Genomic DNA, 54,082 nt, shown 5'->3' with positions numbered 1-54,082 from the left:
GTCGCCGGCCGTCACGGTGGTCTCGCCGAGCTCGGCCGCCGCGGCTTCGAGCCGGCCGCGGTCGCGCGCCGCGAGGTGGAGGCCGTAGCCGCGGTGGCGCAGCGCCTCCGCCGTCGCCCGGCCGATGCCGCCCGTGCCGCCGTAGATCAGAACCCGTTGCATGCTCGCCCCCGTCGCCGCCGAACGCCCCTTGCCGGCGGAGACGGTTCGACAAGATGAAGCTAAGGCGTCGTGGAGGACGGGGGAGTCGGTCGAGGCCGGCGCGGCCGTTCCACAAGGTCGCATCCCATCGAGACCGCCGGAGAATCCAGGTTCATGAAGTTCGCCTTCGCCGGCATCGATTTCCTCGGCGGCGTGTTCGAGGGCCTGATCGAGGCCGGCTGGACCCCGATCAAGCTGTTCACCCGCCCCTGCGACGGGCTCTACGATCACAACGACGTGGTGGTGGCGCGCGCCCGTCAGCTGCGCCTGCCGATCCAGCTCTCGCGGCTGAAGGCCCAGGATCTCGACGCGCTGAACGCCGCCCACGGCCGCGACTGGGCGCTCGTCGTCGCGGGCTATCCCTGGCTGATCACCGGATGGCGCACCCGCGCGGCCTTCGGCTTGAACATCCACCCCTCGCCGCTGCCGACCGGGCGCGGACCCTACCCGCTGTTCCGGGCGGTGGAGGAAGCGTATGAGACCTGGGGCGTCACCGCCCACGTGCTCGCCGAGGAGGGCTTCGACACCGGCGACATCCTCGCGCAGGACCTGTTCCCGCTCGACGCCCAGGAAGACCACGAGACGCTGCTGGCCAAGTGCCAGATGGCGGCGCGGCGGCTCGCGACCGGGCCGATCGGCCGCGATCTGCCGGCGCGGTGGCGGCGGCCCGAGCCGCAGGGCGACGGCTCGTACTGGGCGCGCGCGAGCGACGTCGACCGCACCCTCGACTTCCGCGCCGACGTCGCCGCGATCCTGCGTCGGATCCGCGCTTTCGGATCGATCGAGACGCTGGCGCGGCTCGGCGACGCTCGCGTCTACGTCGCGCAGGCCGGCGGCTGGCGCGAGGCGCACAAGCATCTGCCCGGCACCGTCGTCCATCGCCACAGGCGCCACGTCGTGGTTGCGGCCCGCGACGGCTACATCCAGATCACACGGTGGTCGCCGGTGGGGCTGGCCGAAGCCGGACAGATCGGGCGCTGACCGGATGTCCAGGCGAAGCGGGGGCGATTCCGCAAACAAGAGTTCGGGCCGGACATCGGGGAAGATGATCCGCAAGGGCGACCTGCCGACAAAGCTGTGCGCGCAGTGCGGGCGGCCGTTCGCCTGGCGGAAGAAGTGGGAGCGGGTCTGGGACGAGGTCCGATTCTGCTCGGATCGCTGCCGAAGCGAGGCGAAGAAGGCCTGAGCCTTCAGAGCCGAGCCAGCATCTCCGGCGTGTCGACGTCGAGCGCGGTCCCGGGCTCTCCCGGAATTTCCAGGACGTCGGCGCGACCCTTCAGCAGCGGCCCGGCGCCGTGATCGCCGGACAGGCTGGCGATGGCGTCGCCGAGCACGCGCCGATCGAGCAGCACCGGGTTGCCGCGGCGCCCCGCGATCGTCGGCACCACGGCACTCGGAGCCGGCTTCGCGGCCCGGTAGGCGGCGGCGAGGCGATCGATCTGCTCCGGCGTCACCCGCGGCATGTCGCCGAGCAGGATCACCGCCGCATCGGTCTCGGCCGGCAGCGCGGCGAGTCCCGCCCGCAGCGAGGTCGAGAGGCCGGAACCGAACGCGGCGTTCTCGACGAAGACGAGGTCGAGATTGTGAAGGACGGCGCGCACGGCCACCGCATGGGCCCCGAGCACGACGACGACCGGACGGGCCCTGGACGCGAGGGCGGCTTCCGCGGCGTGGCGCACCAGCGGCGTCCCGTCGAGCCGCGCGAGCAGCTTCGGTTCGGTGCCGAAGCGGGTGCCGCGCCCGGCGGCGAGCAGGACGGCACCGATTCCGATGTCAGGCATCGTCGGCGGCGCTCGGTTCGCCCGATCGCGGCTGCGGCCGCGAGACGATCTCCATCAGCAGTCCGCCGACACCGAGCGCGACGATGTCGGCGCGGGTGACGGGCAGGTCCGCGAGCAGGCGGTGCAGCACCCAGTCGAACCCGTTCTCCTTGGGCGAGCGGGCGCAGCCCGGCGCGCCGATCACCGGAACGTCCCCCAGCGCTCCGAGCAGTAGCAGGTTCCCGGGATCGACCGGCATGCCGAAATGCATCACCGCGCCGCCCGCAGCCGCGATGCCGGCCGGGATCACGTCGCGGCGGTCGGCGATGGCCGAGGCGCCGAACACGATCGCCAGGTCGGCGCCGTCCTGCGCGGTCGCCGCGGCCAGCGCCTCGGCGACCGCGCCGGCCGCGTGCGGAACGCGACGATCGGCGACGATCTCGGCGCCGGTCGGCGCGAGCCGATCCGCGAGGACGGCCAGGGTCCGGTCGACGGTGGTCTCCTTCAGGCTCGGCAGCCGTGTCGAGACCACGCCGACCCGGCGGCGGCGATAGGGCGAGACCCGCAACGCGCCGGCCGGCGCGGCGGCGCACGCATGCGCCAGGACCGTTCCCGGCACCGCGTAGGGGATGATCTTGATCGTCGCGACCATCTCGCCGGCCACCACGGGCTTGAACGGCGGCAGCGTCGCCGCGGTGATCGCCTCGTCGACGCCGTTGACCGCATCGATGCCGGCTCGATCCACGACCAGAACGCCGGGCCCGACCGCGAAGAGGTTGCAGCGTCCGGTGAACGGCGGCTCGCAGCGCAGGCCGGTCCCGGCGAGGTGCCGCGCCAGGGTCTCGGCGGCCTCGTCCTCGCCGACGTCGCCCGGCTCCAGGGAGACGGCCACCAGATCGCGCACGCCCTCGGCCGCGAGGCCTGCAATCGTTTCGGGCGAGATCGCCCGGCCCTTGCGCAGGGTCGCGCCGCCGGCCTTGATGGTGTGGGCGGCGATGAGGCCGAGCGCGGATCCGACCGGAACCGGCCCGAACTTCACGAAGCCGCCTCGCGCGGCGCCCGACGCAGGGCGGCGACGATCTGCGCCATCACCGACAGCGCGATCTCGGCCGGGCTGACCGCGCCGATGGCGAGCCCGATCGGGGCGCGGATGCGCGCCAGCTGGGCCTCGGAATAGCCGGCCTCGATCAGCCGGACCGCGCGCGCCGCATGGGTTTTCCGCGAGCCGAGCGCGCCGATGTAGAAGCACTCCGCCGAGAGCGCAGCCTTCAGCGCCGGATCGTCGATCTTGGGATCGTGGGTCAGCGCGGCGAGCGCGCAGTAGCGATCCAGCGGCGGCACCGCGCCGCCGAGTGCCGCGTCCGGCCAATCCGCCACCAGCGCGACGCCCGGAAACCGCTCGGGGCTGGCGAAGGCGGTGCGCGGGTCGATCACCGTCAGCGCGAGGTCGAGCGCGGCGGCCATCGGCACCAGGGCCTGGGTGATGTGAACGGCCCCGACCACGACGAGCCGGACCGGCGGCACCTGGACCGTGAGGAACAGCGTCCGGCCGTCCGCCTCGACGAGGCCGCTCCGACCTGCAGCGAGGTGCCGACCGAGCGGTTCGGCGAGGGCGTCGGCGGCGATATCGGCCTCCCGAACCAGGCGCTGCCCGCCGTCGGCGATGTCGGTGACGAGGATCGCGGCGCGGCGGGCGGCGCGCTCGGCGTTGAGGCCTTCGAGGATGTCGGCGCGCATGTCAGTCGATCCGCTCGACGAAGATGCGGATGCGGCCGCCGCAGGAGAGCCCGACCCGCCACGCGGTCTCGTCGGCGACGCCGAACTCGATCACCCGCGGCTTGCCGTCGGCGATGGCGTCGGCGGCTTCCGTGATGACGGCGCCCTCGACGCAACCGCCGGAGACCGAACCGAGAAAGTTGCCCTCGCCGTCGACGACGAGGTGGCTGCCGACCGGACGCGGCGCCGATCCCCAGGTCTCGATCACGGTCGCGAGCGCCACGTCGCGGCCGTCGCGTCGCCAGGACGCGGCGGTGTTCAGGATGTCGGCTTCGGTCGAGATCATCGGCGTGCCTCGAAGGCCGCGCGCGCCGGCCTCAGGATGCGGGAGCCCGGTCGCGGGCTGAGAGGTTCAGGTATGGCATCGTGGGCGGGGCGCAAGGCGCGCGCAGCGGCGGCGTTGCACCGAACGCATGACGACCGACTTCGCGCGTCGGTGCAAACGCCGGCCGTCGCCGTGTCCAAGCGCTCAGCGCCCGCTGCGCCGGGTCGCCACGGTGGCGAGCGCGGCCAGGTCCTTGTCGCCGTCGCCGTGCGCGATCGCGTCGATGAGGTTGTCCCGAAGGACGCTCGCGAACGGCATCGGCACGTTCACCGCCGCCGCGGCGCCGAGGGCGAGGCCGATATCCTTGGCGCCGAGGCGGAGGCCGAAGCCCGGCGGCTCGTAGCGGTTCGCGGCGATCGACGCGCCGTAGCCCTTGTAGACCGGCGAGGCGAACAGCGTGCCGGTGAGCATGTCCAGAAGGTCGGCGCCGGCCACCCCGTGACCTTCGGCGAAGGCGGCGGCCTCGCCCATCGCCTCGATCGCCGAGACCAGCATGAAGTTGCCGGCGAGCTTCACGGCATTGGCCTGATGCGGCTCGGTGCCGAAGCGCCACGTCTTCGTGCCCATCGCGTCGAGGAGCGGGGCTGCGCGGTCGATCGCGCCGGCATCGCCCGCGGCGATGATATTGAGGGCGCCCGCCGCGGCCGCGTCCGGCCGCCCGAACACAGGGGCGCCGACATAAGCGATGCCGGCGCGCGCATGGATCGCGGCCAGTTCCTGCGCCAAGGCGACGGAGATCGTGCTCATCGACAGGTGGATCGCCGGCCGGCCTGCGCCGTCGAGCAGCCCGCCCTCGACGATGACGGAGCGCAGTGCCGCGTCGTCCGACAGCATGGTGATCGCTGCGTCGCCCGCGAACGCCTCGGCCGCGCTCGCCACCGGCGTCGCGCCGGAGATCCCGTGCGCAGCATCCGGGGTCCGGTTCCAGACGCGGACGGTGTGCCCGGCCTCGACCAGCTTGGCCGCCATGGCGCGCCCCATGCGCCCGAGCCCGATGAATCCGACGTCCATGCGCTTTCTGCCTTCCGATGCCCGCTCGGCCTCAACGCCGATCGCGCCGGTCCGATGCAAGGCTCGGCCGTTCATTCCGCCGCGGCGGCGATCCGGGTCTCGGCGGGTTCGGCCGGGATCGCGGCGGCCAGCGGCAGCTCGATCGCGGCGGAGAGGCCGCCTTCCGGGCGATTCGTCAGGGTGAGCCAGCCGTCATGCGCTTCGACGATGGCGAGCACGATCGACAGCCCGAGGCCGAAGCCGCTCGCGTCGTTGAGGTTGCGGGCCCGGTCGCCGCGCACGAACGGCTGCAGCATCGCGTCGCGCTCGGCTTCGGGAATGCCGGGACCGGTGTCGCCGACCACGATGCGGACGCCCCGCGGCGTCTGCTCCATCGAGAGGCGCGCGCCGCCGCCGTACTTGACCGCGTTGTCGACGAGGTTGGTGATCGCCCGCTCGAGCTCGTCGGGCTTTCCGCGGACGAGCACGTGGCGGCTCTGCGTGACGAAGACGTCGGCGCCGACGTCGCTGAACCCGTCGCAGACCGTCTGCACCACCGAGGCGAGGTCGATCAGCGTCCGCGCGCTCGACGCGCCGCCCTGGCCGTCGCGGACGAAGGACAGGGCCGCCTCGACGAGCGCGTTCATCTGGTCGAGATCGCGCAGCGTCATGATGCGGGTGTGGTCGTCGTCGATGAACTCCGCGCGCAGCCGCAGGCGGGTGATCGGCGTGCGCAGGTCGTGGCTGATCGCGGCCAGCATCTGCGTGCGGTCGTCGATCAGGCGCCGCACGCGGTTGCGCATCCGGTCGAGGGCGCGGGAGACCGCGATCACTTCCCGCGGGCCGGCCTCGGGCAGCGCCACGTGGTCGTCCCCGGTGCCGAACGCCTCGGCGGCGCCCGCGAGCCGCGCCAGGGGCGCCGTCAGCGCCCGCGTCGCCCACACCGAGAGCAGCGCCAGCGTCAGGGCGAGGAAGATCACGGTGAAGATGATCGCGCCTTCGTGCGGCGGCCTGAGCGGGTCGTCGGGCAGGCTCGCCTGCAGCCGCGCACCGTTCGGCGTGACGATCCCGAGGCGGAGGTAGCCGTCGGCGCGCATCTCCGGCCCGCCGATCTCGACCACGGTCAGCGCCCGGCCGAAGCCGTTGCGCAGGCGGCGGACGACCGGGCGGTTGAGGCCTTCGCCCTCGGCAGCGGTCCCGGTCCAGGGCGCGATCTGAAGGTTCGGCACGCTGCGTGCCGCATTCGCCAGCAGGGCGTCGCGGTCCGGCACGGGAGCGTTGTCGAGGAGGCGGGCGACGATCGCGAGGCGCCCTGCCGCGACGCCGGGATGGTCGTCCGGCTTCCAGGGCTCGCGCAGGAGCACGAAGGCCGTGGTCGCGACCGCGTGCGCGACGACGATCGCGGCCACCACGAGCAGGGCGATCTGCCCGGCGACGCTGCGCGGGCGCAGGCGGCTCCGGATCCGGCCGAACCTCATGAGCGCGTCACCTCCGGCGTGAACAGGTAGCCGCCCGAGCGGATCGTGCGGATGATCTCGGGGTTGCGCGAATCGCGCTCGATCTTCTGGCGGATCCGGCTCACGAGCACGTCGATGCTGCGCTCGAACGGGCCGGCGCTGCGCCCCTGGGTCAGGTCGAGGAGCTGGTCGCGCGAGAGCACGCGGCCCGGGCGCAGGCACAGGGCATGGAGCAGGTCGAACTCCGCGCCGGTGATCGAGATGCGCGCGCCCTCCGCGCTCAGCACCTGCCGCAGCGAGACGTCGAGCGTCCAGCCGACGAAGTGCATCCGGCGCGCGCCCTCCTCCTCCGCCACCTCGTTGCCGGTGCGGCGCAGGACGGCGCGGATGCGGGCCAGCAGCTCGCGCGGGTTGAACGGCTTGGCGAGATAGTCGTCGGCGCCGATCTCGAGGCCGACGATGCGATCGATCTCCTCGGCCTTGGCGGTGAGCATCAGGATCGGGATCGCCGAGCTCGCGCGCAGGCGCCGGCACAGGCTGAGGCCGTCCTCGCCCGGCAGCATCAGGTCGAGGACGATGAGGTCGACCCGGCCGTCGGCCAGCGCCCGGTCCATCTCCGCGCCGTCGCCGGCCAGGGTGACGCGGCAGGCGTTGCCGCGGAGGTAGCGCGCGACCAGGTTCGCGATCTCGCGGTCGTCCTCGACGATCAGGATATGCGGACTGGCGGGCGCGTTCATCGGCGGTCGTCTTACGTCGCGTCCCGACGGGACTTCGCGGCTCCTTATGGCCCGAGACGCGCGACAATCGAAGATGGGGGGCGGCGGCAAATTTGTAACGGCGTGTTTCCGATGCGCGTTTCGGTGTGCGGCATCTCGAGGACGCAAGACGTTGCGTCCGCGAAACCACGCGACAGCTTGCGGCGACGGCGATCAGTACCCGCGGGCTCTGTCCACGCCCGCCGGCACCCGTCCGGTGCTGCGGAAGGCCGCCACGGCCCCGGCGACGATCGCGGCCGCCGAGGCTTCGTCGGTCGGCGCCGCGACGTGGGGCAGGACCGTGACGTTCGGGTGGTCCCAGGCCGGGTGGTCGCGGGGCAGCGGCTCCTGCGCGAACACGTCGAGCACCGCGTGCCCGACCCGTCCGTCATCGAGCGCCGGCCACAGGTCGGCCTCGACGAGGTGGGCGCCGCGGCCGAAGTTGATCACGCCGGCACCCGGCGCCAGCCGGGCGAAGCAGTCGCGATCGAGGATGCCGCGGGTCTCGGCGGTGAGGGGCAGCAGGTTGACGAGGTAGGCCGCGCCGTCCAGCGCCGTGCCGAGGCCGTCGCGGCCGGAATGCGCAATCAACCCCGGAATCGCGGTGCCCGATCGGCTCCAGCCGCGCACGGGAAAGCCGAGCCCGAGCAGCAGCTCGGCCGAGGCCCGCCCCATCTCGCCCATCCCGAGGATCACGACCGGGCACGCGCCGGCCGCGCGGGCTGGGTGCTGGCGCCATTCGCGGCGGCGTTGCTGCGCGGCGTAGAGCGGGAGATCGCGGTGCAGCGCGAGCACGCAGGCCGCGACGGTCTCGGCCATCGTTCGCGCCAGCGTCGGATCGACGAGACGGACGACGGGGACCGGCGGCAGCGTCGCGTCCTGCAGCAGGCGCTCGACGCCGGCCCACAGGCTGTGCACCCAAGCGAGCGCCGGCAGTCCGGCCAGCGCTCCCGGAACCGGGTTGGCGACGATCGCGATCGCGACCGTCGAGCGATCGAACTCGTCGGCAGCCGTCACGATGCGCTCGCCCGGCATCGCGCGGGCGAGCGCGTCGCGCCAGATCGCTTCCTCGGCGGGCGATTGGCTGGTGGCGAGCAGGATGGGCTCAGGCATGAGGGTGCCTCGATCGGTCGACAGGGTTGCTGATAGCCTCGGCATCGGCTTCGAACGGGCCTCCGTGGCCATCGGCGCGGGGCTGCCGGCGGTTCGGCGCAGGGCTCCCGGCCTTTTCGGATCGGTTCTTCGCGCCAGATATCGGCTTCACTCCCTCGGTCCAACCTGTGAGGAAGAATGGCCAAGCTCGTCCATGCGATGTTCCGCGTCCGCGACGAGGCGCGCTCGGTCGCCTACTACGAGGCGGCCTTTGGGCTCGCCATCTCCGACCGCTTCGACTTTCCCGATTTCACCCTGGTGTACATGCGGGCGCCGGACTCGCCCTTCGAGATCGAGCTGACGGTCAACAAGGACCGGACCGAGGCCTACGACCTCGGCGACGGCTACGGCCACGTCGCCGTCACCGTCGCGGATCTCGCCACCGAACACGCCCGCTTCACCCGCGAGGGGCTTCGGGCGACGGACATGAAGACGCTCAAGCACGGCGACACCGAGCTGGCGCGGTTCTTCTTCGCCACGGACCCCGACGGCTACAAGATCGAGGTGATCCAGCGCGGCGGCCGCTTCGCCTGACCCCGACACGAACCGACGAGACCATGACCCGCATGAACGGCCCGACCCGCATCGTCTGCCTCCGCCACGGCGAATCGACCTTCAACGCCGCCCACCGCGCGACCGGCCGCGATCCCGACCATCGCGACGCCCGCCTGACGCCGCGCGGCCGGGAGCAGGCGCGCGCGGCGCAGCCGGCGCTCTCCGAGATCCCGTTCGACCTCGTGGTGGTCTCGCCGCTGACCCGCGCGATCGAGACGACCGCGCTGGTCTTCGCCGACCATCCGGCCAAGCCGAAGCTCCTCGTCGAGGTGCTGCATCGGGAGTGCCAGGAGAGCAGCTGCGACGTCGGCCGGGTCGCCTCCGAGATCGCGGCGGAGTTCCCGCATCTCGACGTGGGGCACCTGCCCGAGGTGTGGTGGCACGCCGAGGAGGGGTCCGACGTCGGCGGTCATCCGGTCGAGCCGCGGCACCTGTTCGACCAGCGCGTCGCCGGGTTTCGGGAATGGCTGCGCGCGCGGCCCGAGCGGACGATCGCAGTGGTCGGCCACGGCACGTTCTTCTTCCACCTCACCGGCGTCTGGCTCGACAACTGCGAGACCGTCGAGCTCGATCTCGACGCGGCTTCCGCCGCCGCCTGACGCGAACGCGTGATCGCGGCTCAGGCGTGCGCGGCCGATCGGGCGGCGTCGAGGCGGTCACGCGCGGCGAACAGGTCGATGTCGGGCGCCTGCCGCCCGATCCGCAGCGCGCCGTCGAGGATCACGGCCGCCCGCGCCCACGTGCACGGGGCGAACGGCGCCGCCCCCTCGGCGATCTCGGCCGCGTAGCGCGGATCCTCCGCTGCGCGGATCGCCGCGCTTGCGGTGCGGGAGACCGCGGCCGCCAACGCTCCGGAGACCCAGGCGCGCTGACCCGATGCGGCCTGCGCCCGCGCTCCGCCCGCCCAGGCGGCCGAACGCGCGGCCGCCAGCGCCTCGTCGAGATCCGCCGCGTCGGCGCAGCGGGTGGCGAGGTCGGCGAATCCGGCCCGCTCGAGCAGCGGCGGGAGAAGGCTGCGGATACTTTCGAGGGCCAGAAAGGCCGTCCGCTCCGCCTCGACCGCCGGCGTGTCGGCGGAGCCGGACAGGCGCAGGACGAAGGCCATCAGGCGGTGGCGCTCGCCGTCCGGCATCGCGTCGTTGAGGCCGAGGGCGTAGGCCGCGAGCGGGCGCGAGAAGCAGGGCGGGCATTCGTCGCTCGACCGGATCGCGCGGTAGGGCAGCCCCGCGGCGACGAGGGCCGCCTCGTTGATGCAGGTGCCGCCGTCGGGTCCCGGAAACGGGTGCGAGCCCGAGAGCAGCCGCCAGTTCAGGATGTGGTCGAACCCTGCCATGCGGCGCCTCGCGTGCCGGGCTCCCTGCCCGGACCGGAGCGTGGCATGGCGGCGTGCCGTTGGCGAGGGGCGATCAGCCGCCGATGTCGAGCGCGAGGCCCGACAGCATCGCCAGCCCCAGCACCAGCACGAAGGCGCCGGCCAGCAGCTCGAGCGCGCCGATCGCCACGACGCCCGCGCGTCCGCGACCGCCGGCGATCCGCAGGGCGGCGCCCTTGGCGAAGACCGCGAGGCTCGCCAGCGCGCTGGTGGTGAGCGCCGTGCCGAGCGCCATGGCGAAGACCGCGAGGACGCCCGCAGCCAGCATGTTCTGCGCGGCGGCGAAGACCAGGATCAGCACCGCTCCGGCGCATGGTCGCGAACCGGCGGCGGCGATCACGCCGGCGCGCTCCCGCCAGGTGTCGAGCGTTTCGAGCGCCCGCGCGTCGGCGAGGCGGGCATGGCCGCATTCGGGCCCGCAGGCGGCGGGCGCGCCGAGGTCGGCGAGGCGCCCGGCCTTGCGCCACGTCACCGCCAGCCCGATCGCGGCGACGAGGGCGAAGCTGACGATCTCGATGGTGTTGCCGGCCCGCGTCATTCCGGCGGCGGTGGCGCCGAGCACGAGGCGGCCGGTCCCGACGATCGCGATCGCCACCAGCGCCTGCAGGATCGCGGCGGCGAAGCTCAAGCCGAAGCCGCGGCGCAAGGCCCGCTCGCCGGCGAACAGATAGCCGGCGATCACGGCCTTGCCGTGCCCGGGGCCGGCGGCGTGGAAGATGCCGTAGGCGAAGCCGAGCGTGACCAGCGGCATCCAGTCGCCGCCGCCCTTGATCGCGGCGAGCGCGGCCTGAAGGCTGCGCGAAAAGCTCGACTGGATCGCCAGGAGCCAGCCGCCGAGCCCGGTCGCCGACGGCGCGGCCTCGCGGAAGCCGATGCCGAAGGGCGAGCGCGGCGGCGGCGCGGAGAGACCGGGCGCCGCGAGCCAGACCAGGCCGGCGAGGATCAGGGCCGCGACCGCGACGGCGGCGGCGACCAGCATCAGCCGCAGCGGCCCGCGGCTTGCGGGCTGGACGGCGAGCGTGGCGCCTACGGACATGCAACGAGGATCCGGTTCGCGAACTGCACCCCGTAGCCGGAAGCGGCCGTCAGCGCCTCGAAGAACGCCTCGCTCATCCCGGGGGCGCCGGCCTCCGCCGTCTTGGGCTCGGGGGTCTTCGGCCGCGTCACCGTCGCCGCGCAGCCGCTCGGTGCGCCGACAAGCGTCGCTGCATCCGGCGCCTCGGACAGGCCGAAAGACACGAAGTAGGTCGGGTCGTAGACCTCGAGCGCGAGCACGCCGCGCCCCTGCGCGGGCGGCGTCTTCAGCGGCAGGCGGAAGCTCAGGGTGAGCGTGTCGCCCTCCATCGCCATCCGCGGCTCGACCGGGTCGGCGAAGGCCTGCTCCTTGCCGCCGACCTTCAGCTTGGTGAAGTAACCGAACTCGGCGAGATTCCCGGTGTTCTCGGCGGCGAGGGTCTGAAGCTCGTCCGGCGTCAGCTTGCCGTCCTTGTTCGCGTCGAGCCCCTGGGTGACGAAGGCGGTGTAGGCGGCGTCGAAGGTCCAGACGTGGCGCACCGCGACCACCTTGCCGCCCGCGTACCCGATCTCGGCCTTCGCGGTCACCCAGACGTGCGGGTGGGCCGCTGCGGGCGCGACGGCGAAGGCCAGCCATGCGGCGGCCAGGGCAGGACGAAGGATCGCGGCTGTCGGCTTCATGCGTTTGGGACGCTCGCGGCGCTGTGGTGAAGGATCCGTTAAGCGCGGGCCACCTTGTCCGCAGGCGCTGGGGCGAAAGCGAGGCGGAGCGCGACGCGGCCGATGCGCGGAGCGGTCGAGCGGGTGGCCCGAGGCATCGTCGTCATGGCCATGGCGGGCCGATCGTATTACCCGAGCGGACCGAAGGTCGGCCGCCGCCCCGGCCAGATCCCGCGCCGTTCGCCCGCACCGTCATCCAACCGTCATGATGGCGTCGCAGGCAGGCGCCGACCCGTCAGGCCAGAGGCTTTCCATGGACTTTCACCGCCGCTTCACCGTGCTGATGTGCGCGCCGGCCTTCGATCCGGACGATCTGGAAGGCGTCCGCGTCGCGCAGATCGTCACCGCGGTCGAGGGGCGCGGCTTCGAGGTGATCCGGGCGCGGCGCGTCGAGGACGCGGCGATCGCCGTGCAGACCGACGCGGCGATCGGCTGCATGGTGGTCGACTGGGGCAAGCGCGGCCTCGACGGCAAGGCGGCCTCGCTGATCGACATGATGCGGCGGCGCGGCCTCGAGATGCCGATCGTCATCCTCGTGCGCCGCAAGCGGCTTGAGGACATCCCGGTCGAGCTGCTCGACTTCATCGACGGCTACATCTTCCTGGCGGAGGAGACGCCGGAATTCATCGCCCGCGGCCTCGTCTCCCGCGTGACCCAGTATGCCGAGACCCTGAAGACGCCGTTCTTCGGCGCTCTCGTCGACTACGCCGAGAAGGGCAACCAGCTCTGGACCTGCCCCGGCCACAACGGCGGCATCTTCTACAACCGCTCGCCGATCGGGCGGATCTTCGTCGAGCATCTCGGCGAGGCGATCTTCCGCGACGACCTCGACAACTCGGTCCTCGACCTCGGCGACCTCCTGACCCACGAGGGGCCGGCGCTGAAGGCGCAGAAGGAGGCGGCGCAGATCTTCGGGGCGGAGAAGACCTACTTCGTCCTCAACGGCACCTCGGCCTCGAACAAGGTGGTGCTCGGATCTCTGGTCGCGGAGGGCGACCTCGTCCTGTTCGACCGCAACAACCACAAGGCCGCCCATCACGGCGCCCTGATGCTCGCCGGCGGCATCCCGATCTTCCTCGAGACCGACCGCAACGCCTACGGGCTGATCGGGCCGATCTACCACGAGGCCCTGGACGAGACCGCGATCCGCGAGAAGATCCGCCGCAACCCGCTGGTCGAGGACAAGGAGGCGTGGCGCCGCGAGCGTCCGTTCCGCGTCGCGGTGATCGAGCAGTGCACCTACGACGGCACGATCCTCGACGCGCAGGGCGTCGTCGAGCGGATCGGGCACCTGTGCGACTACATCCTGTTCGACGAGGCCTGGGCCGGCTTCATGAAGTTCCACCCGCTCTTCGTCGGCCGCTTCGCCATGGGCCTGAAGGGGCTCGACGAGACCTCGCCGGGCATCATCGCCACGCAATCGACCCACAAGCAGCTCGCGAGCTTCAGCCAAGCCTCGCAGATCCACACCAAGGACGGGCACATCCGCGGCCAGACCCGGCGCGTCGAGCACCGCCGCCTCAACGAAAGCTTCCTCGTCCACGCCTCGACCTCGCCGTTCTACCCGATCTTCGCCTCGCTCGACGTCGGGGCGCAGATGATGAAGGGCCGCTCGGGCATGATCCTGTGGGACGACACGATCCGTCTCGGGATCGAGTGGCGCAAGAAGGTCCGCGCCATCCGCCGCGAGTTCGAGGAGAAGGAGGGCGATCCGAACCGGCGCTGGTTCTTCGACGCCTTCGTGCCCGACGTGACCCCCGGCCCGGACGGCGTGAACGTGCCGTGGGAGAGCCTGACGACGGACGTGCTCGCCTCGGACCCGAAGCACTGGGAGCTGCGCCCCGGCGCGCGCTGGCACGGCTTCACCCATGTCGGGCCCGAGACCTCGCCCGGCTACGCGATGACCGACCCGAACAAGCTGACGGTGCTGACGCCGGGCTTCGACCGGGCGACCGGGGAATACGCCGCCCACGGCGTTCCGGCCCCGATCGTCGCGCAGTACCTGCGCGAGAACCGCATCGTCGCCGAGAAGAACGACCTGAACTCGCTGCTCTTCCTGCTGACCCCCGGCGTCGAATCCTCGAAGGCCGGCACGCTGATCTCGGGCCTCGTCGCCTTCAAGCGCCTGCACGACGACAACGTGCTCCTGGAGGACGCGATGCCGGAGTTCGTGCGGCGGCGGCCGAACCGCTACCGCGGCGTGCGGCTTCGCGACCTCTGCGCCGACTTCCACGCCTTCCACCGCGAGCACGGCACCTCGATGCTCCAGCGCAAGCAGTTCCAGCCCGAGCACCTGCCCGAGATGGTGATGGCGCCCAAGGCCGCGGCGCAGATGCTGACCCGCAACAACGTCGATTTCGTCCCGATCGCCGAAGCCGAGGGGCGTGTGGCGACGACCTTGCTTCTGGTCTACCCGCCCGGGATCGGCACGGTGCTGCCCGGCGAGCGGATCGATGAGCGGGCCAAGCCGATGCTGGACTATTTCAAGATGTTCGAGCGCTCCGCAAACCTGTTTCCCGGCTTCGAGGCCGAGATCCAGGGCGTGTACCGTCAGGTCGAGCCGGACGGGCAGATCCGCTTCCACACCTACGTCATGCGCGAGGCGCGCTGATGGAGGACGCGGGCCCGGCGGGCGACTTCGCGATCCCAGAGCCGGCCGCGTCCTGCGCCGACATCGTCATCCGCCCGTCGTCGGACGCGGACCTCGCGGCGATGGTGGCGATCTACGAGCACCACATCCGCCGCGGCGTCGGCGACGTCGGCGATTTCGAGGAGGATCGCCTCCTCCCCGACGACCTGCGCCGGCGCCGCAAGACCATGCGCAAGAAGCGCCTGCCCCACCTCGTCGCCGACCGGAACGGTCAGGTCGCGGGCTACGCCTACGCGGTGCCGTTCCGGAAGCGGCCGGCCTACCGCTACACGCTCAAGCACTCGATCTACGTGCATCCCGAGCACCTGCATGCCGGGATCGGCCGACGCCTGCTGCCGGCGCTGATCGAGGCCTGCGCCGCGGGCGGCTACCGTCAGATGATCGGCTACATCGATTCCGAGAACGCGGCTTCGCTGCGCCTGCACGAGGCCTGCGGCTTCGTCCGCGTCGGCCACCTGCCCGCGGTCGGCTACAAGTACGGCCGCTGGAGCGACAGCGTGATGGTGCAGTGCGCCCTCGGCTCCGGCTCCGACGACCAGCCCTCGACGTGGCGGAAGCCGGTGGAGGCGCTGGTGGCGGGGCACGACTGGACCGGCAAGTAGCCGGGGCCCGACGCGCGCCGGTGCGCTGCGGCGAACTCCCGCCGGCGCGGCACGTTGTCGGACACCCGCGCTCGCGGCCCGGCGGACCGTCCATCGCCGTGAGCCGCGCGACCGCCTGCGACAAAGGATCCGGCATGCCCCGCTCCGACAGCCCCGTGCTGCAGCCCTACACCCTCGGCGACCTCACCCTCAGCAACCGCATCGTGATGGCGCCGCTGACCCGGAGCCGTTCCTCGACCGACGGCGTGCCGCCGGATTTCGCCGCCGATTATTACGGCCAGCGCGCCACCGCGGGGCTGATCATCTCGGAGGCGACCAACATCTCGCCGCAGGCCGTCGGCTACGCCTACACGCCGGGGATCTGGTCGGAGGCGCAGGTCGAGGCCTGGCGCCGGATCGTCGGCACGGTGCACGCCAACGGCGGCCGCATCTTCCTGCAGCTCTGGCACACGGGCCGGATCTCGCATCCCGACCTGCAACCGGAACATCGGCCGCCGGTCTCGGCCTCGGCGATCCGTCCGGAGGGCACCGCCTTCACCGAGGAGGGCATGAAGGCGCACGTGACGCCGCGCGCCCTGGAGGCCGACGAGATCCTGGGAATCGTCGAGGATTACCGGCGCGCCGCCGAGAACGCGAAGCGCGCCGGGTTCGACGGCGTCGAGATCCACTCGGCCAACAACTATCTGCTCGAGCAGTTCGTCCGCGATTCGACGAACACGCGCACCGACGCGTATGGCGGATCGATCGAGAACCGGCTGCGGTTTCCGCTCGCGGTGGTGAAGGCGGTCACGGACGTCTGGGGCGGCGGTCACCGTGTCGGCATCCGCCTCTCGCCGGCGACGACCGAGCCCGGCAAGACGCCCCTCGACAGCGATCCGCACGCGACCTTCGGCGCCTACGTCGATGCACTGTCGCAGTTCGGCCTGCTCTACATCCACACCATCGAGGGCGTGACCCAGCAGACCCGCGACGTGCCCGACAGCGTCGACTTCCTCGACCTGCGGAAGCGCTTTTCGGGGGCCTATGTCGGCAACAACCAGTACACGCTGGAGCTGGCCGAGAAGGAGCTCTCGGATGGGCACGCCGACCTGTTCAGCTTCGGCCGGCCCTACATCGCTAATCCCGACCTCGTGGGACGGCTGGCGTCCGGCGCCCCTCTCGCCGAGGCGCCGAAGCCGTACTGGTACGGCGGCGGTGCGAACGGCTACTCGGATTGGCCCGGCATGAACGGGCCGGTGGCGATCAAGCGCTGACGCTCGGACCCGGCGCGCTCACGGGCGCGCCGGGCCGCGCGCGAGGTTCAGTGCTGCAGGATCTTCGACAGGAACTGCTGCGCGCGCTCGCTGCGCGGCTGGCCGAAAAAGTCGTCCTTGCGGGCGTCCTCGACGATCTCGCCGCGATCCATGAAGATGACCCGGTCGGCGACCTTGCGGGCAAAACCCATCTCGTGGGTCACCACCATCATGGTCATGCCCTCCTTGGCGAGCTCGACCATCACGTCGAGCACCTCGCCGACCATCTCGGGGTCGAGCGCCGAGGTCGGCTCGTCGAACAGCATCACCACCGGGTTCATCGCCAGCGCGCGGGCGATCGCCACGCGCTGCTGCTGACCGCCGGAGAGCTGGCCGGGATACTTGTTGGCGTGCGCCGACAGGCCGACGCGGGCGAGCAGGTCGAGCCCCTTCTTCTTCGCCTCCTCGGCCGGGCGCTTCAGCACCTTGCGCTGGGCGACGGTGAGATTCTCGGTGATCGAGAGGTGCGGAAACAGCTCGAAGTGCTGAAACACCATCCCCACGCGGGAGCGGAGCTTCGGCAGGTCGGTGGCCTTGTCGACGACCTTGGTGTCGTTGACCGTGATCTGGCCCTTCTGGATCGGCTCCAGAGCGTTGACGCACTTGATCAGGGTCGACTTGCCCGAGCCCGAGGGGCCGCACACCACCACGACCTCACCCTTGGCGACCTGCGTGGTGCAGTTCGTCAGCACCTGAAAGTCGCCGTACCACTTGCTGACGTTGTCGATGGCGATCATCGGCGCGCCGGTCGCGAGCTTCGGCGGCGGGCTCGACAGCGGGCCGGACTGCAGGCCGGCATCCGTTGGCGCGACGGAGCCGGGAGCGACGGGGGTCTTGGCGGTGGGGGCCGGCATCGGCGTCGAGGTCATAACGCGGTCCTTGTACGGCGATCAGCGGATGATGGCGACGCGGCGCTGCAGCCGGCGCACCAGGAACGAGGCCGAGAAGCACACGGCGAAGTAGACGACCGCGGCGAACAGGTACATCTCGACCAGGCGCCCGTCGCGCTGGGCCACTTTCGAGGCCGCCCCCAGGAAGTCGGTCAGCGACAGCACGTAGACCAGCGAGGTGTCCTGGAAGAGCACGATCGTCTGCGTCAGCAGCAGCGGCAGCATGTTGCGGAAGGCCTGCGGCAGCACGACGGTGATCATCGTCTGCGCGTAGGTCATGCCCAGCGCGTAGGCCGCCCCGGTCTGCCCCTTCGGGATCGACTGGATGCCGGCGCGCATGATCTCGGAGAAGTACGCCGCCTCGAACAGCGTGAAGGTGATGAGCGCTGAGGAGAAGGCGCCGACCTGGATCGGGCGCGAGGCGCCGGTGAGGTAGGCGCCGATATAGGGCACCAGAAAGTAGAACCAGAAGATCACCAGCACGAGCGGCAGGGAGCGCATCAGCTCGACATAGACCTTGGCCACGTGCTTGAGGCCGGGCACGCCCGAGAGGCGCGCCATCGCCAGAAGGGTCCCGAGGATGACGCCCATGCCGGCGGCGAGTGCGGTCAGGGTGACGGTGAAGACCATGCCCTGACCGAACAGGTAGGGCAGCGATCCGAAGACGACGCCAAAATCGAAGTTCGAGAACATCAGCGCTGCCCGGGAACCGCCACGCTGCGCTCCAGGAGGGACGCGAGCAGGATGACGACGAGGTTGATGAGGACGTACAGGATGGTCGCCGCCGTGAACGCCTCGAACACCTGGAACGAGAATTCCTGCATCGAGCGCGCGCGGGCCGTCAGCTCGAGCAGGCCGATGGTGAGGGCGACGGAGGTGTTCTTGAGGTTGTTCAGGAACTCCGAGGTCATCGGCGGCAGGATGATCCGGTAGGCGTTCGGCAGCAGCACGTAGCGATAGGTCTGGTAGACCGTGAAGCCCATCGCCGTGCCGGCGAGGCGCTGGCCCCGGGGCAGCGACTGGATGCCGGCGCGGACCTGCTCGGCGACGCGGGAGGCGGTGAAGAACCCGAGGCAGACGACGCCGGTGTAGAACGGGGCGTTCGGCAGCTGCTTCAGCGCGTTGCCCCACCCCTGCGGCAGCACCTCCGGAAGCACGAAGTACCACAGGAACATCTGCACCAGCAGCGGGATGTTGCGGAACAGCTCGACATAGGCCGTGCCGACGGCATTGGCGCCCTTGGAGGGCAGCGTCCGCATCACGCCGATCAGCGAGCCGAGGAAGAAGGCGATGATCCAGGAGCAGAGCGCGGTCGCGATCGTCCAGACCAGGCCCGAGAGCAGCATGTCGGCGTAGGTGCCGGTGCCTTCGGGCGATTGTTCGAAGAAGATGCCCCAGTTCCAGTTGTAGTTCATCGCTCGCGCTTCACCGTTCTCGTTCGTTCGATCCGTGTCGCGGATCCCGGGCGGCAGCGCCGCCCGGGATCCGCCGGCTCAGGCTCAGTAGGCGGCCGGGTCGGCGCTGTCGCTCGGGCTCTTGAACTGCTTGGCCATTGCCTCGCTCATCGGAAGCTTGAGGTTGATGTTGCGCGGCGGGATCGGCTTCTCGAACCACTTGCTGTAGAGCGCCTTGCCCTCGGGGCTCTCGTACAAAGCCTTCGTCGCGGCATCCGCCACCGCCTTGAACGGCGCGTCGTCCTTGCGCAGCATGATGCCGTAGGGCTCGGGCTTCGACAGGGCTTCCGTCGAGATCTCGTAGGCGTCGGGGGTCTTGGAGCCGGCGACCAGCGAGGCGAGCAGCACGTCGTCCATCACGAAGGCGACGGCACGGCCGGTCTCGACCATCAGGAACGCCTCGGCGTGGTCCTTGGCGGGCAGGATCGTCAGGCCCATGCTCTTGGCGGTGTTGGCCTCGTTGATCTGCTTGATGTTCGTCGTGCCCGAGGTCGAGACCACGGTCTTGCCCTTGAGGTCGTCGATCGTGTGCAGCTTGGCGTCCTTCTTCGAGACGTAGCGCGTCGCCGTCAGGAAGTGGGTGTTGGTGAATGCCGCCTGCTTCTGGCGGTCGGCGTTGTTCGTCGTCGAGCCGCACTCGAGATCGATCGTGCCGTTGGCGATCAGCGGGATGCGGGTCGCGGAGGTGACCGGGTTGAGCTTCACCTCCATGCCCGGGAGCTTGAGCTCCTTCTTCACCGCCTCGGCGATCTTGAGGCAGATGTCCATCGCGTAGCCGACCGGCTTCTGGTCGCCGTCGAGGTAGGAGAACGGAACCGAGGAATCACGGTAGCCGATGGTGAGGGCGTTGGTGTCCTTCACCTTCTTCAGCGTGCCGGTCAGCTCCTGGGCCTGCGCGCCGGCGGAGACCACGGCCGCGCCGAGCGCGAGGGCGGCCACGATCCCGCGACGATCGAACTTGGATTGCGTCAAAACGAAACTCCCGAAACGAGCCGCACGAACATGGCGGCGTGTGGCGGACGCGCAGAAAGCGGCCGGCGCTGGCCGTGCCTCTGCAATGATGGTGCCGGAACGGGGGCGGGCGAAGCAAGCTTGGCCGATATGGTGGGGACAACGCGCGCGAGCATCGGGACCGGGTCGTCCCGCGCCGTCGCGGGACCGGGACCGATTTCGGTCTTCGTCCGTAAGCGGTCTGCCCGCATGGAGCGAGGCCGTCGCGCGTCGGCGTTCACAGGTTCCACCCGGTTGTCGATCCGAACCTCGGAGCCGGGCAATTTCGCCCATGCAGGGTGCAGTGTGCACGTTTCGTGAGCGGGCGCACCGGGATTCCGGGGTTCGGCGACGATTATGCCTGGAAAGCCGCCAATCTGTCTCGCCGCGTGGGCATGAAAGAGCCGCCCCGCGCGGTGCGGGACGGCTCGGACGCGGCGACGCGAGGACGCGCTACTTGGTCAGCTCGTTGCCGGCGTAATCGATGTTGCCGGCCGCGTTCTTCTTCCACTGGTACATCACGTAGTCGGGCTTCGTGATGTCGCCCTTCTTGTCGTAGGCGATCGGGCCGACGACGGTGTCGACCGGCTTGCCCTGGTGCAGCCAGTCCGCAAGCTTCTTACCGTCGGTCGACCCGGTCTCGGACATAGCCTTGGCCAGCACCTGGACCGCGGCGTACGAGTAGAGGGTGTAGCCCTCCGGATCGATGCCCTTCGCCTTGAAGCCGGCGAGCGCGTCCTTGGCGTTGGGGTTCTTGCGCGCGTCCGGCGGGAACGTCGTCAGCGTGCCCTCCGCCGCCGGCCCGGCAATCGCCACCAGCTCCTTGTCGACGAGGCCGTCGCCGCCCATCAGCGGCGCCTTCAGGCCCTGGTCGCTCATCTGGCGCAGGATCAGGCCGGCTTCGGTGTAGTAGCCGCCGAAGTAGACCACGTCGATCTTGGCGGATTTCAGCTTCGACACGAGCGCCGAATAGTCCTTCTCGCCCGGGTTGATGCCCTCGTAGATCGCGTCCTTGCCGCCCTTGGCCTTCAGCGCCTTCAGGGTCTCGTCGGCGAGGCCCTTGCCGTAGGGGGTCTTGTCGTGGACAAAGGCGATCTTCTTGCCCTTGAAGTGCGTCGCGAGATACTCGCCCGCGACCGCGCCCTGCTGGTCGTCGCGGCCGCAGGTGCGGAACACGTTCCAGAGGCCGCGCTCGGTGAACTTCACCGCCGTCGAGGCCGGCGTGACCTGGATGATGCCGGCGTCCTGGTAGACGTCGGAGGCCGGGATCGAGACGCCGGAATTGTAGTCGCCGACCACCACCTTCACGCCGTCGGAGGCGAACTTGTTGGCGACCGAGACGCCCTGCTTCGGATCGGACGCGTCGTCGCCGACGAGGACAGAGAACGTCGTGCCCTTCACCGCCCCGGACTTGTTCAGGTCCTCGACGGCCTGGGTGGCGCCGTTCTTGAGCTGCGTGCCGATCGCGGCGCTGTTGCCGGTGATCGGCGCGGCGATGCCGAGCTTGACCTCGGCCGCCTGGGCCGCCGCGAGCATGGCACCGAGCCCGAGGCCCGCCAGTAGTAACGCTCTCATCTCAAATCCCCTTGGTTGTGATCTGAATTCGGACCGTCGGCGCCGGGCAAGAATCGTGCGCTCGGCACGCGCGCGCGCCGAATGCGATCACGGCCCGCCGGCCGCCGGCTCGCGTGTCCGCCACGTCAGCGGCGAAGTCCGCTCGTAGAGCCAGCGATACTGGGTCGTCATCTGCCGCGTCCGCGTCCAGCGGTAGCCCGCCGCGCCGACGATCATGACGACGATGGCGTCGACCGCATAGTATTGGGCTGACAAAAGCGTGCCGCCGAATAGCGCGAAGTGGATGAATCGCACCGCCGCCGCCACCGCGAGGAGCGCCGGCACGATCTGCCAGAACGGGCGCCATGCCTTGGCCAGGCCGCGGGCGGCCATCCACCCGGCCCAGCCGCCCATCGCGACGGTGACGAGGAGGAAGAGGCCGATCGACTCCTCTTCGTAGATCAGGCCCTGCATCGCGTCAGACCTCCACCGGGGCGCCGTGGCCGCCCTCGAGATAGGCGGCCTTGATCGCGGGGTCGGCGAGCAGCGCCCGGCCGGTGCCGCTCATGGTGATGCGCCCGTTGACCAGCACGTAGCCGCGATGCGCCAGCTTCAGCGCGTGGTAGGCGTTCTGCTCCACGAGGAAGATCGTCATGCCGTCGCGCCGATTGAGGTCGCGCACCGCGTCGAAGATGCCCTTCACCACCAGCGGCGCGAGCCCGAGCGAGGGCTCGTCGAGCAGCAGGAGGCGCGGCCGGCTCATCAGCGCGCGGGCGATGGCGAGCATCTGCTGCTCGCCGCCGGACATGGTGCCGGCGCGCTGGGTCAGCCGCTCCTTCAGGCGGGGGAAGAGGGCGCAGACGCGCTCCAGGTCCTGGGCGAAGTACCGCCCGTCGTGGAGCGCGGCGCCCATCTGCAGGTTCTCGTGCACGCTCATGCGCGGGAAGACCCGGCGGCCCTCCGGCGACTGCGCGATCGCGAGCCGCGCGATCTCGTGGGTCGGCAGGCGGGTGATGTCGCGCCCGTCGTAGGTGATGGTGCCTTCGCGCGCCTGCGGCGCCCCGAAGATCGTCATCATCAGGGTCGACTTGCCGGCGCCGTTGGCGCCGATCAGCGTGACGATCTCGCCCTCGGTGACGTCGAGATCGACGCCGCGCAAAGCCGCGACGCTGCCGTAGTAGGTCGAGACGCCGCGCACCGCGAGCAGGGTCTTGGCCGGAGCCTTCCCGGCCGCGAGCGCCCGGGTCTCCTCCACGAGCACGTTGATCCCGGCGACGCTCAAGCCTCGACCTCCAGATGGGTGACGGTGAGGCCGACCTCCGCCTCGACGGCCTCGACCTCCTCGTCCTCGACGCCGAGATAGGCGGCGATGACGCGCGGGTCGGCCCGGACCTCGCCGGGGGTGCCGTCGGCGATCTTCACGCCGTAATCGAGCACGACGACGTGGTCGGAGATCTCCATCACCACGGACATGTCGTGCTCGATCAGCAGCACGGAGGTGTCGTGCGCGTCGCGGATGTGGCGGAGCAGCGCGTTGAGCTCGCCCGATTCGCGCGGGTTGAGGCCGGCGGCCGGCTCGTCGAGGCAGAGCAGCACCGGCTCGGTGCACATCGCGCGGGCGATCTCGAGCCGGCGCTGGGCGCCGTAGGGCAGGTCGCCGGCGGGGTCGTCGGCCCGCTCGATCAGGCCGATGCGGACGAGCCACTCCTTCGCCCGCTCGATCGCCGCGGCCTCGGCCCGGCGGTAGACCGGCAGGCCGAGCAGCCCGAGCACGGTCATGCCCGACGCCCGCATCAGCGGCGCGTGCTGGGCGACGAGAAGGTTCTCCAGCACCGTCATCCCCTGGAACAGGCGGATGTTCTGGAAGGTGCGCGCGACCCGGCCGATCCGGTTCACGGCATGGTTCGGCAGGCGCTCCAGCAGATGCTTCGAGCCGTCGGCATGGGCGAGCGTCAGCATCCCCTCGGTCGGCTTGTAGAAGCCGGTGATGCAGTTGAAGACGGTGGTCTTACCGGCGCCGTTCGGCCCGATCAGCGCGGTGATGTCGCCGCGATGGGCCTGGAACGACAGGTCGCCGACGGCTGTCAGCCCGCCGAAGCGCATGGTCAGGTGGTCGACGGTCAGCACGGCGTCGGCGCGGGTGGTCGGCTCGGTCATCAGCCGTGGCCCTCGCTGACATGCGCGCCCGAGATCGCGCGGCGCTCGCCCAGCGCCACCGAGGGCGTTCGCTCCGAGATCAGCCCGCGCGGGCGCCAGACCATCATCGCCACCATGGCGAGGCCGAACAGCAGCAGGCGGTACTCGTTCGGGTCGAAGCCCTGGCCGAAGATGGACTTCAGGAAGCCGAGGTTTCGCAGCATCTCGGGGCCGCCGACCATCGCAACCGCGGCGATGGCGACGCCGACCTGGCTGCCCATGCCGCCGAGCACCACGATCGCCAGGATGATCGCGCTCTCCAGGAAGTTGAAGCTCTCCGGGGAGATGAACCCCTGGCGCACGGCGAAGAACGAGCCGGCGAAACCGCCGAAGGCGGCGCCGAGGGCGAAGGCCGTCAGCTTCGTCGTGGTGGTGTTGATGCCGAGCGAGCGGCAGGCGATCTCGTCCTCGCGCAGGGCCTCCCAGGCGCGGCCGATCGGCAGCCGTCGCAGCCGCAGCGTCACGACGTTGGTGATCAGGGCGAGCGCGAGGATGAGGTAGTACAGGAACACGACCCGGTGCATCGAGTCGAAGGTCAGCCCGAAGCGGGCGGCGAACCCGTCCTCGCCCGCGGTGAAGGGGATGCCGAAGAAGGTCGCGCGCGGGATCGACGAGATGCCGGCGCCGCCGCCGGTGACGTCGACCCAGTTGATCAGGACGAGGCGGATGATCTCGCCGAAGGCCAGCGTCACGATGGCGAGGTAGTCGCCGCGCAGGCGCAGCACGGGGAAGCCGAGCAGCATGCCCCACAGGGCGGCGAACAGGCCCGCGAGCGGCAGGCAGATCCAGAACGACAGGCCGAAGGTGGTGGAGAGCAGCGCGTAGGAGTAGGCGCCGACCGCGTAGAAGGCGACGTAGCCGAGATCGAGCAGGCCGGCGAGGCCGACGACGATGTTGAGGCCCCAGCCGAGCATCACGTAGGTGAGGATCAGGATGCCGAGGTCGATCCAGTAGCGTCCCTCCCCGAGGCTGCCGCTCGCGAGCGCGGCGACGACGGGCAGCGTCAGCGCCACGCCGATGAACAGCCACAGGGCCAGCATCGAGACCCGCTGCCCGGCATTCGGCATGCCGGCGACGGCTTCCGTCGCCTGGGACCGCGACGGCCTGAGCGCGCGGCGGGCGTCGCGGCGCATCAGGACCAATCGCTGCGCGAGGCGGGCCAGGAAGATCGCGGCGCAGAGCCCGGCGACGAGAACCCAGCGCGGCGTCAGCTCGAGCCCGCCGGTGGGGCCGGCATCGGTCCGGAAGCTGACCACGGGCACGCAGAGCGCGAAGGCTCCGAGCGCGTAGATGGCGGCATCCTTCAGGATGCCGGTGAGGCCGTCGGCCCCGCGGGTGGCAGCGGCCATCAGACCTTCTCGACCTCGGCGCGGCCGAGAATCCCCGACGGCATGAAGATGAGCACCACGGCGAGAATCGAGAACGCGGCCACGTCCTTGTACTCGATCGAGAAATAGGCCGACCAGAACGTCTCGATCAGCCCGATGATCAGGCCGCCCAGCACCGCGCCCGGCAGCGAGCCGATGCCGCCGAGCACCGCGGCGGTGAAGGCCTTCACGCCGGGCACGAAGCCGTCGGAGAAGGAGACCACGCCGTAATACATCAGGTAGAGCACGCCCGCGACGGCCGCGAGCGCGGCGCCGAGCACGAAGGTCAGCGAGATCGTGCGGTCGACGTCGATGCCCAGCAGCGCCGCCATCTTGCGATCCTGCTCGCAGGCACGCTGCGCCCGGCCGAAGGGCGTGCGCTGGACGAGGTACCAGAAGCCGGTGAGCAGCACCGCGGTCACCGCCATGATCAGGCACTGCTTGTAGGACAGGAACACCTGGAACCCGTCGGTCTCGAACAGGGTGATGCCGCCCGAGAGCATCGGCGGCAGCGGCTTGTTGCGCGCGCCCTGCGTCACCTGGACGAAGTTCGAAAGGAAGATCGAGACCCCGATCGCCGAGATCAGCGGCGCCAGCCGGAACGACCCGCGCAACGGCCGGTAGGCGACCCGCTCGATCGCCCAGCCCCAGAGCGCGGTCAGCACCATCGAGACGACGAGCACGATCAGGAAGGCCAGGGCGATCGAGGAGACGCCGAGCCAGGCGGTGAGGATCAGGAAGCCGATCAGTGCGATGAAGCTCGACACCATGAAGACGTCGCCGTGCGCGAAGTTGACCATGCCGATGATGCCGAACACCATCGTGTAGCCGATCGCGATCAGGCCGTAGATCGACCCGAGCGTCAGCCCGTTGATCAACTGCTGTACGAAGACATCCATCGCGTGTCCGTCTCTCTCGCCCGCGGCCGGCGGCGCATGGCGTATGGGGCAAGGCCGGGCAGGGCAAGTCCCGAACCGGCAGATCCCGGACGCGCAAGTCCCGTACCGCACGAGCGGCGCCGCCGCCACACCGTGCGACGCCCCTCAACCGCAACCGGCGGCGCCCGTGCCGGAGCATAGCCCTCGGCGCGACGAAAACGCCACGCCGGAAAATCCAATCCCCGCGAAAAACAAAAGTCGCGGACCCACGGATTAAACCGTCCTGGGCGCTTGCGCATGGCGCGCTTCCTGCTTCACATTCGTTAACGCGAAGTCTCGTGCCGGCTCGCTTACGCCCAGGAGTTCCCGATGACAGGTTCGCGGCTGACCACCTTGATCTTCGTCGGGATGCTGCTCGGCATCGTCGTCGGATACCTGTGCAGCATCACCTGGCCGGACCCGCAGACCTCCAAGGAGATCGCCGGCTACATCGTGCTGATCAGCGACATCTTCCTGCGGCTGATCAAGATGATCATCGCCCCGCTCGTGTTCTCGACGCTCGTCGTCGGCATCGCCCATCTCGGCGACACCGCCAGCGTCGGCCGCGTCGGCGGCAAGGCGCTGCTGTGGTTCGTCGGCGCCTCGTTCTGCTCGCTGATGCTCGGCCTCGTGCTCGTCAACATCATGCAGCCCGGCCACAACCTGAACCTGCCGCTGCCCGACGTCGGCGCCGGCACCGGCCTCAAGGCGGCCTCGCTGTCTCTGAAGGAGTTCGTCACCCACCTCGTGCCCAAGAGCGCGGTCGAGGCGATGGCCAACAACGAGATCCTGCAGATCGTCGTGTTCTCGATCTTCTTCGGCGTGGCGCTCGCCGCGCTCGGCGAGAAGGGCGCGTTCCTGGCCAAGGGCATCGAGGGCCTCGCCGACGTGATGCTCAAGGTCACCGGCTACGTGATGCTGTTCGCCCCCGTCGCGGTGTTCGCGGCGATCGCGGCGACGATCACCACGCAGGGCATCGGCGTGCTGGTGACCTACGGCAAGTTCCTGGTCGAGTTCTACATCGGGCTGGGCGTGCTCTGGGGCGCGCTCATGGGCGTCGGCTTCCTGCTGCTCGGCGGAGCCGGGATCAAGCGGCTGTTCAACCTGATCAAGGAGCCGTTCGTGCTCGCCTTCTCGACCGCGTCGAGCGAGGCGGCCTACCCGAAGATGCTGACGAACCTCGAGCAGTTCGGCGTGCCCAACCGCATCACCTCGTTCGTGCTGCCGATGGGCTACTCGTTCAACCTCGACGGCTCGATGATGTACTGCACCTTCGCGGTGATGTTCATCGCGCAGGCTTACAACATCCCCCTCACCTGGGGTCAGCAGCTGACGATGCTGTTCCTGCTGATGGTGACCTCGAAGGGCATGGCCGGCGTGCCGCGCGCCTCGCTCGTCGTGATCTCGGCGACGCTGACGCAGTTCAACATCCCCGAAGCCGGGCTGCTGCTGATCATCGGCATCGACCAGTTCCTCGACATGGGCCGCTCGGCCACCAACGTGCTCGGCAACAGCATCGCCACCGTGGCCGTTGCCAAGTGGGAGGGGCAGCTCTCGACGAGCGACCAGCGCCTCGACCACGTCGGCGCCGTGGCGGCGGCCGAGTAGGCGGTCGTCCGATCCGGGGCCGGCCGCCGGTCCCGATCTCTTCCCGCTGCCCGGATCAGGAGTTTCGCGATGGCGTCAGGCACGGTGACGGCGGCGTTGGCGGCGGGGCTGCTGGCGATCGCGGGGCCTGCGGGCGCGGTCGACGTTCTCACCGGCTCACTGAAGACCATCGCCGCGAAGGGCGAGGTGGTGATCGGCTATCGCACCAGCTCGGTCCCGTTCTCCTTCGTCGAGGGCAAGCAGGCCGACGGCAGCCCGCGCCCGATCGGCTACGCGATCGACCTCTGCGGCGAGATCGTCGACGAGATCGGCCGCGAGACCGGACGCACCGACCTGAAGGTGCGCTACGAGCCGGTGACCTCCGAGACGCGGTTCGCGGCGGTGTCCGGCGGCAAGGTCGATCTCGAATGCGGCTCCACCACCGCCAACGCCGAGCGCCGCCGCACGGTCGCGTTCTCGCCGGTGACCTTCATCAGCGCGACGAAGCTCCTCGTGGCCCGGGCCTCGCCGATCACGTCCTATCGCGACCTCGGCGGCAAGAAGGTCGTGGTCACCGCCGGCACCACCAACGAGGCCGCCGTCCGCGACATCCTCGCCAAGCTCAAGCTGCAGGCCGAGATCCTGAGCGGAAAGGACCACGCGGAATCCTACGCCATGGTCAAGGACGGCCGCGCCGACGCCTTCGCCACCGACGACATCCTGCTCTACGGCCTGATCGCCAACGATTCCGCCGACGGCGCGAAGTACACGGTGCTGCCGGACAAGCTGTCGTTCGAGCCCTACGGCATCATGTTCCGCAAGGACGACCCGGAGATGGCGGGCGCCGTCGCCGCGACCTTCGCGCGGCTGGCCGAAAGCCGCGAGCTGCGCTGGACCTACGAGCGCTGGTTCCTCAAGCGCCTGCCGAACGGCGAGCGGCTGAACGTGCCGATGTCCAACGACCTGCACACCAGCTTCCAGCTGATCGGGCTGGAGGATTGACGCGGCCTCGATGGCGGCTGGTCGCGTCGTCATTCACCGACGCGAGCGAACGAACGAGATGCGGGCACCTTTTCCGTCCAGGCTGACGTAGCGAAGAAATGACACGTGTCTCCCCTCCCCCCTCTGCGGGGGAGGGTGGCCCGCGCAGCGGGTCGGGAGAGGGGAGCGCGCTGTCCGGATACGGCGCTCCCCTCTCCCGACCCTCGCTGACGCGAGGCCCACTCTCCCCCGCAGAGGGGGGGGGAAGGCGCGCTCTTCAGCGACCGTTTGTGATGTGCGACTATCGTAGGCGTGGTGGGCCTGGGGCTTCTCGCCGTTCGAACCGGCACGCGCGGACGCGTCAGGGCCCTCTCGAAGACCATGGCGCGTCTTCAATTATCGCGACGCGCGCGACGCAAGCTCACCCCTGCCCGGCCTCGGCCTTGCGGTACTCGCGCCCGTGCTCGCAGTAGCCCTCGACGATGCGCACCATCATCGCGCGCTTGTCGGCATCGAGCGGGCCGAGGATGCGGGCTGGGCGGCCGCCCCAGAGATAGCCGCCCTCGAGCAGCTGGCCGGGATCGGTAGTGGCCCCTGCGGCGAGCATGACGTCGTCGGCGATCACCGTGCCGGGCGCGACCGTCGCGCCGATGCCGATCAGCGAGCGGGCGCCGATGCGGCTGTCGCCGATGCGGACGTTGTGGCCGATCGTGGTGTCGCGGCCGATGACGACGCCCTCCCCTCGGGTGCGGATCACCGTGTTGTCCTGGATGTTGGTGTCGGCGCCGACCACGATCGGCCCGACCTCGGCATGGAGGTCGCACGAGAACAGCACGCTCGATCCGGCGCCGAGCCCGACGCGGCCGCGGATGCGGGCCGTGCTGGCGACGTAGACCGTCTCGTCGACCTCGGGCGGGTCGCCGGCGGCGACCGCGGCCGGATCGCCCGCGGCCTCGCGCAGGCGCTCGGCGCGCTCGTCGATCTCGGCCCGATCGATCGGGCGCTGCGGCTTGGCCGGGCTGCCGGCGTAGACGAAGCCGCCGGCGAGCTGGGCGCGCGGAAACACCGTCGCGCCGGCCTCGATCACGACGCCGTCGCCGACGCTCGCCCCGTCGAGGATCACCACGTCGTCCTCGATCACCACGTCGGACCCGACCGTGCAGGCATGAACCACGCTGTTGCGCCCGACCGTGACCCGGTCGCCGACGCGGGTGCCGTGGGTGAAGGTCGCGATGTGGACGGTGGAGCGGTGGCCGAGCCAGAACCGGTCGCCGAGCGTCACCGGCTGCCCGTCGGCGCGGATCACGCCGTCGTCGCCGATCCAGGCCTGGCTGCCGAGGCGGACGGCGCCGATCGCCGTGCTGCCGCGCCCGCACCAGACGGGGCGGCTCGCGAATTCCGGCAGGACGCCATCGTAGGGCAGGATCAGTTCAGGCGTCACGTCTTCGTCCTTCGGCGCGGATCGGCTGCCCCCCGCGGGGAGCGAGCCGATATGCCATATAGGCGCAGGCGGTGGCCGAGTCAGGCGCAAGCGTGTTTCGTCGTCACGCCGCCGTCACCCGCGTTGCCGCGATGAGAGACCGATGCCCGCTGCTTCCCTGCCCTCCGTCAGCATCCAGGCCGAGCCCTTCGACGTCGCCGCCGAGATCGACGCGCTGAACGCGCGGCTCGCCGGTCGCGCCGGCGCGGTCGTCACCTTCACCGGCCTGTGCCGCGACGAGGGCGGCCGGCTGACGGCGCTGGAGCTCGAGCATTATCCCGGCATGGCCGAAGCCGAAATCGGGCGCGTGGCGGCGGCGGCCGAAGCGCGCTGGCCGCTCAAGGCGGTCCGGGTGATCCATCGCTACGGCCGCGTCGCGCCGGGCGCGGGCATCGTGCTGGTGCTCACCGCATCGAGCCACCGCGTCGCGGCCTTCGAGGCGGCGAGCTTCCTGATGGACTACCTCAAGACGCGCGCCCCGTTCTGGAAGCGCGAGCATCTCGTCGACGGGACCACCGGCGGTTGGGTCGAGGCGGCGGAGGCGGACGACGCGGCCGCCGCGCGCTGGGCCGCGATCCTCGGTGCAGAGGCGGCGCCCGAGGGTTGACCCGGGCGGCGCGGGGGCGCTCGTGAGCGCCGACGCCGCACCAGTTTCGAAGGACGACATGGCCGAACCCAAGACCGAAGCGTTCGCCGGGCCCGTCGGCCCCTGGCGAGGGACGCTGCCGCTCGCCGCATCCGGCATCGCGGTGGTGTCGTTCGTGGCGCTGCTGGCGCTGGCCTGGATGTCGGTGGCGACGCTGTTCCTGGTCTTCGCCGGAGTGCTCCTCGGCGTCTTCCTCGACGGGCTGACCCGTGGCCTCGGCCACGTCCTGCCCCTGCCCCGCGGCCTGCGGCTGACGATCGCCAGCCTCGCGGTCGCGGCGGCGGCCATCGGCCTGATCGGCTTCGGCGGCGCGACCGTGGTGCAGCAGGGGCGCGACCTCGGCCAGACGATCAAGAGCCAGGCGGGCACGCTCACGTCGTGGCTGTCGTCCTACGGCATCGACCTGCCGATCCTCGACTCCGTCGGCGGGCCGGACGGCAAGGGCAAGGACGAGAAGCCCGCGCCCAAGGACGACGACAAGAAGCCGGAAGGCCTCGGCGGCCTCGCCTCGAGCGCGATCAAGAGCCCGGGCTCGCTCCTGTCGGATGCGGGCAACGTTCTGGGCCCGGCGGCGGCGGTGATCATCGGGCTGTTCAGCGCGCTCGGCAACGTGCTGGTGATCGTCTTCCTCGGCCTGTCCTTCGCCGCCGATCCGGCGAGCTACCGCGACGGGGTGCTGCGCTTCATCCCGCCCAGGAAGCGCGATCGCTGGTCGAAGGTGCTCGACGGGGCCGGCGAGACCCTGCGGCATTGGCTGTTCGGCCAGCTCATCACGATGACGGTGATCTTCCTGTGCATCTGGGGCGGCCTCGCCTTCCTCGGCATCGGCGGCTCGCTGATTCTCGGGCTCCAGGCCGGCCTGCTGGCCTTCGTGCCGACGGTGGGTCCGCTCGTCGCCGGCGTGATCATCCTGCTGGCGAGCCTCGCCTCGGGGGTGAACGCGCTGCTCGGCGCGCTCGGCGTCTACCTGCTGGTGCAGTGCCTGGAGAGCTACGGGCTGACGCCGTTCATCCAGAAGCGCGCCCTCGACATCCCGCCGGCGACGATCTTCGCCGGGCAGCTCGTGCTCGGCGTGATCTTCGGCCTGTGGGGCATCGCGCTGGCCCTGCCGATGATGGCGGTGATCAAGGTGCTGCTGGAGCAGCTCTACGTCGAGGACACGCTCGGCGAGGACGCCACCGTCTGACGCGCTGTGGGCGCCCTACCGTTCCAGGGCGCCCTCGATCATCGCGGCGACGGCGAGGGCCCGCCCGTCGTCGCCGAACCGGGCGATCACCTGCACGCCGACGGGCAGTCCGTCCCCCGGCACCGGCACGTTCACGCAGGGCACGCCCATCAGCGTCCACAGGCGGTTGAAGCGGGCGTCGCCCGTCGAGGCCAGCGTCCGCGGCGCGAAGCCGGGGGCCGAATAGGTCAGGATCGCGTCGAAATCCGAGAACAGCGTCTTCAGCAGGCGCCGCGCCCGGTGCGCCTTGCGGCGGGCGTCGTCGTAGGCGGCCGCGTCGAGCCCCTGCGCGGCGTCGAGCTGCGGACCGAGCCGCGGGCTCAGGGCGTCGCGATGGTGGGCGTATTCCCAGGCCAGCGCCTGGCGCGCCTCGAAATCCTGGATCGTCCCGTGGCTCTCGAACGCCGCGGCGAACTCCGCCGGCAGCGCGAAGTCGCGCACCAGCGCGCCCGCGCGCTCGGCCGCCTGCCGCGCACGGTCGAGCGCTCCTTGCGCCTCGGGCGCCGGGGCTTCGGCGTAGTCCTGCGTCACGACCATGACCCGCGGCGTGCCGGGCGCGGTGCCGCCGAGGTCGATCGCCGGACGGCCGGCGATCAGCGCCAGCGCGTGGGCGACGTCGCCGATGCCGGCCCCGAACAGGCCGAGCGTGTCGAGGGCCCACGAGAACGTCTTCACGCCCACCGTCGGCAGCAGCCGGAACGACGGCTTGATCGCGGCGCAGCCGCAGAAGCTCGCCGGCCGGATCACCGAGCCGCCGGTCTGGGTGCCGAGGGCCAGCGGCAGCATCCCGGCCCCGACCGCGGCGGCGGAGCCCGCCGAGGAGCCGCCGGGCGTGTGGTTCGAATCGTGCGGGTTCGTGGTCTCGGTCGGATCGACGCTGGCGAAGGGCGAGGTCGTGGTCTTGGCCAGCGCCACCGCGCCCAGCGCCTTGAGCCGCATGACGATGGCGGCGTCGGCCTTCGGGCGCCAGCCGTCGTAGATCGGCGAGCCCATCTGCGTCGGCATCGCGGCGGTGTCGATGATGTCCTTGACGCCCACCGCGATCCCGGCGAGCGGCCCGGCATCGGTGACGGCGGGCGCGGGATCGGTGACGACGGTGGCGCGCACCACCGGATCGCGCGCGAGGATCGCCTCCTGCGACAGGCGGATTGCGCCCTCCGGCGTGAGGGTGCCGGCTTCGATGCGGCGGCGCAGGTCGACCAACGAAAGCATCACGCGTCCTTGACTTGAGGGCCCATCGCGAAGGCCGCCGGTTCCGGGGCGGGTCCGACGACGACCGCCGCGGGCGCCGGTGCAGGTTTCGTGCGCGGATGCGCGAAGGCCCGGCCGGCGGTGCCCGGGGCGTAGCATGCGCAAGGCCCCGCCGCGAAGGCGGCAGCGTTAGCATCGCGTTTACGCGTCCGTGATCATTCTCCGCGTCATGTGGCGTAGCGTTCTCGCATTCTCCGCCCTTGCGCTGTTCGGCGCGGGGCTCACCGGCTGTGCGATCAACAAGTTTGAGCGCCGCGACGCCTGGCGCGACCAGGCGGAGCAGGTGTGCCTGGCCAAGAAGCTCGTCGAGCCGACCGAGTTCGTCGTCCCGTCCAAGGAGATCGACGGGCCCGGCCCCTGCGGCATGACGCAGCCGTTCCGGGTGACGCGGCTCGGCGGCGGCGCCGTGGTCCTAAAGCAGCGCATGACGCTCGGCTGCCCGGCGCTCGCGGAAGCCGAAGCCTGGCTCGCCGACACGATCCAGCCGGCGGCGAACCTGTATTTCGGCCAGCCGGTCGCCGAGATCAACGCCGGCTCCTACGCCTGCCGCGGGCGCAACAACCAGGTCGGCGCCAAGCTGTCCGAGCATTCCTTCGGCAACGCCATCGACGTGATGTCGTTCAAGCTCGCCGACGGCTACGTCATCACCGTCAAGGGCGGCTGGCGCGGCACGGAGGCCGAGCAGGGCTTCCTGCGCGAGGTCTTCATCGGGGCCTGCCAGCGCTTCACCACCGTGCTGGCGCCCGGCTCCAACGTGTTCCACTACGACCACATCCACGTCGACCTGGCGCGCCACGACCCGCGCGGGCTGAAGCGGATCTGCCAGCCGCTGATCAAGTTCACGCCACAGCTCGGCTCGGACAGCCCGCGGCCGATGTCCCGCCCCCGCCCGCCCGAGCGCCAGCCGGCGCCGCCGCAGGCCCCGGTGGATATCGAGGAGGACGATCCCTACGGCGCGACGCCGATGTCCCGGGCCGCCAGCCCGACACAGGTCGCCCGCGCGCCCGCCCGGCCGGCGGCGCTCTCGGCCTACGCCTCGGCCCCGGCGCCGCGCCCGCTTCCGTCACGTCCCGCGCCCCGCGTCGCGGCGGCCTTGCCGGAGGAAAACGTGGGTGGCGGTTCCGAGGAGCCGCTCTCGCTCGCCGCGCCCGGGCTGGCGTCGGGGCCGATCTACTGAGCGTCACCCGGCCGGCGGGTGTGCCTCCCGTGCGCCACCGGCCCGCGAAAGCGTGGCCGGACGGGTCGTCCGGCTTGACTTGAGCGTGCCCCGGGCCATCGTCCCCGGATGCAGGACAACACGCGGAAAGCACCCGCCATGCGCTTGAACGCCGTCTCCGTCGCTTTGGGCGTCGGCCTCATCCTCGCCGGCTGCCTGCAGCCGGCCTTCGCCCGCTCGGCGCGGGAGGACATCGAGCCTTCCGAGGAGCGCGCCTTCCCCTTCGACGCCAACATCCCGGCCTGCCAGGATTCGAGCGTGCTGGAGAAGGTCTCGACGCAGTTCGCCGAGAAGGAGGCGAAGTTCTGGAACTCGTCCCTGACGATCGTAGCCTACGACACGATCGAGCGGACGGCGTGGCGACCGTGGGGCCTCGATTTCATCCCACGTCGATTCTGCACCGCGACCGCGACCACCTCGGACGGCGTCCGCCGCAAGGTCGACTACTCCGTGCGCGAGAGCCTCGGCATCATCGGCGCGACCTGGGGCGTCGAGCTCTGCGTCCACGGCCTCGACCGCGACCTGAGCTACGCCTACGCCACCGCCTGCCGCATGGCGCGCCCGTGACGCGTGCCGGCCTCGCCCTGGCGGCCCTGCTGGCCGCCGGAAGCGCGCAGGCGCAGGATTACGGCGGCTTCGGCCGCGGCAACGACACGCCCGGCGGCTTCGACTTCTACGTCCTGGCCCTGTCCTGGTCCCCGACCTACTGCGAGACCGCCGGCCAGCGCGACGACCGCCAATGCGCCGCCGGGCGCGGCCTCGGCTTCGTCGTGCACGGGCTGTGGCCGCAATACACCCGCGGCTACCCGCAGAACTGCTCGGCCGTGCAGCGCTCGCCGACGCCGCAGGCCATGGAGGTCGCCGGCCAGGTCTACCCGAGCGAGGGGCTCGCCCGCTACGAGTGGCGCAAGCACGGCACCTGCTCCGGCCTCGACCCGACCGCCTACTTCAACGCCGCCCGCACGGCGCGCCTGGCGGTGACCATCCCCGACGACCTCAAGACCTCGGGTTCGGAGCGCCGCCTGGCGCCGATCGAGATCGCGCGGCAGTTCGTGACCGCGAACCCCGGCTTGCGGCCGGACATGATGGCGGTGTCCTGCGCCCGCGGGCAGCTCCAGGACGTGCGGATCTGCTTCACCAAGGACCTGCGCGGGTTCGCCGCCTGCCCGGAGGTCGCGCGCGGCAATTGCCGCGCGCCCGAGATCACGGTCGGCGCCGCGCGCTGAGCCTTTTCGGCGGATTCGGGGTCCGACGGCTGGACCCGGGCCGCCGGATCCGCTTGATCGTCCGTCATGAACTATCGCCACGCCTTCCATGCCGGCAACTTCGCGGACGTGCTCAAGCACCTTGTGCTGACGCGGGTGCTCGCGCATCTCGGCCTCAAGCCGGCGCCCTATCGGGCGATCGACACCCATGCGGGCCTCGGCTTCTACGACCTCACCGCCGAAGAGGCCGGGCGCACCGCCGAGTGGGTCGACGGCTGGGGACGCCTCGACGACCCGTTTCCGCAGGCCGTGGAGGATCTGCTTGCCCCCTACCGCGCCGCGGTCGCCGCGGTCCGGGCGCGCCACGGCGCCACCACCTATCCCGGCTCGCCGGCGCTGATCCGCGAGTTCCTGCGGGCCGAGGACCAGGGCGTGTTCGTCGAGCTGCATCCCGAGGACCACGCGGTGCTGCGCGAGCGCTTCAACGGTCACGCCCGCACCAAGGTGCTGCACCTTGACGGCTGGACCGCCCTCAACGCGATGATCCCGCCGCCCGAGCGCCGCGGGCTCGTCCTGATCGACCCGCCCTACGAGGTGCCGGGCGAGGTCGACCGGCTCGGCGCCCATCTGGCCCGGGCGGTGGCGAAGTGGCCGACCGGCGTGTTCCTGGCCTGGTACCCGATCAAAAACCTCGCCGCCGTCGACCGCATGGTCGCCGCGCTGGACGGCGCCCTGACCCGCCCGGCGCTCCGCCTCGACCTCATGATCGACCGGCCCGACGACACGCGGCTCACCGGCAACGGCCTGATCGTGGTCAACCCGCCCTGGCGCCTGGCGGAGGAAGCCGCGCTGTTCATGCCGGCCCTGGCCGAGCGCCTGGCCCGCGGCGCGTACGGCGCGTTTCGCTGCGAGGCGATCGGGACGGTTGCTTGAAGTCCGTCGGATCCGCCCCGCATCCGAGACCACACCTCATCCCGAGGTGCCGCAGCGACGCGGAACCCTCCAAGGCGCCCTCCAGAGGCCGCCGAGCGGTCCGGAGGCCTCCTTTGAGGACCGATCGCGCGGCTACCTCAGGATGAGGAGGAAGATGGGATCGACCGGCATCGACCTCACGCATGCGCCAGGATCGCCAGCAGCAGCAATGCGATGATGTTGGTGATCTTGATTGCCGGGTTCACCGCGGGGCCGGCGGTGTCCTTGTAGGGGTCGCCGACGGTATCGCCGGTGACGGCCGCCTTGTGCGCGTCCGAGCCCTTGCCGCCGTGATGGCCGTCCTCGATGTACTTCTTCGCGTTGTCCCAGGCGCCGCCGCCCGAGGTCATCGAGATCGCCACGTAGAGGCCGGTAAGGATCACGCCGAGCAGGCTCGCGCCGACCGTGGCGAAGGCCTGGGACTTGCCCGCGACGAGCTGGATCGCGAAGAACAGCACGATCGGCATCAGCACCGGCAGCAGCGAGGGCACGATCATCTCGCGGATCGCCGCCCGCGTCAGCATGTCGACGGCGCGGCCGAAATCCGGCCGGTCGGTGCCGGCCATGATCCCCGGCTTCTCCCGGAACTGGCGGCGGACCTCCTCGACCACGGCGCCGGCCGCCCGGCCCACGGCCGTCATCGCCATGCCGGCGAACAGGAACGGGATCAGCCCCCCGATCAGCAGGCCGACGACGACGTAGGGGTTGGACAGCGAGAAATCGACCGTGACGCCCTTGAAGAAGCGGTACTGCGTGTCGCTGGCGTTGGCGATGAAGTAGTCGAGGTCCGAGGTGTAGGCGGCGAACAGCACCAGCGCCCCGAGGCCGGCCGAGCCGATCGCGTAGCCCTTGGTGACCGCCTTGGTGGTGTTGCCGACGGCGTCGAGGGCGTCGGTGGACTTGCGGACCTCGGAGGGCAGGCCCGCCATCTCGGCGATGCCGCCGGCGTTGTCGGTGACCGGGCCGAAGGCGTCGAGCGCCACGATGAAGCCGGCGAGCGCCAGCATCGCCGTGACCGCGATGGCGATGCCGAACAGCCCCGCCAGCGCATAGGTGGAGATAATGCCGCCGACGATCACGAGGGCCGGAAGCGCGGTCGATTCGAGCGAGACCGCGAGGCCCTGGATCACGTTGGTGCCGTGCCCGGTGACCGAGGCGTCGGCGATCGACTTCACCGGGCGGAAGTTCGTGCCGGTGTAGTACTCGGTGATGACCACGATCAGCGCGGTGATCGCGAGGCCGATCACCGCGCAGCCGAGCAGGCCGCCCGACGTGAAGCTGACGCCGGTGGAGGTGGTGAAGCGCGTCGCGAAACCGCCGAACAGGGCGAGGTTGACGGCGGCGATGGCCCCGACCGAGAGCACGCCCGCGGTGATCAGGCCCTTGTACAGTGCCCCCATGATCGACTGGTTCGACCCGAGCCGCACGGCGTAGGTGCCGGCGATCGAGGTGAGGATGCAGGCCGAGCCGATGGCGAGCGGATAGATCATCATCGCCTCGAGCACGTTGCGGCCCGCGACGTCGACCTGCCCGCCGAAGAAGATCGCCGCGAGCACCATCGTGGCAACGACGGTGACGGCGTAGGTCTCGAACAGGTCGGCCGCCATGCCGGCGCAATCGCCGACGTTGTCGCCGACGTTGTCGGCGATGGTGGCGGGGTTGCGCGGGTCGTCCTCCGGGATCCCCGCCTCGACCTTGCCGACGAGGTCGCCGCCGACGTCGGCGCCCTTGGTGAAGATGCCGCCGCCGAGGCGGGCGAAGATCGAGATCAGCGAGGCGCCGAAGCCGAGCGCGACGAGCGCGTCGATGACCTCGCGGCTGGCCGGCGGCAGGCCGGCCCCGCGGGTGAGATAAAGGTAGTAGAAGGCGACGCCGAGCAGCGCGAGCCCCGCGACCAGCATGCCGGTTACGGCGCCCGACTTGAACGCGACCTCGAGGCCGCCGCCGAGCGACGTCGAGGCCGCCTGCGCCGTGCGCACGTTGGCACGCACCGAGACGTTCATGCCGATGAAGCCGGCCGCCCCGGACAGGACCGCGCCGATGAGGAAGCCGATGGCGACCTTGATCCCGAGGAAGAAGGCCAAAGCCGCGAACAGCACGACGCCGACGAGGCCGATGGTGGCGTATTGGCGCTTGAGGTAGGCCTGCGCGCCCTCGGCGATCGCGGCGGCGATCTCCTGCATGCGCTGCGTGCCGGCGTCCCGTCTCATCACGTCGTTGATCGTCACGATGCCGTAGGCGACGGCGCACAGCCCGCCCAGGATGATCAGCAGCAAAGCGGTCATGCACCCGTCCCTTGTTCTCGTGATGCCTGGCGTCGGCTTGATGTTGTCGAGCTTGGCCCTTGGGCCCGGACGAACGGCTCGGATTCGGCATTCCTTCCCAGAAGTGCGAGACTTGATTGCCAAACTTCGCGGTCGAGCGCAAACGCCACTTTTGTATTTCGACACTAGATCTTGCTGCAACGCAGCAATGAGCATTGAATTCTGATTTGCGGCCTGCCCGCTCATCGTTGGCCGGGTTTTGCGCGTGGTCCGATCCGGACCCCGCGACGCGCGGCGGGATGCACGTTTACCGGCCGTTAACCATGACGAACACTACCTTCGGTTGCATCAACGAAGGGTGCTCGACGATGAGTGGCGATCAGGTGGTGAAGCTCGCAGCGACGATCGAGGTGCTGACGAACGCGGTGCAGTTCCTGGTGGCGGAACGTGTCAGCATGCAGCCGCCGTCCGTGCACGGCGCGCTGCTTCAGGTCCTCCAGCGCTCGCTCTCCGCCCCGGCGGAGCGGGACGATGCGCATCCCGGCGGCACGGCGGTGCAGCGGGCCGAACTCGCCCATTGGACGCCGATCATCGCCGCCACCCTGATCGACGACGTCCGGCGCCAGCTCGGCCGCGAGCCCGAGGGCTCGCCGCACGACGCGGCGCCTCAGGCCCGGACGATCTCCGAGACCTTTTCAGAAATGGCTGAACGCGCCCGCCGCGAAAACGCGCGTGGCTCCGTCGACACCTTGAAAGCCGGGCCGTCCGCTGCCTGAGGCGACGGTGCCGAGGACCGCGACCGGCACGCCCGCGAGCGAGGCCGCCTGGCGGAACGCGTCGAGGTCGTCGGGCGCCACGGTGCAGAGGATCTCGTAATCGTCGCCGCCGGTGACGGCGACGTCGAGGAGGTCGGGCCTCCCATCGACGACGCGGGCGGCGGCTTGCGACAGCGGGAGCGCCGCGGTGTCGATCGTCGCCGTCGCGCCGGCACCGGCCAGCATCTTGGCGAGGTCGCCGGCGAGCCCGTCGGACACGTCCATCGCCGCGGTCGCGAAGCGCAGCACCGCGTCGGCGAGGGCCAGCCGCGGCCGCGGGTGCAGGTAGCGGTCGGCCAGATGGCTGCGCGATGCGCCATCGAGCGCCCGGACCCATTCGGCATCCGGCTTGAGCCGCATCCGCAGGCCGAGCGCCGCGTCGCCGATGGTGCCGCTGACGCAGATCCGGTCGCCGACCCGCGCCGTGGTACGGCGCACGATGCGCCCCGCGGGGACTTCGCCGATCGCGGTGATGCCGATCAGCGCCGGACCGCCCGACCGCACCGTGTCGCCGCCGAGCAGCGGGCAGCCGGACGCCCGGCTCGCCTGCCCGAGCCCTTCGGCGAAGGCGGCGAGCCACGCCTCGGTCCAGTCCGCCGGCAAAGCCAGCGTGAGCAGGAAGCCGCGCGGCGCGGCGCCCTTGGCGGCGATGTCGGAGAGGTTCACCCCGAGCGCCTTGCGCGCGAGCGAGCCGGGCGGGTCGTCGGGAAAGTAATGGACGCCGGAGACGATCGCGTCGGCGGTGAGCACGAGGTCGTGGCCGGGGCTCGGCGCGAGGCTCGCCGCATCGTCGCGCAGGCCATCGGCGCCGGGGCCGGCGAGCGGCGCGAAGTAGCGCGCGATCAGCGCGTCCTCGGTCGGGCGCGATGCGCTCACCGGACGCTCACCCCTGCTTGGCGCCGGCCAGTTCCGCCGCGCGGGTCTGGCGCGCGACCTTGTCGAGGACGGCGTTGACCATGCCCGGCTCGTCGCCGGTGTAGAAGCTGTGGGCGACGTCGACGTATTCCGAGATGGCGGCACGGGCCGGAACGTCGCGGCGGAACATCAGCTCGTAGGTGCCGGCGCGCAGGATGGCGCGCAGCACCACCTCGATGCGCTTGAGCGGCCAGCCCTGGCTCAGCGCCTGGTCGATCTGCGGATCGATCGCGCGCTGCTCCTCCACCACGCCGCGCAGCAGGTCGCGGAAGAAGGCCGGCTCGGCCGCCGGGTGCAGCACGCCATCGATCTCCTTGCCGAGCCAGAAGGTCTCGAACTCGGCGAGCGCGTCGAGCACGCCCTTGCCGGAGATCTCCATGTCGTAGAGCGCCTGCACCACGGAGAGCCGGGCGCCGCTGCGCGGATTGATCTTGGTCATGATCGTCAGGCTCTCATGCAGCGGCGGCCGCGCGCTTGAGCGCCAGCACCGCGAGTGCCGCCTCGGCCGCGCCGCCGCCCTTGTTCATCTCGGAGACGCGGGCACGGGCTTGGGCCTGCGCCTCGTTCTCCACCGTCAGGATGCCGTTGCCGAGCGGCAGGCACAGGTCGACGGACAGGTCCATCAGCGCGCGCGCGCTCTCGCCGGCGACGATGTCGTAATGCCCGGTCTCGCCGCGGATGACGCAGCCCAGAGCCACCACGGCGTCGTAGGGCGTGCCGGCCGTCTCGGCCGCTGCGAGTAGGATCGCCACCGTCGCCGGAATCTCGAGCGCGCCCGGCACCGTCACGACCGTCGCCTCGGCCTCGGCCGCCGCGATGGCGGCGCGGGCGCCTTCGAGCAGGTCGTCGGACAGGCCGTCGTAGAAGCGCGCCTCGACCACGAGGACCCGGGCGCCGGGCGTTTTCGGGGACGCGGGCGCGTCCTTGCGTTCGATGTACATGGGACTCGTGGGACTCCGGCGGACCCGCCGCGCGGGCGGCGGGCGCTGACCGACGCGCCGTCTCCGGCCGTCTCGCATCCAGGGTGTTCGGGGCAGCGAGGGTTAGACCGAAGCGGCCGCCGCCACAAGCGCGCCCGCACGGGGCCGCCTGCGGGCAGGGCATCGCTTCCATGCGCCCGGGTCCATGCGCCGAGTGCATATGCCCGATTCTCCGGGCCCGAGCGCGACGCGGCAGGCGGCGCATCGTTTTCCCGGCATCGGCGTGGCCGGGATGGCCCGCGGCTTGCTCCCCGGTTTCGCCGCAGGGGTGCAGGGCGAAGGAACCGCATGAACGTCGAGCTGATCGGGCTGACCAAGCGCTACGGCGCGACCCTCGCCGTCGATGCGATCGACCTGAAAATCCCGTCGGGCGCCTATTGCTGCCTGCTCGGCCCGTCGGGCTGCGGCAAGACCACGACGCTGCGGATGATCGGCGGCCACGAGGCGGTCAGCGCCGGCGAGGTCGTGATCGGCCCGCGTGCCGTCGGTGACGCGCCGCCCGCGGAGCGCGGCACGGCGATGATGTTCCAGAGCTACGCGCTGTTCCCGCACCTGACCTGCCGGGACAACGTCGCGTTCTCGCTCAGGATGCGCGGCGTCGCGAAGGCCGAGCGCCGCGCCAAGGCCGACGCGATGCTCGACCTCGTGCAGATGGGGCACCTCGCCGACCGGCTTCCGGCGCAGCTCTCGGGCGGGCAGCAGCAGCGCGTGGCGCTCGCCCGCGCGCTGGTCACCGGACCGAAGGTGCTGCTCCTCGACGAGCCGCTTTCGGCCCTCGACCCGTTCCTCCGGGTGCGGATGCGGGTGGAGCTCAAGCGCATCCAGGCCGAGCTCGGCCTCACCTTCATCCACGTCACCCACAGCCAGGAGGAGGCGATGGCGCTCTCCGACCTCGTCGTGGTGATGAACGGCGGCAAGATCGAGCAGGCCGGCGACCCGCGCACGGTGTTCGAGCGGCCGGCCTCGGCCTTCGTCGCCCGCTTCATCGGCGGCCACAACGTCATCGCCCTGCCCGAGGGCAAGGTCGCGGTGCGCGCCGACCGGATGCGGCTCGGGGCCGAGGCCGGCGACGGCGCCGTGCAGGCCCGCGTCCTCGCGGTCGAGTACCAGGGCGCCAGCGTGCAGGTGGCGCTCGAGGCGGACGGGATGACCGAGCCGGGCGGGCTGAGCGCGGTCGTCGACGACGCGACCTTCGCCGGCCGCCCGCTGGCGCCGGGCGACCGCGTGGCGCTCGGCTGGGACCCCGCCGCCGCGCACCGCCTCGACGCCTGAGGCGACCGGCATCAAGAAAAGAAAGGGACGACGATGACCAACGGCATCAGATTCACGCGGCGCACGCTGCTCCAGGGAGCCGGCACCGCCCTCGCGGCCGGGCCGATCACCGGATTTCCCGCCGTCCACGCGGCCGAGCCGGTGACGCTGCGCTACCTCGGCACCGCCGTGAACCAGTCCGGCGACATCGCCCGGAAGGTGAAGGAGGATCTCGGGATCACGATCGAGTACATCCCGGTCGTCACCGACGAGGTGACGAAGCGCGCGGTGACGCAGCCGAACTCCTTCGACCTGATCGACACCGAGTTCTTCAGTCTGAAGAAGATCGTCCCCTCGGGCAACATCCTCGGCATGGATGCGCGCCGGATCAAGAACGCCGACAAGATCACCCCGATCTTCACCAAGGGTGAGATCGCCGGCAAGGCGATCGGCGACCAGGGCACCGCGCCGAAGAAGGTGTTCTACCTCGAAGGCCAGACGGGCAAGACCTTCGCGTCATCGCCGACCGAGTGGATCACCCTGATCCCGACGACCTACAACGCCGACACGCTCGGCATCCGCCCGGACCTGATCAAGCGCCCGATCACCAGCTGGAAGGAGCTGCTGAACCCCGAGTTCAAGGGCCGCGCCTCGATTCTCAACATCCCCTCCATCGGCATCATGGACGCGGCGATGGTGGTGGAGGCCACCGGCGACTACACCTACGCCGACAAGGGCAACATGACGAAGGCGGAGATCGACCGCACGATCAAGCTGCTGATCGAGGCCAAGCGCGCCGGCCAGTTCCGCGCCTTTTGGCAGGACTTCAACGAATCCGTGAACCTGATGGCGTCCGGCGAGACGGTGATCCAGTCGATGTGGTCGCCCGCCGTCACCAAGGTGCGCACGCAGGGGGTCGCCTGCACCTATCAGCCACTGAAGGAAGGCTACCGCGCCTGGGCCACGGGCTTCGGCCTGCCGAAGACGCTGACCGGCCGCAAGCTCGACGCGGCCTACGACTTCGTCAACTGGTTCCTTTCCGGCTGGGCCGGCGCCTACCTCAACCGCCAGGGCTACTATTCCGCCGTGCCCGAGACCGCCAAGACCCAGATGGAGCCGTACGAGTGGGCCTACTGGATGGAGGGCAAGCCCGCCGAGAAGGACATCCACGGCCCCGACGGCGGCCTGCTCGAGAAGGCCGGCGCCACCCGCGACGGCGGCGCCTTCGAGGCCCGCATGGGCGCGGTCGCCTGCTGGAACGCGGTCATGGACGAGAACACCTACATGGTCCGCAAGTGGAACGAGTTCATCGCGGCGTGAGGACGATGGCTGCGCCGCGCCCTTCGTTCGCCGAGGCCATGGTGCTCACGCACTTCGGCATTTCGCCTATGCATGGATCGTTCGAAGCACCGCCCTGCCCCCTCTCCCGAACGGGAGAGGGAACCCGCGATTCGAGGACAGGCGCCGTGGAACCGGTCGCCCGCGGACGCGGAAGGGAACGGCGCCCGCTGCATCGGTCGGAGGGCTCGCGATGAGCAACGTTGCGCTTCCCGCCCTCGCCGACGTGCCGGCGAATTCGGTTCGGGCCGAGGCCGCCCCGGCCCGCCGCCGGCGGCCCCTCGCCTATCTCCAGGCCGCGCCGATGGCGCTGGTGTTCCTGGTCTTCCTCGCGATCCCGCTCCTGCTGACGCTGATGGTCAGCTTTTGGGAGTACAACGAGTACGAGATCATCCCGGCCTTCACGCTGCAGAACTACCGCGACGTGTTCGAGGGCTGCGGCAACCTCGCCGACCCGTGCACCACGGCGCGGACCTATCTCTCGACTCTCAAGTTCTGCGCGCTGACGCTGGCCTTCACGCTGCTGATCGGGTTCCCGGTCGCGTACTTCCTCGCCTTCCACGTCCGCTCGCGCACCGTGCAGATGGGGCTGTTCCTGCTGTGCACGATCCCGTTCTGGACCTCGAACGTGATCCGCATGATCTCGTGGATCCCGCTGCTCGGGCGCAACGGCCTCGTCAACGACACCCTGCAGGGGATGGGCGTGATCGGGAGCCCGATCGAGGGTCTGCTGTACTCGGACTTCTCGGTGACCTTGGCTTTCGTGCACCTCTACACGGTCTTCATGATCGTGCCGATCTTCAACAGCATGGCGCGGATCGACCGATCGCTGATCGAGGCGGCCTACGATGCCGGGGCCACGGGGTGGCAGACGCTGTGGAGCGTGATCGTTCCCCTGTGCAAGCCGGGCATCGCCATCGGGACGATCTTCGTGCTCACCCTCGTGATGGGCGACTTCGTCACCGTCGGGGTGATGGGCGGCCAGCAGATCGCGTCGGTCGGCAAGGTGATCCAGGTGCAGATGTCGTACCTGCAGTTCCCGGCCGCGGCCGCCAACGCCGTGGTGCTGCTCGCCGCCGTGCTGATGATGATCCTCGGGCTCACCCGGGTGATCGACCTGCGGCGGGAACTCTGACCATGACGGAGCCTTCGGCGTGAGCGATCGTCCCCGAGGCCTGGCCTTCGCCGCGCTGGCCGCGTTCTTTGCGCTCTACGTGCTGTTCCTCTACGGCCCGACCCTGACGATCCTGGCGCTGAGCTTCCAGGGTCCGCAGGGCGGCCTGACGTTTCCGATGAACGGCGTCTCGACGCACTGGTTCGCCAAGCTCTGGGCCGGCGGCGGCATCGTCGACATCTGGGCGGCGTTCGGGCGCTCGCTCCGCCTCGGCTTCGTGGTGATGGCGCTCACCGTCGTCCTGGCGTTCTTCGCGGGCCTCGCCTTCCGCAAGGGCTTTCGCGGCGCCAACGCCCTGTTCGCCATCGCGGTCGCCAGCCTGATCGTGCCCTCGATCGTGGTCTCCCTCGGGATCGGCCTCGAGTTCCGTCTGGTCGACGACGCGATCAACGCTTTGGCGGCCGCCACCGGCTGGGGATGGCTGCAGGACCACGGCACCGCCATGGGGCTCTACACCTCGGCGCTCGGGGCGCACCTGACCTGGACGCTGCCCTTCGGCCTTCTCATCATGTTCGCGGTCTTCAACCGGTTCGATCCGGCCTACGAGGAGGCCGCCCGCGACCTCGGCGCAACCGGAGCGCAGACGCTGCGCCACGTCGTGGTCCCGATCCTGGCGCCGGCCCTGGTCGGCGTCGCCCTGTTCGGCTTCACCCTGTCCTTCGACGAGCTCGCCCGCACCAGCCAGGCGATCGGCGGGCGCAACACCCTGCCGCTCGAGCTCCAGGGTCTCACCACCACGGTGACGACGCCGGAGATCTACGCGCTGGGAAGCCTGACGACGGCGGTGTCGGCCGTCGTGATCGGCACGGCGCTCGCGGCGAGCCTGTGGTTGCAGCGCCGCCGGGCCCGCCGCAGCCTGGCGCTGCCGTAGCGGCTCGTCCGCGATTGCGCGATGCCTTCGGGATCGTACGTTCAGCCCCCGCGAACGCGACGCGCGGGCTTGATGATACGTCCGGCCGCTCCGACCGCGCCAAGAGCCAATCAGTCGGTGCCGGCCGGCTCCTCGCCGGAGCCGACGAGCGTCAGGCGCGGGGTCGAGGCCTTGCGCTCGGCGGTCTCGATCAGGCGAAGGCTCGTCGCCTGGCGGCTCTTCTTCAGGTCCTCGGCGATCTCGCTCGTGTTTCCGGAGATCCGCTTGGCGCGCTTGTCGTATTCCGCCATCGAAACGACGGAGGAGTCACCGGTCTCGGGGATGCGCGCCATGTCCACCTCGAAGGAAGAGACCGTCCGCACGAGCGCGTGGCGGGCATGACCCGAGCCTAGCACGCTTTCCCGCATTCCCGCCGAACGATTTGCCGTCGACCCACATTGCGGTTCTCGGATCGAGACGCGCGCTTTCGTGTTTGTCGCACGCGGTGTTTGCTAAATGTCGCCGAGTGTGCAAAAAGTACAACATCGATCTCTGGCCAGATATCCGGCCGTTCCGTCCGTAATGGACGTGCGCTGATTTTCTCCCACATTTCGACGACCCGCGACCTGGCGCGTGATTCACATGCGCCGGTCGAATTATGACGACTGATAAGATACGGAATTTTCTATGAGCACCGGCACCGTCAAGTGGTTCAACGATCAGAAGGGCTTCGGCTTCATCCAGCCGGATGACGGCGGCAAGGACGTCTTCGTGCACATCTCGGCTGTGGAGCGCGCCGGAATGCGCGGCCTGACCGAAGGCCAGAAGATCTCCTACGAGATGGAGACCGATCGTCGTAGCGGCAAGCAGTCCGCCGGCAGCCTCCAGGCCGCCTGAGCACCGAGTTCGCCTCGGATCGTCGTCGAAGCCGTCCCACCCGGGACGGCTTCGCGCGTTTTCGGAGCGTTGCGACCGAATCGCGATGAGCGAGCCTCATCGCCGACCGCGTCCCGCCACGGCGGGGCGCCCGCCATCCGCCGAGTGTCATGGGCCGCGAGCCTTGCGATTCGGTCCGACCTGTTTGACCGCAGCCGGCATGGGGCCGGTGGCGCATAAGGATCTTGTGTGAATCAATCCAAGGACAACCAGTTCTCCGACCGGCTCGAGACCGCTGCGAAGGCGCGGGAAGCGATGCTGGCGCGCTATCGTTCGCGGCCGGCCGCCGATGATCCCGCCGTCGTCGCCCGCCAGGCCGAGCGTCAGGCCGTGATCGAGGCCCGCGAGGAGCGCAACAAGGAGCGCGAGGCCGCCCGGGTCGCCGCCGAGATCCAGCGCGTCGCCGAGGCGAAGGCCCAGCGCGAGTTCGAGGCTGCCGAGGTGCTGCGCATCGCCGCCGAGAAGGCCGAGCGTCAGGCCGCCCTGGCCGCCGAGCAGAAAGAGGCACGCGACGCCCGCTTCGCGGCGCGCAAGCTGCGCGCGCGCAAGTAGGCCCGCAGCCGAGCCCCGGCGGCGATCCGACCGACGCGGCTCAGGCCGCGGCGGGCGGGCCGGCGCCACCCGACCCAGCCGAATCCGTCACTTCGAACGTCGCACCCGCCCCGGGTCCGGCAGCCGGCGTCGCGGCGATCAGGAGTGATGTACGATGTCCCACAAGTTCAAGCTCGGCCAGCGTGTCCGTCAGTCGCGCGGCGGCTTCGGCTCCGTCAAGGACGATGCCTCGGGCCTGCTGTGCGAGATCGTCCGCCTGATGCCCGAGGACCGGACCGGCGAGCCCTGCTACCGGATCAAGTCCTCGGCCGGCGAGCGCGCCGCCAACGAGAGCGAGCTCTCCCTCGCCGGCTGATGCGCCACGGCGGCTGCGAGCGGTCGCCGCACACGGCCCCAACGCCTTCGGCTTCTCGCGCGCGGACGTCTGCAAGGCGCGCGGACGTGCCGTGCGTTGCCAAACGCGCGGACCTGCGCCATCTCAGCCTCGATGCCGGCCGAGGCCCTTCTCGCCAGCCGCATGCGGCTCCCGCTGACGGGCCGGGTGGCGTCTCCCGCCCCGGTCCGCCCATCGATCGGGAGCCGTTCCATCCCTGGGCGGCGTTTCACGTTGACCCCAACCCCAAGCAGGCAATGAGTAAGCGCACCAGGCAAAGGCCGCAGGAGCGAGGCTCCGTGCTGTTCGACGTGGTCTACGAGGACGGTTCGCAAGCCTCGAACCGCCGCGTCCCGATGGAGATCCTCGGTGGTCTCGACGGCGACGAGCCGGCCCGCGAGGTGATCTCGGCACAGGACGAGGAGATCGCCCAGAAGTCAGGGCGTCCGCAGCGGACGATCCTCAGTCTCTCGCGTTCGCCGATCCCCGAAGCGAAACCGAAGCCGCCCCGCGTCGCGTAAGGGAGCGCGACAGTGGGAGAGCACGACATGGGCCACAAGTTTCATCTCGGGCAGCTCGTGCGTCGCCGCGACCTCGCGGCGGCGCGAAACGGCAACCGCATCTTCGAGGTGATCGGCCTGTTGCCGGCCGAGGCGGGCGCGCCGAATTATCGGATCCGCAGCACCGAGGCCGGTACGCACGAGGTGCGCGAGGACGGCCTGACGGCCGCCTCGTGCTGCTCGGCGCCGGCATCCTGATCGGCGTCGGACCGAGCGCGCGTTGGAGCGGCGCGTCGGCAGTGGCATAAGACGGACGTCCCGCTTCCGGGGCCTCCGCCCGGACCTTCGCCCGATGCGCCGCCTCCCGCCGGCCCCGACATTCCCCGGCACGACAGCACCCCGCCCCGCACGGTGCCCGGCATGACCGCGCCGGACCTCGCGACCGTGCGTCGCCCGGCCCAGCGCCGGCTGGGCGGCCCGCGCACCCTGTGGAAGCGGCTCGCCCGCGCCATCGGCGACCTGCTGCCGAAGGGGCTCTATGCCCGCTCGCTGATCATCATCATCGCCCCGGTGGTGCTGCTGCAATCGGTGATCGCCTACACCTTCATGGAGCGGCACTGGCAGCTGGTGACCAAGCGCCTGTCCTCGGCCGTCACCGCCGACGTCGCGGCCCTGATCGACATCTACGAGGTCTATCCCCAGGACAAGGACGCCGAGACGCTCTCGCGCATCGCTGGCGAGCGGCTGAACCTCGACCTCGACATCCTGAAGGGGGCCAAGATCCCGCCGCCGGGGCCGCGGCCGTTCTTCTCGATCCTCGACGAGGCGCTGTCGGACGAGCTGAAGCGGCAGATCGGCCGGCCGTTCTGGATCGACACCGTCGGGCGCTCGAACCTGATCGAGATCCGCGTCGCGATCCCCGACGGGGTGATGCGCATCACCGCCCGCCGCTCGCAGGCCTACGCCTCGAACTCGCACATCTTCCTGGTCTGGATGATCGGCTCGTCGATGGTGCTGCTCGGCGTGGCGATCCTGTTCCTGCGCAACCAGATCAAGCCGATCCTGCGGCTGGCCGCGGTGGCGGAGGGCTTCGGCAAGGGCCGCGAGATCGAGTTCCGCCCCCGCGGCGCCCGCGAGGTCCGCCAGGCCGGCCACGCCTTCATCGAGATGAAGCGCCGCATCGAGCGGGCGATGGAGCAGCGCACGACGATGCTCAACGGCGTGAGCCACGACCTGCGCACCATCATCACGCGGTTCCGTCTCTCGCTCGCCCTGATCGAGCAGACCCCGGAGATCGACGAGCTCTCGCGCGACGTCGACGAGATGAGCCGGATGCTGGAAGGCTACCTCGCCTTCGCCCGCGGTGATTCGGCCGAGAACGCGGCGCCGACCGACATGCGCGCCCTGCTGGAGGACCTGCGCACCGACGTCGAGCGCCTGGGCGCCCAGGTCTCGGATTTCGAGCTGGCCGGGTCGCCCTCGGTCACCGTCCGGCCGGACGCGTTCCGGCGCTGCCTGTTCAACCTCGCCGCCAACGCCGCGCGCTACGGCGAGACGGTGGCGATCTCCGGCCGGGCCGAGGCGCGGGCGTTCTTCGTCTCGATCGACGACGACGGCCCGGGCATCGCGCTCGAGAGCCGCGAGGAGGTGTTCAAGCCGTTCGTGCGCCTCGACGATGCGCGGCAGGATGCCGGCGGCTCGGGCCTCGGCCTATCGATCGCCCGCGACATCGCCCGTGCCCATGGCGGCGACGTCTCGCTCCACGACAGCCCGCTCGGCGGCCTGCGGGCGACGGTGCGGGTGCCGGCGTGACGGCGGCACCGCCCGAGGCTCGTCAGCGGGCGCGTTCCTGGATGTGCGTGATCTCGAGACGGGCGCTCGTGAGGAGGTATTCCAGGGTCTTCAGGTCCAGGCCGGCCTCGTGGAAACGGACCTGCAATCCTGCCTCGCCCCTCCAGTCGTACCCGGCGTCGGAGGGAAGATATTTGAGCAGCATCGCGCTGGCGACGTTCGTACGGACGTAGCCGCGATGACGGACCAGCCTGCCGATCTGCAGCACCAGCGCGTCAATCTGCGCGCGATCCGACATGATCGAGCGCGGCTTCGACACAGGTGAGCGCATCAATTCGGTTTCCCCTTGATAGGGGCGAACATAGACGCCGAGACTTGCGTCTTTCTTAGCAACGCCGATCGATCTCGTAAAAATGTCCGCGTTGCTACCCCGCCGATATTTGTCGATCGGAACTGCAGCCGGGCTCGATCGCGCGGCAAAAAAACGGTGCGCCGGGTGTCCCCACGGCCACGCCGGGATGCTAAGGACGAGCGATCCGTCCAAGCGCGAGGGCTGCGCCGCAGCCCCGCACGACCTGAGTGCCGTTCATGAACCCGCTCGTTCCGCTCTTCATCCTGATCTCGCTGCCGCTCGCCGCGATCGGCCTCGTGCTCTACACCGACACCGGCATCGAGCCGGCCCTGTTCTACGCGTCGGTGAAGACCTTCGTGATCCTGGCCGTCATCGCCGTGGCACTGTCGTTCGGCGCGAGCAAGCTGGCCGAGCGCTCCAAGAACTGAGCGCTGCGTCCCTCCCGGCACGCGGCGTGCAGGGAGCAGGCTTCGTTCCGGGCAGGACGGCGCGCCGGGCAATCGCGAGGCTCGGCTGCGCGAATCACGAGGGCGTTTCCATGATGCAGATCGTTCCGGCCTTCGGACGCATCGGCGAGGAGAACGCCTTCGCCGTTCTCGCGCGGGCCAACGCGCTGGCGGCCCAGGGGCGCGACGTCATCAATCTCGGCATCGGCCAGCCCGACATGCCGACCCCGGCCCACATCGTCGAGGCCGGCATCCAGGCGCTGCGCGACGGCCATCACGGCTACACGCCGGCCACCGGCATCCTTCCCTTGCGCGAGGCGGTCGCCCGCGACATCCACCGGCGCCACGGCGTCGAGGTCTCACCCGAAAGCGTGATGATCGTGCCCGGCGGCAAGGTCACCATGTTCATGGCGATCCTGATGTTCGGCGAGCCCGGCGCCGAGATCCTCTATCCCGACCCCGGCTTCCCGATCTACCGCTCGATGATCGAGTTCACCGGCGCGACGCCGGTCCCGGTGCCGATCCGCGAGGGCAACGGCTTCGCCTTCTCGGCCCAGGAGACCCTGGAGCTGATCACGCCGCGGACCCGGCTGCTCATCGTCAACTCGCCGGCGAACCCGACCGGCGGCGTGACCCCGAAGGCCGAGATCGACGCCCTGGTGAAGGGGCTCGCCGACCACCCCGGCGTGGCGGTGATGTCGGACGAGATCTACGGCACCATGACCTACGACGGGCAGGCGCATCACTCGCTGCTCAAGTACGATGCGATCCGCGACCGGCTGATCTATCTCGACGGCGCCTCGAAGACCTACGCGATGACCGGTTGGCGGCTCGGCTGGTCGGTCTGGCCGAAGCCGCTCTACGAGGCGGCGCGCAAGCTCGCGGTCAACGCCCATTCCTGCGTCAACGCGGCGACGCAGTGGGCCGGCATCGCCGCGCTCGACGGGTCGCAGGATTGCGTGGCCGAGATGGTCGCCGAGTTCGACCGGCGGCGGACGATCGTGGTCGACGGCCTCAACGACCTGCCCGGCGTCTCCTGCATCGTGCCGAAGGGCGCGTTCTACGCGTTCCCGAACGTCGGCCGCACCGGCTGGAAGGCCAAGGCCCTGGCCTCGACCCTGCTGGAGGAGGCCGGCGTCGCCGTCATCGGCGGCCCGGATTTCGGCGTGCACGGCGAGGGCTACATCCGCCTGTCCTACGCCAACTCGGCCGAGAACATCCTGCGCGCGCTCGAGCGGATGAAGACGTTCCTGAGCGAGCGCAAGCCGGGCTGAGGCGACGGTCGGACGCGTACCTTTCCCTCCCCCGCAAGGGGGAGGGAAGACCCGAGCCCCTCAGGCTGCCATCGCCTGCGCATTCGGCTCGGCCGCGCGCACGTCCGCGTCGACGTGCTGCTCGAAGCGCTTGAAGTTCTCCTTGAACATGCCGACGAGCCGGTTCGCCGTCTCGGCGAAGGCGGCCTTGTTGGCCCAGGTCTTCACCGGCTGGAGGATGTGCGGCTCGACGCCGGGCACCGAGACCGGCACCGCGAAGCCGAAATACGGGTCGCGCCGGAACTCGGTCTTCGACAGCGAGCCGTCGAGCGCCGCCGTGAGCAGCCGGCGGGTGACGCGGATCGGCATCCGCCGCCCGGTGCCGACGCCGCCGCCGGTCCAGCCGGTGTTGACGAGCCAGCAATCGACGTCGTGCCGGGCGATGAGGTCGCGCAGCAGGTTGCCGTAGGTGCTCGGGTGGCGCGGCATGAACGGCGCGCCGAAGCAGGTCGAGAACGTCGCCTCGGGCCCGGTCAGCCCGCGCTCGGTGCCGGCGACCTTGGCGGTGTAGCCGGAGAGGAAGTGGTACATCGCCTCCGCACCGGTAAGCTTGGCGATCGGCGGCATCACGCCGAACGCGTCGCAGGTCAGCATTACGATGTTCTTCGGGTGCCCGGCCCGGCCGGTGTCGCTGGCGTTGGCGATGAAGTCGAGCGGGTAGGCGCAGCGGGTGTTCTCGGTGAGCGAGGCGTCGTCGAAATCCGGAATCCGGGTCTCGGGGTCGATCACCACGTTCTCCATCACCGTGCCGAAGCGCTCGGTGGTGGCGTAGATCTCGGGCTCGGCGTTGCGCGAGAGCCGGATGGTCTTGGCGTAGCAGCCGCCCTCGAAGTTGAAGATCCCGTCCGAACTCCAGCCGTGCTCGTCGTCGCCGAGCAGCTTGCGCGAGGAATCGTTGGAGAGCGTGGTCTTGCCGGTGCCCGACAGCCCGAAGAAGATCGCCGAGCCGCCTTCGGCGTCGAGGGCGGCGTTGGCCGAGCAGTGCATCGGCATCACCCCGGCGCCCGGCAGGATGTAGTTCAGGTAGGTGAAGACCGACTTCTTCATCTCGCCGGCATAGGCCGAGCCGCCGATCAGCACGATCCTGCGGGTGAAGTCGATGGCGATGACGGTCTTCGACCGGCAGCCGTGGCGGGCCGGGTCGGCCTGGAAGCTCGGCAGGTCGATGATCGTCATGTCCGGGACGTAGGCCGCGATCTCGGCGCGCGGCGGCCGGATCAGCAGGTTGCGGATGAAGAGCGAATGCCAGGCGAATTCCGAGAACACCCGCGCCTTCACCCGGTGCGCCGGGTCGGCGCCGCCGTAGAGGTCCTGCGCGAACAGCTCGCGGCCTTCGGCGTGGGCCTGGAAGTCGGCGAGCAGGGCGCCAAACTGGTCGGGCGTGATCGCGCCGTTGTTCTCCCACCAGATCTCGTTCTCGGTGCTCGCGTCGCGCACCACGAACTTGTCCTTGGGCGAGCGCCCGGTATGGCTGCCGGTGGTGGCCACCAGCGCGCCGCCGCGCGCCAGGCGGCTCTCGCCGCGGGCGAGGGATTCCTCGTAGAGGCGCGGGGCCTCGAGGTTCCAGTGCACGGCCTTCAGGTTGCGCAGGCCGATCGCCTCCGCGCCGTGGGCCGCGTTATGATCGCCGATGTTGCTCAAGGTCTCTCTCCCGGGCCCCTGCTCGCGCCGTGTCGCTGC

Annotated in this window: 59 protein-coding genes (1 of these 59 running past the window's edge); 28 read left to right on the top strand and 31 right to left on the bottom strand. The window is 70.5% G+C overall.

Annotated features, from left to right (window positions below):
- On the bottom strand, nt 1-162 hold the start of the coding sequence (locus MKK68_RS22485; protein ID WP_243931921.1) for an SDR family NAD(P)-dependent oxidoreductase. It extends 573 nt beyond the left edge of the window; only the first 162 of its 735 coding nucleotides appear in the window; it begins with the start codon at nt 160-162; its stop codon lies off the left edge, out of view.
- Nucleotides 163-315: 153 nt separating this feature from the next.
- Between MKK68_RS22485 and MKK68_RS22480 the strand changes: the two genes are divergently transcribed.
- Nucleotides 316-1,182 (top strand): formyltransferase family protein, encoded by an 867-nt coding sequence (locus MKK68_RS22480; protein ID WP_147859014.1) that lies wholly within the window; start codon nt 316-318, stop codon nt 1,180-1,182.
- Nucleotides 1,183-1,246: 64 nt separating this feature from the next.
- Nucleotides 1,247-1,387, top strand: coding sequence for a DUF2256 domain-containing protein (locus tag MKK68_RS22475; protein WP_147728565.1), 141 nt, complete (start codon nt 1,247-1,249; stop codon nt 1,385-1,387).
- Nucleotides 1,388-1,391: 4 nt separating this feature from the next.
- Here the strand turns inward: MKK68_RS22475 and MKK68_RS22470 are convergent, their stop codons facing one another.
- From MKK68_RS22470 to MKK68_RS22435, 8 genes are all read right to left on the bottom strand, one after another.
- The gene (locus MKK68_RS22470) at nt 1,392-1,982 is read right to left on the bottom strand and encodes an NTP transferase domain-containing protein (protein ID WP_244032985.1); all 591 of its coding nucleotides are present in this window, start codon (nt 1,980-1,982) and stop codon (nt 1,392-1,394) included.
- A complete protein-coding gene (locus MKK68_RS22465; RefSeq protein WP_244032984.1) occupies nt 1,975-3,000 on the bottom strand; it encodes a molybdopterin-binding protein in 1,026 nt (341 codons plus the stop codon). Before MKK68_RS22465 ends, MKK68_RS22470 begins: the two co-directional genes overlap by 8 nt.
- Entirely contained in the window at nt 2,997-3,698 is a 702-nt protein-coding gene (locus MKK68_RS22460) for an XdhC family protein (RefSeq protein ID WP_243984043.1), read from the bottom strand. Before MKK68_RS22460 ends, MKK68_RS22465 begins: the two co-directional genes overlap by 4 nt.
- A gap of 1 nt (nt 3,699) precedes the next feature.
- A complete protein-coding gene (locus MKK68_RS22455) occupies nt 3,700-4,023 on the bottom strand; it encodes an XdhC family protein (protein WP_147728569.1) in 324 nt (107 codons plus the stop codon).
- A gap of 183 nt (nt 4,024-4,206) precedes the next feature.
- Nucleotides 4,207-5,073, bottom strand: a complete 867-nt coding sequence (locus MKK68_RS22450) for an NAD(P)-dependent oxidoreductase (RefSeq protein ID WP_243931917.1) — start codon at nt 5,071-5,073, stop codon at nt 4,207-4,209.
- Nucleotides 5,074-5,144: 71 nt separating this feature from the next.
- The gene (locus MKK68_RS22445) at nt 5,145-6,530 is read right to left on the bottom strand and encodes an ATP-binding protein (RefSeq protein ID WP_244032983.1); all 1,386 of its coding nucleotides are present in this window, start codon (nt 6,528-6,530) and stop codon (nt 5,145-5,147) included.
- The gene (locus MKK68_RS22440) at nt 6,527-7,246 is read right to left on the bottom strand and encodes a response regulator (RefSeq protein WP_147728697.1); all 720 of its coding nucleotides are present in this window, start codon (nt 7,244-7,246) and stop codon (nt 6,527-6,529) included. Before MKK68_RS22440 ends, MKK68_RS22445 begins: the two co-directional genes overlap by 4 nt.
- Before the next feature lie 192 nt (nt 7,247-7,438).
- Nucleotides 7,439-8,377, bottom strand: coding sequence for a 2-hydroxyacid dehydrogenase (locus tag MKK68_RS22435; RefSeq protein WP_244032982.1), 939 nt, complete (start codon nt 8,375-8,377; stop codon nt 7,439-7,441).
- Between the two features lie 177 nt (nt 8,378-8,554).
- On the opposite strand from MKK68_RS22435, the gene MKK68_RS22430 reads away from it, so the two are divergent.
- Nucleotides 8,555-8,950 (top strand): VOC family protein, encoded by a 396-nt coding sequence (locus MKK68_RS22430; protein WP_244032981.1) that lies wholly within the window; start codon nt 8,555-8,557, stop codon nt 8,948-8,950.
- Nucleotides 8,951-8,973: 23 nt separating this feature from the next.
- On the top strand, nt 8,974-9,570 hold the full coding sequence (locus MKK68_RS22425; protein ID WP_244032980.1) for a histidine phosphatase family protein: 597 nt from the start codon (nt 8,974-8,976) through the stop codon (nt 9,568-9,570).
- Between the two features lie 20 nt (nt 9,571-9,590).
- Here MKK68_RS22425 and MKK68_RS22420 read toward each other — a convergent pair whose 3' ends face one another.
- The 3 genes from MKK68_RS22420 to MKK68_RS22410 all read right to left on the bottom strand — a co-directional run bounded on the left by MKK68_RS22420 (nt 9,591) and on the right by MKK68_RS22410 (nt 12,038).
- Entirely contained in the window at nt 9,591-10,304 is a 714-nt protein-coding gene (locus MKK68_RS22420) for a hypothetical protein (protein ID WP_244032979.1), read from the bottom strand.
- Between the two features lie 73 nt (nt 10,305-10,377).
- Nucleotides 10,378-11,379: a nickel/cobalt transporter gene (locus MKK68_RS22415; RefSeq protein WP_244032978.1), complete on the bottom strand. Its 1,002-nt coding sequence runs from the start codon at nt 11,377-11,379 to the stop codon at nt 10,378-10,380.
- Nucleotides 11,370-12,038, bottom strand: coding sequence for a DUF1007 family protein (locus MKK68_RS22410; RefSeq protein WP_244032977.1), 669 nt, complete (start codon nt 12,036-12,038; stop codon nt 11,370-11,372). Before MKK68_RS22410 ends, MKK68_RS22415 begins: the two co-directional genes overlap by 10 nt.
- A 292-nt stretch (nt 12,039-12,330) precedes the next feature.
- Between MKK68_RS22410 and MKK68_RS22405 the strand changes: the two genes are divergently transcribed.
- The 3 genes from MKK68_RS22405 (at nt 12,331) to MKK68_RS22395 (ending at nt 16,582) form a co-directional block, all read left to right on the top strand.
- Entirely contained in the window at nt 12,331-14,688 is a 2,358-nt protein-coding gene (locus MKK68_RS22405) for an Orn/Lys/Arg decarboxylase N-terminal domain-containing protein (protein WP_147842259.1), read from the top strand.
- Nucleotides 14,688-15,329 (top strand): GNAT family N-acetyltransferase, encoded by a 642-nt coding sequence (locus MKK68_RS22400; protein WP_147725906.1) that lies wholly within the window; start codon nt 14,688-14,690, stop codon nt 15,327-15,329. The genes MKK68_RS22405 and MKK68_RS22400 overlap by 1 nt, the downstream gene beginning before the upstream one ends.
- A 134-nt stretch (nt 15,330-15,463) precedes the next feature.
- Entirely contained in the window at nt 15,464-16,582 is a 1,119-nt protein-coding gene (locus MKK68_RS22395) for an alkene reductase (RefSeq protein WP_244032976.1), read from the top strand.
- Nucleotides 16,583-16,629: 47 nt separating this feature from the next.
- Here the strand turns inward: MKK68_RS22395 and MKK68_RS22390 are convergent, their stop codons facing one another.
- The 10 genes from MKK68_RS22390 to MKK68_RS22345 all read right to left on the bottom strand — a co-directional run bounded on the left by MKK68_RS22390 (nt 16,630) and on the right by MKK68_RS22345 (nt 25,971).
- Nucleotides 16,630-17,358 carry an amino acid ABC transporter ATP-binding protein gene (locus tag MKK68_RS22390; protein WP_147725919.1) on the bottom strand — a complete coding sequence of 243 codons (729 nt, stop codon included), beginning with the start codon at nt 17,356-17,358 and terminating at the stop codon, nt 16,630-16,632.
- Nucleotides 17,359-17,511: 153 nt separating this feature from the next.
- Nucleotides 17,512-18,204, bottom strand: a complete 693-nt coding sequence (locus MKK68_RS22385; RefSeq protein ID WP_147725908.1) for an amino acid ABC transporter permease — start codon at nt 18,202-18,204, stop codon at nt 17,512-17,514.
- Nucleotides 18,204-18,926, bottom strand: a complete 723-nt coding sequence (locus MKK68_RS22380) for an amino acid ABC transporter permease (RefSeq protein WP_244032975.1) — start codon at nt 18,924-18,926, stop codon at nt 18,204-18,206. The genes MKK68_RS22385 and MKK68_RS22380 overlap by 1 nt, the downstream gene beginning before the upstream one ends.
- Before the next feature lie 84 nt (nt 18,927-19,010).
- Nucleotides 19,011-19,907: an amino acid ABC transporter substrate-binding protein gene (locus MKK68_RS22375; RefSeq protein ID WP_147725920.1), complete on the bottom strand. Its 897-nt coding sequence runs from the start codon at nt 19,905-19,907 to the stop codon at nt 19,011-19,013.
- A gap of 501 nt (nt 19,908-20,408) precedes the next feature.
- Nucleotides 20,409-21,530, bottom strand: a complete 1,122-nt coding sequence (locus tag MKK68_RS22370; protein WP_147842261.1) for a branched-chain amino acid ABC transporter substrate-binding protein — start codon at nt 21,528-21,530, stop codon at nt 20,409-20,411.
- 87 nt (nt 21,531-21,617) lie between these two features.
- Nucleotides 21,618-21,983: a DUF6867 family protein gene (locus MKK68_RS22365; protein WP_147842262.1), complete on the bottom strand. Its 366-nt coding sequence runs from the start codon at nt 21,981-21,983 to the stop codon at nt 21,618-21,620.
- A 4-nt stretch (nt 21,984-21,987) separates the two neighbouring features.
- A complete protein-coding gene (locus MKK68_RS22360; protein WP_147725912.1) occupies nt 21,988-22,791 on the bottom strand; it encodes an ABC transporter ATP-binding protein in 804 nt (267 codons plus the stop codon).
- Nucleotides 22,788-23,666 (bottom strand): ABC transporter ATP-binding protein, encoded by an 879-nt coding sequence (locus MKK68_RS22355; protein ID WP_147725913.1) that lies wholly within the window; start codon nt 23,664-23,666, stop codon nt 22,788-22,790. Before MKK68_RS22355 ends, MKK68_RS22360 begins: the two co-directional genes overlap by 4 nt.
- Complete coding sequence (livM, locus tag MKK68_RS22350; protein ID WP_244032974.1) at nt 23,666-25,054, bottom strand: high-affinity branched-chain amino acid ABC transporter permease LivM; 1,389 nt, start codon at nt 25,052-25,054, stop codon at nt 23,666-23,668. Before livM ends, MKK68_RS22355 begins: the two co-directional genes overlap by 1 nt.
- A complete protein-coding gene (locus MKK68_RS22345; protein ID WP_147842264.1) occupies nt 25,054-25,971 on the bottom strand; it encodes a branched-chain amino acid ABC transporter permease in 918 nt (305 codons plus the stop codon). The genes livM and MKK68_RS22345 overlap by 1 nt, the downstream gene beginning before the upstream one ends.
- Nucleotides 25,972-26,319: 348 nt before the next feature.
- Here MKK68_RS22345 and MKK68_RS22340 point away from each other — a divergent pair, with 348 nt between their 5' ends.
- A complete protein-coding gene (locus MKK68_RS22340; RefSeq protein ID WP_244032973.1) occupies nt 26,320-27,597 on the top strand; it encodes a dicarboxylate/amino acid:cation symporter in 1,278 nt (425 codons plus the stop codon).
- 69 nt (nt 27,598-27,666) lie between these two features.
- Entirely contained in the window at nt 27,667-28,578 is a 912-nt protein-coding gene (locus tag MKK68_RS22335) for an amino acid ABC transporter substrate-binding protein (RefSeq protein ID WP_244032972.1), read from the top strand.
- 400 nt (nt 28,579-28,978) lie between these two features.
- On the opposite strand, the gene MKK68_RS22330 is transcribed toward MKK68_RS22335, so the two are convergent.
- Nucleotides 28,979-29,998, bottom strand: a complete 1,020-nt coding sequence (locus MKK68_RS22330) for a gamma carbonic anhydrase family protein (RefSeq protein ID WP_147842266.1) — start codon at nt 29,996-29,998, stop codon at nt 28,979-28,981.
- Between the two features lie 142 nt (nt 29,999-30,140).
- Here MKK68_RS22330 and MKK68_RS22325 point away from each other — a divergent pair, with 142 nt between their 5' ends.
- Together MKK68_RS22325 and MKK68_RS22320 are read left to right on the top strand one after the other, a co-directional pair.
- A complete protein-coding gene (locus MKK68_RS22325; RefSeq protein WP_244032971.1) occupies nt 30,141-30,644 on the top strand; it encodes a molybdenum cofactor biosynthesis protein MoaE in 504 nt (167 codons plus the stop codon).
- Between the two features lie 58 nt (nt 30,645-30,702).
- Entirely contained in the window at nt 30,703-31,869 is a 1,167-nt protein-coding gene (locus MKK68_RS22320; RefSeq protein ID WP_244032970.1) for an AI-2E family transporter, read from the top strand.
- Nucleotides 31,870-31,884: 15 nt separating this feature from the next.
- Here MKK68_RS22320 and MKK68_RS22315 read toward each other — a convergent pair whose 3' ends face one another.
- Nucleotides 31,885-33,120 (bottom strand): amidase, encoded by a 1,236-nt coding sequence (locus MKK68_RS22315; RefSeq protein WP_243936814.1) that lies wholly within the window; start codon nt 33,118-33,120, stop codon nt 31,885-31,887.
- A 208-nt stretch (nt 33,121-33,328) separates the two neighbouring features.
- Here MKK68_RS22315 and MKK68_RS22310 point away from each other — a divergent pair, with 208 nt between their 5' ends.
- From MKK68_RS22310 to MKK68_RS22295, 4 genes are all read left to right on the top strand, one after another.
- Nucleotides 33,329-34,336, top strand: coding sequence for an extensin family protein (locus MKK68_RS22310; protein ID WP_244032969.1), 1,008 nt, complete (start codon nt 33,329-33,331; stop codon nt 34,334-34,336).
- A 138-nt stretch (nt 34,337-34,474) separates the two neighbouring features.
- Nucleotides 34,475-34,942: a hypothetical protein gene (locus MKK68_RS22305; RefSeq protein WP_244032968.1), complete on the top strand. Its 468-nt coding sequence runs from the start codon at nt 34,475-34,477 to the stop codon at nt 34,940-34,942.
- Complete coding sequence (locus MKK68_RS22300; RefSeq protein ID WP_147860168.1) at nt 34,939-35,601, top strand: ribonuclease T2 family protein; 663 nt, start codon at nt 34,939-34,941, stop codon at nt 35,599-35,601. The genes MKK68_RS22305 and MKK68_RS22300 overlap by 4 nt, the downstream gene beginning before the upstream one ends.
- 66 nt (nt 35,602-35,667) lie before the next feature.
- A complete protein-coding gene (locus tag MKK68_RS22295; RefSeq protein ID WP_244032967.1) occupies nt 35,668-36,513 on the top strand; it encodes a 23S rRNA (adenine(2030)-N(6))-methyltransferase RlmJ in 846 nt (281 codons plus the stop codon).
- A gap of 176 nt (nt 36,514-36,689) precedes the next feature.
- Here MKK68_RS22295 and MKK68_RS22290 read toward each other — a convergent pair whose 3' ends face one another.
- The gene (locus MKK68_RS22290; RefSeq protein WP_244032966.1) at nt 36,690-38,837 is read right to left on the bottom strand and encodes a sodium-translocating pyrophosphatase; all 2,148 of its coding nucleotides are present in this window, start codon (nt 38,835-38,837) and stop codon (nt 36,690-36,692) included.
- A 278-nt stretch (nt 38,838-39,115) separates the two neighbouring features.
- Between MKK68_RS22290 and MKK68_RS22285 the strand changes: the two genes are divergently transcribed.
- The gene (locus tag MKK68_RS22285) at nt 39,116-39,592 is read left to right on the top strand and encodes a hypothetical protein (protein ID WP_244032965.1); all 477 of its coding nucleotides are present in this window, start codon (nt 39,116-39,118) and stop codon (nt 39,590-39,592) included.
- On the opposite strand, the gene thiL is transcribed toward MKK68_RS22285, so the two are convergent.
- From thiL to ribH, 3 genes are read right to left on the bottom strand one after another with little or no spacing between them, the layout of a single operon-like run.
- A complete protein-coding gene (gene thiL / locus MKK68_RS22280) occupies nt 39,512-40,507 on the bottom strand; it encodes a thiamine-phosphate kinase (protein ID WP_244032964.1) in 996 nt (331 codons plus the stop codon). The genes MKK68_RS22285 and thiL overlap by 81 nt on opposite strands.
- A gap of 7 nt (nt 40,508-40,514) precedes the next feature.
- Entirely contained in the window at nt 40,515-40,985 is a 471-nt protein-coding gene (gene nusB, locus MKK68_RS22275) for a transcription antitermination factor NusB (protein WP_147859651.1), read from the bottom strand.
- 13 nt (nt 40,986-40,998) lie between these two features.
- The gene (ribH, locus tag MKK68_RS22270) at nt 40,999-41,487 is read right to left on the bottom strand and encodes a 6,7-dimethyl-8-ribityllumazine synthase (RefSeq protein WP_244032963.1); all 489 of its coding nucleotides are present in this window, start codon (nt 41,485-41,487) and stop codon (nt 40,999-41,001) included.
- A 327-nt stretch (nt 41,488-41,814) separates the two neighbouring features.
- Here ribH and MKK68_RS22265 point away from each other — a divergent pair, with 327 nt between their 5' ends.
- The 4 genes from MKK68_RS22265 to MKK68_RS22250 all read left to right on the top strand — a co-directional run bounded on the left by MKK68_RS22265 (nt 41,815) and on the right by MKK68_RS22250 (nt 46,160).
- Nucleotides 41,815-42,798: an ABC transporter ATP-binding protein gene (locus MKK68_RS22265; RefSeq protein WP_147842578.1), complete on the top strand. Its 984-nt coding sequence runs from the start codon at nt 41,815-41,817 to the stop codon at nt 42,796-42,798.
- A gap of 33 nt (nt 42,799-42,831) precedes the next feature.
- Nucleotides 42,832-44,097, top strand: a complete 1,266-nt coding sequence (locus tag MKK68_RS22260; RefSeq protein WP_244032962.1) for a PotD/PotF family extracellular solute-binding protein — start codon at nt 42,832-42,834, stop codon at nt 44,095-44,097.
- Nucleotides 44,098-44,308: 211 nt separating this feature from the next.
- Entirely contained in the window at nt 44,309-45,250 is a 942-nt protein-coding gene (locus MKK68_RS22255; RefSeq protein ID WP_244032961.1) for an ABC transporter permease, read from the top strand.
- A gap of 19 nt (nt 45,251-45,269) precedes the next feature.
- On the top strand, nt 45,270-46,160 hold the full coding sequence (locus tag MKK68_RS22250; RefSeq protein WP_147842576.1) for an ABC transporter permease: 891 nt from the start codon (nt 45,270-45,272) through the stop codon (nt 46,158-46,160).
- A gap of 110 nt (nt 46,161-46,270) precedes the next feature.
- On the opposite strand, the gene MKK68_RS22245 is transcribed toward MKK68_RS22250, so the two are convergent.
- A complete protein-coding gene (locus MKK68_RS22245; RefSeq protein WP_147726900.1) occupies nt 46,271-46,492 on the bottom strand; it encodes a hypothetical protein in 222 nt (73 codons plus the stop codon).
- A gap of 334 nt (nt 46,493-46,826) precedes the next feature.
- On the opposite strand from MKK68_RS22245, the gene MKK68_RS22240 reads away from it, so the two are divergent.
- The 6 genes from MKK68_RS22240 (at nt 46,827) to MKK68_RS22215 (ending at nt 50,312) form a co-directional block, all read left to right on the top strand.
- Nucleotides 46,827-47,036, top strand: coding sequence for a cold-shock protein (locus MKK68_RS22240; protein ID WP_147726903.1), 210 nt, complete (start codon nt 46,827-46,829; stop codon nt 47,034-47,036).
- Nucleotides 47,037-47,264: 228 nt separating this feature from the next.
- Nucleotides 47,265-47,627 carry a DUF6481 family protein gene (locus MKK68_RS22235; RefSeq protein WP_147726905.1) on the top strand — a complete coding sequence of 121 codons (363 nt, stop codon included), beginning with the start codon at nt 47,265-47,267 and terminating at the stop codon, nt 47,625-47,627.
- 154 nt (nt 47,628-47,781) lie between these two features.
- Nucleotides 47,782-47,982, top strand: coding sequence for a hypothetical protein (locus MKK68_RS22230; protein ID WP_147842575.1), 201 nt, complete (start codon nt 47,782-47,784; stop codon nt 47,980-47,982).
- A gap of 275 nt (nt 47,983-48,257) precedes the next feature.
- Entirely contained in the window at nt 48,258-48,521 is a 264-nt protein-coding gene (locus MKK68_RS22225; protein ID WP_147726909.1) for a hypothetical protein, read from the top strand.
- Between the two features lie 27 nt (nt 48,522-48,548).
- Entirely contained in the window at nt 48,549-48,758 is a 210-nt protein-coding gene (locus tag MKK68_RS22220) for a hypothetical protein (protein WP_147726911.1), read from the top strand.
- A 162-nt stretch (nt 48,759-48,920) separates the two neighbouring features.
- On the top strand, nt 48,921-50,312 hold the full coding sequence (locus MKK68_RS22215) for an ATP-binding protein (RefSeq protein WP_147842574.1): 1,392 nt from the start codon (nt 48,921-48,923) through the stop codon (nt 50,310-50,312).
- Between the two features lie 22 nt (nt 50,313-50,334).
- On the opposite strand, the gene MKK68_RS22210 is transcribed toward MKK68_RS22215, so the two are convergent.
- Nucleotides 50,335-50,835, bottom strand: a complete 501-nt coding sequence (locus MKK68_RS22210) for a hypothetical protein (RefSeq protein ID WP_244032960.1) — start codon at nt 50,833-50,835, stop codon at nt 50,335-50,337.
- A gap of 44 nt (nt 50,836-50,879) precedes the next feature.
- Between MKK68_RS22210 and MKK68_RS22205 the strand changes: the two genes are divergently transcribed.
- Together MKK68_RS22205 and MKK68_RS22200 are read left to right on the top strand one after the other, a co-directional pair.
- The gene (locus MKK68_RS22205) at nt 50,880-51,071 is read left to right on the top strand and encodes a hypothetical protein (protein WP_147726916.1); all 192 of its coding nucleotides are present in this window, start codon (nt 50,880-50,882) and stop codon (nt 51,069-51,071) included.
- Nucleotides 51,072-51,181: 110 nt separating this feature from the next.
- On the top strand, nt 51,182-52,363 hold the full coding sequence (locus tag MKK68_RS22200; protein ID WP_244032959.1) for a pyridoxal phosphate-dependent aminotransferase: 1,182 nt from the start codon (nt 51,182-51,184) through the stop codon (nt 52,361-52,363).
- A gap of 60 nt (nt 52,364-52,423) precedes the next feature.
- Here MKK68_RS22200 and MKK68_RS22195 read toward each other — a convergent pair whose 3' ends face one another.
- Nucleotides 52,424-54,043, bottom strand: coding sequence for a phosphoenolpyruvate carboxykinase (locus MKK68_RS22195; RefSeq protein ID WP_147726920.1), 1,620 nt, complete (start codon nt 54,041-54,043; stop codon nt 52,424-52,426).
- Nucleotides 54,044-54,082 lie beyond the last annotated feature (39 nt).

This window comes from Methylobacterium sp. E-016, from assembly GCF_022829745.1.
Taxonomy (GTDB): Bacteria; Pseudomonadota; Alphaproteobacteria; order Rhizobiales; family Beijerinckiaceae; genus Methylobacterium.
This window is presented reverse-complemented; position numbering and strand designations above follow the sequence as displayed.

Bases quoted from the DNA above. Each gene is read 5' to 3' on its own strand.
- MKK68_RS22390 (WP_147725919.1), bottom strand. From the start codon at position 17,358: ATGATCGCCATCGACAACGTCAGCAAGTGGTACGGCGACTTTCAGGTG.
- MKK68_RS22410 (WP_244032977.1), bottom strand. From the start codon at position 12,038: ATGAAGCCGACAGCCGCGATCCTTCGTCCTGCCCTGGCCGCCGCATGG.
- MKK68_RS22200 (WP_244032959.1), top strand. From the start codon at position 51,182: ATGATGCAGATCGTTCCGGCCTTCGGACGCATCGGCGAGGAGAACGCC.
- MKK68_RS22345 (WP_147842264.1), bottom strand. From the start codon at position 25,971: ATGGATGTCTTCGTACAGCAGTTGATCAACGGGCTGACGCTCGGGTCG.
- MKK68_RS22355 (WP_147725913.1), bottom strand. From the start codon at position 23,666: ATGACCGAGCCGACCACCCGCGCCGACGCCGTGCTGACCGTCGACCAC.
- MKK68_RS22435 (WP_244032982.1), bottom strand. From the start codon at position 8,377: ATGCCTGAGCCCATCCTGCTCGCCACCAGCCAATCGCCCGCCGAGGAA.
- MKK68_RS22430 (WP_244032981.1), top strand. From the start codon at position 8,555: ATGGCCAAGCTCGTCCATGCGATGTTCCGCGTCCGCGACGAGGCGCGC.
- MKK68_RS22400 (WP_147725906.1), top strand. From the start codon at position 14,688: ATGGAGGACGCGGGCCCGGCGGGCGACTTCGCGATCCCAGAGCCGGCC.
- MKK68_RS22415 (WP_244032978.1), bottom strand. From the start codon at position 11,379: ATGTCCGTAGGCGCCACGCTCGCCGTCCAGCCCGCAAGCCGCGGGCCG.
- MKK68_RS22325 (WP_244032971.1), top strand. From the start codon at position 30,141: ATGCCCGCTGCTTCCCTGCCCTCCGTCAGCATCCAGGCCGAGCCCTTC.
- MKK68_RS22285 (WP_244032965.1), top strand. From the start codon at position 39,116: ATGCACGTTTACCGGCCGTTAACCATGACGAACACTACCTTCGGTTGC.
- MKK68_RS22385 (WP_147725908.1), bottom strand. From the start codon at position 18,204: ATGTTCTCGAACTTCGATTTTGGCGTCGTCTTCGGATCGCTGCCCTAC.
- MKK68_RS22225 (WP_147726909.1), top strand. From the start codon at position 48,258: ATGAGTAAGCGCACCAGGCAAAGGCCGCAGGAGCGAGGCTCCGTGCTG.
- MKK68_RS22370 (WP_147842261.1), bottom strand. From the start codon at position 21,530: ATGAGAGCGTTACTACTGGCGGGCCTCGGGCTCGGTGCCATGCTCGCG.
- MKK68_RS22420 (WP_244032979.1), bottom strand. From the start codon at position 10,304: ATGGCAGGGTTCGACCACATCCTGAACTGGCGGCTGCTCTCGGGCTCG.
- MKK68_RS22245 (WP_147726900.1), bottom strand. From the start codon at position 46,492: ATGGCGCGCATCCCCGAGACCGGTGACTCCTCCGTCGTTTCGATGGCG.
- MKK68_RS22335 (WP_244032972.1), top strand. From the start codon at position 27,667: ATGGCGTCAGGCACGGTGACGGCGGCGTTGGCGGCGGGGCTGCTGGCG.
- MKK68_RS22470 (WP_244032985.1), bottom strand. From the start codon at position 1,982: ATGCCTGACATCGGAATCGGTGCCGTCCTGCTCGCCGCCGGGCGCGGC.
- MKK68_RS22265 (WP_147842578.1), top strand. From the start codon at position 41,815: ATGAACGTCGAGCTGATCGGGCTGACCAAGCGCTACGGCGCGACCCTC.
- MKK68_RS22450 (WP_243931917.1), bottom strand. From the start codon at position 5,073: ATGGACGTCGGATTCATCGGGCTCGGGCGCATGGGGCGCGCCATGGCG.
- MKK68_RS22445 (WP_244032983.1), bottom strand. From the start codon at position 6,530: ATGAGGTTCGGCCGGATCCGGAGCCGCCTGCGCCCGCGCAGCGTCGCC.
- MKK68_RS22240 (WP_147726903.1), top strand. From the start codon at position 46,827: ATGAGCACCGGCACCGTCAAGTGGTTCAACGATCAGAAGGGCTTCGGC.
- MKK68_RS22255 (WP_244032961.1), top strand. From the start codon at position 44,309: ATGAGCAACGTTGCGCTTCCCGCCCTCGCCGACGTGCCGGCGAATTCG.
- MKK68_RS22340 (WP_244032973.1), top strand. From the start codon at position 26,320: ATGACAGGTTCGCGGCTGACCACCTTGATCTTCGTCGGGATGCTGCTC.
- MKK68_RS22310 (WP_244032969.1), top strand. From the start codon at position 33,329: ATGTGGCGTAGCGTTCTCGCATTCTCCGCCCTTGCGCTGTTCGGCGCG.
- MKK68_RS22440 (WP_147728697.1), bottom strand. From the start codon at position 7,246: ATGAACGCGCCCGCCAGTCCGCATATCCTGATCGTCGAGGACGACCGC.
- MKK68_RS22320 (WP_244032970.1), top strand. From the start codon at position 30,703: ATGGCCGAACCCAAGACCGAAGCGTTCGCCGGGCCCGTCGGCCCCTGG.
- MKK68_RS22315 (WP_243936814.1), bottom strand. From the start codon at position 33,120: ATGCTTTCGTTGGTCGACCTGCGCCGCCGCATCGAAGCCGGCACCCTC.
- MKK68_RS22460 (WP_243984043.1), bottom strand. From the start codon at position 3,698: ATGCGCGCCGACATCCTCGAAGGCCTCAACGCCGAGCGCGCCGCCCGC.
- MKK68_RS22215 (WP_147842574.1), top strand. From the start codon at position 48,921: ATGACCGCGCCGGACCTCGCGACCGTGCGTCGCCCGGCCCAGCGCCGG.
- MKK68_RS22480 (WP_147859014.1), top strand. From the start codon at position 316: ATGAAGTTCGCCTTCGCCGGCATCGATTTCCTCGGCGGCGTGTTCGAG.
- MKK68_RS22290 (WP_244032966.1), bottom strand. From the start codon at position 38,837: ATGACCGCTTTGCTGCTGATCATCCTGGGCGGGCTGTGCGCCGTCGCC.
- MKK68_RS22220 (WP_147726911.1), top strand. From the start codon at position 48,549: ATGGGCCACAAGTTTCATCTCGGGCAGCTCGTGCGTCGCCGCGACCTC.
- MKK68_RS22305 (WP_244032968.1), top strand. From the start codon at position 34,475: ATGCGCTTGAACGCCGTCTCCGTCGCTTTGGGCGTCGGCCTCATCCTC.
- MKK68_RS22365 (WP_147842262.1), bottom strand. From the start codon at position 21,983: ATGCAGGGCCTGATCTACGAAGAGGAGTCGATCGGCCTCTTCCTCCTC.
- MKK68_RS22395 (WP_244032976.1), top strand. From the start codon at position 15,464: ATGCCCCGCTCCGACAGCCCCGTGCTGCAGCCCTACACCCTCGGCGAC.
- MKK68_RS22295 (WP_244032967.1), top strand. From the start codon at position 35,668: ATGAACTATCGCCACGCCTTCCATGCCGGCAACTTCGCGGACGTGCTC.
- MKK68_RS22425 (WP_244032980.1), top strand. From the start codon at position 8,974: ATGACCCGCATGAACGGCCCGACCCGCATCGTCTGCCTCCGCCACGGC.
- MKK68_RS22475 (WP_147728565.1), top strand. From the start codon at position 1,247: ATGATCCGCAAGGGCGACCTGCCGACAAAGCTGTGCGCGCAGTGCGGG.
- livM (WP_244032974.1), bottom strand. From the start codon at position 25,054: ATGGCCGCTGCCACCCGCGGGGCCGACGGCCTCACCGGCATCCTGAAG.
- MKK68_RS22380 (WP_244032975.1), bottom strand. From the start codon at position 18,926: ATGAACTACAACTGGAACTGGGGCATCTTCTTCGAACAATCGCCCGAA.
- MKK68_RS22405 (WP_147842259.1), top strand. From the start codon at position 12,331: ATGGACTTTCACCGCCGCTTCACCGTGCTGATGTGCGCGCCGGCCTTC.
- ribH (WP_244032963.1), bottom strand. From the start codon at position 41,487: ATGTACATCGAACGCAAGGACGCGCCCGCGTCCCCGAAAACGCCCGGC.
- MKK68_RS22230 (WP_147842575.1), top strand. From the start codon at position 47,782: ATGTCCCACAAGTTCAAGCTCGGCCAGCGTGTCCGTCAGTCGCGCGGC.
- MKK68_RS22260 (WP_244032962.1), top strand. From the start codon at position 42,832: ATGACCAACGGCATCAGATTCACGCGGCGCACGCTGCTCCAGGGAGCC.
- MKK68_RS22205 (WP_147726916.1), top strand. From the start codon at position 50,880: ATGAACCCGCTCGTTCCGCTCTTCATCCTGATCTCGCTGCCGCTCGCC.
- MKK68_RS22455 (WP_147728569.1), bottom strand. From the start codon at position 4,023: ATGATCTCGACCGAAGCCGACATCCTGAACACCGCCGCGTCCTGGCGA.
- nusB (WP_147859651.1), bottom strand. From the start codon at position 40,985: ATGACCAAGATCAATCCGCGCAGCGGCGCCCGGCTCTCCGTGGTGCAG.